General features: G+C 61.6%; 56 protein-coding genes, 2 tRNA genes and 1 pseudogene (2 of these 59 cut by a window edge). 26 read left to right on the forward strand and 33 right to left on the reverse strand.

The genetic code is table 11. The features are described 5' to 3' along the window. Positions 1-117 carry the 3' portion of a two-component system response regulator OmpR gene (gene ompR / locus IWW33_RS12495; protein WP_046788224.1) on the forward strand. Its footprint begins 624 nt before the window's first position, so 117 of the gene's 741 nt are visible here — the last part of the coding sequence; its start codon lies off the left edge, out of view; it ends in the stop codon at positions 115-117. A 13-nt stretch (positions 118-130) separates the two neighbouring features. Continuing rightward, positions 131-1,444, forward strand: a complete 1,314-nt coding sequence (locus IWW33_RS12500; RefSeq protein ID WP_046788225.1) for an ATP-binding protein — start codon at positions 131-133, stop codon at positions 1,442-1,444. 120 nt (positions 1,445-1,564) lie between these two features. Here the strand turns inward: IWW33_RS12500 and rimK are convergent, their stop codons facing one another. Both rimK and IWW33_RS12510 read right to left on the reverse strand, forming a co-directional pair. Further along, positions 1,565-2,470 carry a 30S ribosomal protein S6--L-glutamate ligase gene (gene rimK, locus IWW33_RS12505; protein WP_012316721.1) on the reverse strand — a complete coding sequence of 302 codons (906 nt, stop codon included), beginning with the start codon at positions 2,468-2,470 and terminating at the stop codon, positions 1,565-1,567. Beyond that, positions 2,467-2,949, reverse strand: coding sequence for an ATP-dependent zinc protease (locus tag IWW33_RS12510; RefSeq protein WP_039603122.1), 483 nt, complete (start codon positions 2,947-2,949; stop codon positions 2,467-2,469). The genes rimK and IWW33_RS12510 overlap by 4 nt, the downstream gene beginning before the upstream one ends. 109 nt (positions 2,950-3,058) lie before the next feature. Here IWW33_RS12510 and IWW33_RS12515 point away from each other — a divergent pair, with 109 nt between their 5' ends. After that, positions 3,059-3,460: a S4 domain-containing protein gene (locus IWW33_RS12515; protein WP_012316719.1), complete on the forward strand. Its 402-nt coding sequence runs from the start codon at positions 3,059-3,061 to the stop codon at positions 3,458-3,460. A 27-nt stretch (positions 3,461-3,487) separates the two neighbouring features. Here IWW33_RS12515 and IWW33_RS12520 read toward each other — a convergent pair whose 3' ends face one another. Continuing rightward, entirely contained in the window at positions 3,488-4,282 is a 795-nt protein-coding gene (locus IWW33_RS12520; RefSeq protein ID WP_174141978.1) for a phosphatase PAP2 family protein, read from the reverse strand. A 119-nt stretch (positions 4,283-4,401) separates the two neighbouring features. Here IWW33_RS12520 and hslO point away from each other — a divergent pair, with 119 nt between their 5' ends. Next, positions 4,402-5,301 carry an Hsp33 family molecular chaperone HslO gene (gene hslO / locus IWW33_RS12525; RefSeq protein WP_046788227.1) on the forward strand — a complete coding sequence of 300 codons (900 nt, stop codon included), beginning with the start codon at positions 4,402-4,404 and terminating at the stop codon, positions 5,299-5,301. A 179-nt stretch (positions 5,302-5,480) separates the two neighbouring features. Then, positions 5,481-7,022 (forward strand): phosphoenolpyruvate carboxykinase, encoded by a 1,542-nt coding sequence (locus tag IWW33_RS12530; protein ID WP_012316716.1) that lies wholly within the window; start codon positions 5,481-5,483, stop codon positions 7,020-7,022. Positions 7,023-7,073: 51 nt separating this feature from the next. Here IWW33_RS12530 and IWW33_RS12535 read toward each other — a convergent pair whose 3' ends face one another. Both IWW33_RS12535 and IWW33_RS12540 read right to left on the reverse strand, forming a co-directional pair. Then, a complete protein-coding gene (locus IWW33_RS12535; protein WP_012316715.1) occupies positions 7,074-7,346 on the reverse strand; it encodes a type II toxin-antitoxin system mRNA interferase toxin, RelE/StbE family in 273 nt (90 codons plus the stop codon). Beyond that, positions 7,346-7,810, reverse strand: a complete 465-nt coding sequence (locus IWW33_RS12540) for a hypothetical protein (RefSeq protein WP_223255173.1) — start codon at positions 7,808-7,810, stop codon at positions 7,346-7,348. Before IWW33_RS12540 ends, IWW33_RS12535 begins: the two co-directional genes overlap by 1 nt. Positions 7,811-7,911: 101 nt before the next feature. Here IWW33_RS12540 and IWW33_RS12545 point away from each other — a divergent pair, with 101 nt between their 5' ends. Next, entirely contained in the window at positions 7,912-8,352 is a 441-nt protein-coding gene (locus IWW33_RS12545) for a thioesterase family protein (protein WP_012316713.1), read from the forward strand. A 54-nt stretch (positions 8,353-8,406) separates the two neighbouring features. Here IWW33_RS12545 and IWW33_RS12550 read toward each other — a convergent pair whose 3' ends face one another. The 3 genes from IWW33_RS12550 to fdhD form a co-directional block, all read right to left on the reverse strand. Next, entirely contained in the window at positions 8,407-8,886 is a 480-nt protein-coding gene (locus tag IWW33_RS12550; protein ID WP_115273122.1) for a glycine zipper domain-containing protein, read from the reverse strand. A gap of 214 nt (positions 8,887-9,100) precedes the next feature. After that, positions 9,101-11,446: an FdhF/YdeP family oxidoreductase gene (locus tag IWW33_RS12555; RefSeq protein ID WP_174141977.1), complete on the reverse strand. Its 2,346-nt coding sequence runs from the start codon at positions 11,444-11,446 to the stop codon at positions 9,101-9,103. A 5-nt stretch (positions 11,447-11,451) separates the two neighbouring features. After that, on the reverse strand, positions 11,452-12,282 hold the full coding sequence (gene fdhD / locus IWW33_RS12560) for a formate dehydrogenase accessory sulfurtransferase FdhD (RefSeq protein ID WP_174141976.1): 831 nt from the start codon (positions 12,280-12,282) through the stop codon (positions 11,452-11,454). A 192-nt stretch (positions 12,283-12,474) separates the two neighbouring features. Between fdhD and lysM the strand changes: the two genes are divergently transcribed. Next, positions 12,475-12,915 carry a peptidoglycan-binding protein LysM gene (gene lysM, locus IWW33_RS12565; RefSeq protein WP_042111826.1) on the forward strand — a complete coding sequence of 147 codons (441 nt, stop codon included), beginning with the start codon at positions 12,475-12,477 and terminating at the stop codon, positions 12,913-12,915. A 114-nt stretch (positions 12,916-13,029) separates the two neighbouring features. Here the strand turns inward: lysM and yrfG are convergent, their stop codons facing one another. Further along, positions 13,030-13,692, reverse strand: a complete 663-nt coding sequence (gene yrfG, locus IWW33_RS12570; RefSeq protein WP_174141975.1) for a GMP/IMP nucleotidase — start codon at positions 13,690-13,692, stop codon at positions 13,030-13,032. A 64-nt stretch (positions 13,693-13,756) separates the two neighbouring features. Here yrfG and nudE point away from each other — a divergent pair, with 64 nt between their 5' ends. Together nudE and cysQ are read left to right on the forward strand one after the other, a co-directional pair. Beyond that, positions 13,757-14,323 carry an ADP compounds hydrolase NudE gene (gene nudE, locus IWW33_RS12575; RefSeq protein WP_046788238.1) on the forward strand — a complete coding sequence of 189 codons (567 nt, stop codon included), beginning with the start codon at positions 13,757-13,759 and terminating at the stop codon, positions 14,321-14,323. Beyond that, entirely contained in the window at positions 14,320-15,147 is an 828-nt protein-coding gene (gene cysQ, locus IWW33_RS12580) for a 3'(2'),5'-bisphosphate nucleotidase CysQ (protein ID WP_119687932.1), read from the forward strand. Before nudE ends, cysQ begins: the two co-directional genes overlap by 4 nt. Here the strand turns inward: cysQ and IWW33_RS12585 are convergent. Genes IWW33_RS12585 through rfbC form a run of 5 tightly spaced genes read right to left on the reverse strand, consistent with a single transcriptional unit; the run spans position 15,136 to position 20,246 of the window. Continuing rightward, the gene (locus tag IWW33_RS12585; RefSeq protein WP_039604210.1) at positions 15,136-15,591 is read right to left on the reverse strand and encodes a YiiD C-terminal domain-containing protein; all 456 of its coding nucleotides are present in this window, start codon (positions 15,589-15,591) and stop codon (positions 15,136-15,138) included. The genes cysQ and IWW33_RS12585 overlap by 12 nt on opposite strands. Then, the gene (locus IWW33_RS12590) at positions 15,588-16,997 is read right to left on the reverse strand and encodes a sigma-54 dependent transcriptional regulator (protein ID WP_046788240.1); all 1,410 of its coding nucleotides are present in this window, start codon (positions 16,995-16,997) and stop codon (positions 15,588-15,590) included. The genes IWW33_RS12585 and IWW33_RS12590 overlap by 4 nt, the downstream gene beginning before the upstream one ends. Then, positions 16,994-18,808, reverse strand: a complete 1,815-nt coding sequence (locus IWW33_RS12595; protein WP_115273118.1) for an ATP-binding protein — start codon at positions 18,806-18,808, stop codon at positions 16,994-16,996. Before IWW33_RS12595 ends, IWW33_RS12590 begins: the two co-directional genes overlap by 4 nt. Before the next feature lie 38 nt (positions 18,809-18,846). Next, complete coding sequence (gene rfbD / locus IWW33_RS12600) at positions 18,847-19,707, reverse strand: dTDP-4-dehydrorhamnose reductase (protein ID WP_161871530.1); 861 nt, start codon at positions 19,705-19,707, stop codon at positions 18,847-18,849. Beyond that, positions 19,704-20,246, reverse strand: coding sequence for a dTDP-4-dehydrorhamnose 3,5-epimerase (gene rfbC, locus IWW33_RS12605; protein ID WP_012316701.1), 543 nt, complete (start codon positions 20,244-20,246; stop codon positions 19,704-19,706). The genes rfbD and rfbC overlap by 4 nt, the downstream gene beginning before the upstream one ends. A gap of 191 nt (positions 20,247-20,437) precedes the next feature. On the opposite strand from rfbC, the gene IWW33_RS12610 reads away from it, so the two are divergent. The 5 genes from IWW33_RS12610 (at position 20,438) to IWW33_RS12630 (ending at position 27,367) form a co-directional block, all read left to right on the forward strand. Then, entirely contained in the window at positions 20,438-23,338 is a 2,901-nt protein-coding gene (locus IWW33_RS12610; protein ID WP_174141974.1) for an aminotransferase, read from the forward strand. A 153-nt stretch (positions 23,339-23,491) separates the two neighbouring features. Continuing rightward, positions 23,492-24,598 (forward strand): agmatine deiminase, encoded by a 1,107-nt coding sequence (aguA, locus tag IWW33_RS12615; RefSeq protein WP_115273114.1) that lies wholly within the window; start codon positions 23,492-23,494, stop codon positions 24,596-24,598. A 180-nt stretch (positions 24,599-24,778) separates the two neighbouring features. Beyond that, positions 24,779-24,976 carry a hypothetical protein gene (locus tag IWW33_RS12620; RefSeq protein ID WP_012316698.1) on the forward strand — a complete coding sequence of 66 codons (198 nt, stop codon included), beginning with the start codon at positions 24,779-24,781 and terminating at the stop codon, positions 24,974-24,976. Positions 24,977-25,405: 429 nt separating this feature from the next. Further along, the gene (locus IWW33_RS12625) at positions 25,406-26,725 is read left to right on the forward strand and encodes an OprD family porin (protein ID WP_174141973.1); all 1,320 of its coding nucleotides are present in this window, start codon (positions 25,406-25,408) and stop codon (positions 26,723-26,725) included. A gap of 390 nt (positions 26,726-27,115) precedes the next feature. Beyond that, on the forward strand, positions 27,116-27,367 hold the full coding sequence (locus IWW33_RS12630) for a helix-turn-helix domain-containing protein (RefSeq protein ID WP_174141972.1): 252 nt from the start codon (positions 27,116-27,118) through the stop codon (positions 27,365-27,367). A gap of 138 nt (positions 27,368-27,505) precedes the next feature. Here the strand turns inward: IWW33_RS12630 and IWW33_RS12635 are convergent, their stop codons facing one another. After that, on the reverse strand, positions 27,506-29,173 hold the full coding sequence (locus IWW33_RS12635; protein ID WP_174141971.1) for an FMN-binding glutamate synthase family protein: 1,668 nt from the start codon (positions 29,171-29,173) through the stop codon (positions 27,506-27,508). Between the two features lie 315 nt (positions 29,174-29,488). On the opposite strand from IWW33_RS12635, the gene IWW33_RS12640 reads away from it, so the two are divergent. The 3 genes from IWW33_RS12640 to IWW33_RS12650 all read left to right on the forward strand — a co-directional run bounded on the left by IWW33_RS12640 (position 29,489) and on the right by IWW33_RS12650 (position 30,693). Continuing rightward, positions 29,489-29,776, forward strand: coding sequence for a helix-turn-helix domain-containing protein (locus IWW33_RS12640; RefSeq protein WP_174141970.1), 288 nt, complete (start codon positions 29,489-29,491; stop codon positions 29,774-29,776). A gap of 216 nt (positions 29,777-29,992) precedes the next feature. Beyond that, on the forward strand, positions 29,993-30,253 hold the full coding sequence (locus tag IWW33_RS12645) for a DUF4160 domain-containing protein (RefSeq protein ID WP_174141969.1): 261 nt from the start codon (positions 29,993-29,995) through the stop codon (positions 30,251-30,253). After that, positions 30,241-30,693 carry a DUF2442 domain-containing protein gene (locus IWW33_RS12650; RefSeq protein WP_174141968.1) on the forward strand — a complete coding sequence of 151 codons (453 nt, stop codon included), beginning with the start codon at positions 30,241-30,243 and terminating at the stop codon, positions 30,691-30,693. Before IWW33_RS12645 ends, IWW33_RS12650 begins: the two co-directional genes overlap by 13 nt. Before the next feature lie 429 nt (positions 30,694-31,122). Here the strand turns inward: IWW33_RS12650 and IWW33_RS12655 are convergent, their stop codons facing one another. The 6 genes from IWW33_RS12655 to IWW33_RS12680 all read right to left on the reverse strand — a co-directional run bounded on the left by IWW33_RS12655 (position 31,123) and on the right by IWW33_RS12680 (position 36,089). After that, entirely contained in the window at positions 31,123-32,787 is a 1,665-nt protein-coding gene (locus tag IWW33_RS12655) for an anti-phage dCTP deaminase (protein WP_174141967.1), read from the reverse strand. A 9-nt stretch (positions 32,788-32,796) separates the two neighbouring features. Further along, entirely contained in the window at positions 32,797-32,964 is a 168-nt protein-coding gene (locus IWW33_RS12660; protein WP_174141966.1) for a hypothetical protein, read from the reverse strand. Positions 32,965-33,549: 585 nt separating this feature from the next. Beyond that, entirely contained in the window at positions 33,550-33,822 is a 273-nt protein-coding gene (locus IWW33_RS12665; protein ID WP_231386157.1) for a hypothetical protein, read from the reverse strand. Positions 33,823-34,167: 345 nt separating this feature from the next. Next, on the reverse strand, positions 34,168-35,496 hold the full coding sequence (locus tag IWW33_RS12670; protein ID WP_174141965.1) for an integrase arm-type DNA-binding domain-containing protein: 1,329 nt from the start codon (positions 35,494-35,496) through the stop codon (positions 34,168-34,170). A 164-nt stretch (positions 35,497-35,660) separates the two neighbouring features. Further along, a tRNA-Thr gene (locus IWW33_RS12675) sits at positions 35,661-35,736 on the reverse strand. 98 nt (positions 35,737-35,834) lie between these two features. Further along, positions 35,835-36,089 (reverse strand): hypothetical protein, encoded by a 255-nt coding sequence (locus tag IWW33_RS12680; RefSeq protein ID WP_039604502.1) that lies wholly within the window; start codon positions 36,087-36,089, stop codon positions 35,835-35,837. A 544-nt stretch (positions 36,090-36,633) separates the two neighbouring features. Between IWW33_RS12680 and IWW33_RS12685 the strand changes: the two genes are divergently transcribed. Both IWW33_RS12685 and IWW33_RS12690 read left to right on the forward strand, forming a co-directional pair. After that, the gene (locus IWW33_RS12685; protein ID WP_174141964.1) at positions 36,634-36,909 is read left to right on the forward strand and encodes a hypothetical protein; all 276 of its coding nucleotides are present in this window, start codon (positions 36,634-36,636) and stop codon (positions 36,907-36,909) included. After that, the gene (locus IWW33_RS12690; RefSeq protein ID WP_115273108.1) at positions 36,906-37,178 is read left to right on the forward strand and encodes a DUF3077 domain-containing protein; all 273 of its coding nucleotides are present in this window, start codon (positions 36,906-36,908) and stop codon (positions 37,176-37,178) included. Before IWW33_RS12685 ends, IWW33_RS12690 begins: the two co-directional genes overlap by 4 nt. 284 nt (positions 37,179-37,462) lie before the next feature. Here the strand turns inward: IWW33_RS12690 and IWW33_RS12695 are convergent, their stop codons facing one another. The 5 genes from IWW33_RS12695 to IWW33_RS12715 form a co-directional block, all read right to left on the reverse strand. After that, positions 37,463-38,668 carry a methyltransferase gene (locus tag IWW33_RS12695; protein WP_174141963.1) on the reverse strand — a complete coding sequence of 402 codons (1,206 nt, stop codon included), beginning with the start codon at positions 38,666-38,668 and terminating at the stop codon, positions 37,463-37,465. 85 nt (positions 38,669-38,753) lie between these two features. Continuing rightward, positions 38,754-39,443: an ABC transporter permease gene (locus IWW33_RS12700; protein WP_046788295.1), complete on the reverse strand. Its 690-nt coding sequence runs from the start codon at positions 39,441-39,443 to the stop codon at positions 38,754-38,756. Further along, the gene (locus tag IWW33_RS12705; RefSeq protein ID WP_012316686.1) at positions 39,440-40,135 is read right to left on the reverse strand and encodes an ABC transporter permease; all 696 of its coding nucleotides are present in this window, start codon (positions 40,133-40,135) and stop codon (positions 39,440-39,442) included. The genes IWW33_RS12700 and IWW33_RS12705 overlap by 4 nt, the downstream gene beginning before the upstream one ends. Positions 40,136-40,190: 55 nt before the next feature. Further along, a complete protein-coding gene (locus IWW33_RS12710; protein WP_115273105.1) occupies positions 40,191-40,943 on the reverse strand; it encodes an ABC transporter substrate-binding protein in 753 nt (250 codons plus the stop codon). An 11-nt stretch (positions 40,944-40,954) separates the two neighbouring features. Further along, positions 40,955-41,728, reverse strand: a complete 774-nt coding sequence (locus tag IWW33_RS12715; RefSeq protein ID WP_012316684.1) for an ABC transporter ATP-binding protein — start codon at positions 41,726-41,728, stop codon at positions 40,955-40,957. 365 nt (positions 41,729-42,093) lie between these two features. Between IWW33_RS12715 and IWW33_RS12720 the strand changes: the two are divergent. Further along, positions 42,094-42,315: pseudogene (locus tag IWW33_RS12720) on the forward strand (GABA permease); the annotation flags it as partial. Positions 42,316-42,484: 169 nt separating this feature from the next. Here the strand turns inward: IWW33_RS12720 and IWW33_RS12725 are convergent. The 6 genes from IWW33_RS12725 to IWW33_RS12750 all read right to left on the reverse strand — a co-directional run bounded on the left by IWW33_RS12725 (position 42,485) and on the right by IWW33_RS12750 (position 47,964). After that, complete coding sequence (locus tag IWW33_RS12725; protein WP_174141962.1) at positions 42,485-42,928, reverse strand: hypothetical protein; 444 nt, start codon at positions 42,926-42,928, stop codon at positions 42,485-42,487. A gap of 112 nt (positions 42,929-43,040) precedes the next feature. After that, positions 43,041-44,030 carry a polyphosphate kinase 2 gene (ppk2, locus tag IWW33_RS12730; protein WP_046788297.1) on the reverse strand — a complete coding sequence of 330 codons (990 nt, stop codon included), beginning with the start codon at positions 44,028-44,030 and terminating at the stop codon, positions 43,041-43,043. 191 nt (positions 44,031-44,221) lie between these two features. Beyond that, a tRNA-Phe gene (locus IWW33_RS12735) sits at positions 44,222-44,297 on the reverse strand. A 90-nt stretch (positions 44,298-44,387) separates the two neighbouring features. Continuing rightward, complete coding sequence (locus IWW33_RS12740; RefSeq protein ID WP_012316680.1) at positions 44,388-44,660, reverse strand: oxidative damage protection protein; 273 nt, start codon at positions 44,658-44,660, stop codon at positions 44,388-44,390. Next, positions 44,657-45,724: an A/G-specific adenine glycosylase gene (gene mutY, locus IWW33_RS12745; protein ID WP_046788299.1), complete on the reverse strand. Its 1,068-nt coding sequence runs from the start codon at positions 45,722-45,724 to the stop codon at positions 44,657-44,659. The genes IWW33_RS12740 and mutY overlap by 4 nt, the downstream gene beginning before the upstream one ends. Continuing rightward, entirely contained in the window at positions 45,721-47,964 is a 2,244-nt protein-coding gene (locus IWW33_RS12750) for an AsmA family protein (protein WP_196914285.1), read from the reverse strand. The genes mutY and IWW33_RS12750 overlap by 4 nt, the downstream gene beginning before the upstream one ends. Before the next feature lie 370 nt (positions 47,965-48,334). Between IWW33_RS12750 and IWW33_RS12755 the strand changes: the two genes are divergently transcribed. The 6 genes from IWW33_RS12755 (at position 48,335) to hisF (ending at position 53,350) form a co-directional block, all read left to right on the forward strand. Further along, positions 48,335-49,993: an OFA family MFS transporter gene (locus tag IWW33_RS12755; RefSeq protein ID WP_046788301.1), complete on the forward strand. Its 1,659-nt coding sequence runs from the start codon at positions 48,335-48,337 to the stop codon at positions 49,991-49,993. Positions 49,994-50,225: 232 nt separating this feature from the next. Beyond that, on the forward strand, positions 50,226-50,819 hold the full coding sequence (gene hisB, locus IWW33_RS12760; protein ID WP_012316676.1) for an imidazoleglycerol-phosphate dehydratase HisB: 594 nt from the start codon (positions 50,226-50,228) through the stop codon (positions 50,817-50,819). Next, positions 50,820-51,458: an imidazole glycerol phosphate synthase subunit HisH gene (gene hisH, locus IWW33_RS12765; protein ID WP_012316675.1), complete on the forward strand. Its 639-nt coding sequence runs from the start codon at positions 50,820-50,822 to the stop codon at positions 51,456-51,458. Continuing rightward, positions 51,459-51,719, forward strand: a complete 261-nt coding sequence (locus IWW33_RS12770) for a DUF2164 domain-containing protein (protein ID WP_119687914.1) — start codon at positions 51,459-51,461, stop codon at positions 51,717-51,719. A gap of 112 nt (positions 51,720-51,831) precedes the next feature. Then, complete coding sequence (gene hisA, locus IWW33_RS12775; protein WP_012316673.1) at positions 51,832-52,569, forward strand: 1-(5-phosphoribosyl)-5-[(5-phosphoribosylamino)methylideneamino]imidazole-4-carboxamide isomerase; 738 nt, start codon at positions 51,832-51,834, stop codon at positions 52,567-52,569. Between the two features lie 10 nt (positions 52,570-52,579). After that, complete coding sequence (gene hisF, locus IWW33_RS12780; RefSeq protein WP_012316672.1) at positions 52,580-53,350, forward strand: imidazole glycerol phosphate synthase subunit HisF; 771 nt, start codon at positions 52,580-52,582, stop codon at positions 53,348-53,350. 111 nt (positions 53,351-53,461) lie between these two features. Here hisF and choV read toward each other — a convergent pair whose 3' ends face one another. Further along, positions 53,462-53,759, reverse strand: the 3' end of a protein-coding gene (gene choV / locus IWW33_RS12785) for a choline ABC transporter ATP-binding protein (protein ID WP_046788302.1). It continues 881 nt past the right edge of the window; only the last 298 of its 1,179 coding nucleotides appear in the window; its start codon lies off the right edge, out of view — the gene reads right to left on this strand; the stop codon is at positions 53,462-53,464.

Consider the following 53,759-nt stretch of genomic DNA (forward strand, 5'->3'; position numbering starts at 1 on the left):
GTACAGATTTCGCGCCTGCGCCGCATGATCGAACCGGACCCGTCCAAACCACGGTATATCCAGACTGTGTGGGGCGTAGGTTACGTCTTCGTACCGGACGGAAACGCTGGCAAATGAAGCCTGGCCTTCGATGAAAACTCCGGTCTGGTTCCCGCAAAGCTTCTTCGCCCGCACCCTGTGGCTGGTGCTGATCGTTGTCCTGTTCTCCAAGGCGCTGACCCTGGTCTACCTGCTGATGAACGAGGATGTGCTGGTCGATCGGCAGTACAGCCATGGTGTGGCGCTGACGCTGCGCGCCTATTGGGCGGCCGATGAAGAAAACCGCGACAAGATTGCCGAAGCCGCAGGCCTGATCCGGGTGACCGGCTCCGGCGTGCCGGAGGGCGAGCAGCACTGGCCCTACAGCGAAATCTATCAACGGCAGATGCAGGCCGAGCTGGGCGAAGACACCGAAGTGCGCTTGCGCATCCACGCACCGCCTGCGTTGTGGGTCAACGCGCCGAGCCTCGGCCCGGGCTGGCTGAAAGTGCCGCTTTATCCGCACCCGTTGCGTGGCCAGAAGATCTGGAACGTACTTGGCTGGTTCCTGGCCATCGGCCTGCTGTCCACCGCTTCGGCGTGGATCTTCGTGCGCCAGCTCAACCAGCCGCTCAAGCGCCTGGTGTTCGCTGCCCGTCAGTTGGGCCAGGGCCGCAGTGTACGTCTGCCGATCAGTGATACGCCGAGCGAAATGACCGAGGTGTATCGCGCGTTCAACCAGATGGCCGAGGATGTCGAGCAGGCCGGGCGTGAGCGCGAGCTGATGCTGGCGGGTGTGTCCCACGATTTGCGCACGCCACTGACGCGCCTGCGTCTGTCGCTGTCCTTGCTGAACAGCGACAACGAACTGAGCGACGACATGGTCCGCGACATCGAGGACATGGACGCGATTCTTGACCAGTTCCTGGCCTTCATTCGCGATGGCCGCGACGAGCCGCTGGAGGAGGTCGACCTGGCCGACCTGGTGCGCGAAGTGGTGGCGCCCTACAACCAGCCGCAAGAGCGTGTGCGCTTGTGCCTGGAGCCTATTCCGCCATTCCCGCTGCGCAGGGTTTCCCTCAAGCGCATGCTGGGCAACCTGATCGGTAACGCGCTGCATCACGCGGGCAAGGGGGTCGAGGTGGCCGCCTATGTGTCGGGCGACGAGAGCGCGCCTTATGTGGTGCTGAGCGTGCTGGACCGGGGGGCAGGGATCGATGAGTCGGAGCTGGAGACCATCTTCAATCCGTTCATTCGTGGGGACCGTGCGCGGGGTGGCAAGGGCACCGGGTTGGGGCTGGCGATCGTCAAGCGGATCGCCGCCCAGCATGGCGGTAATGTCGAGTTGCGCAACCGTTCTGGGGGCGGGATCGAGGCGCGGGTAAGGTTGCCGTTGGGGCTTTTGCTACCGCGTAACGCGGTTTGAGCCTTCGCTGTCAGTGATGGCCCTATCGCCGGCAAGCCGGCTCCCACAGGTACATCACTGAGCCGCAGAGCAGTGGGAGCCGGCTTGCCGGCGATGGGGCTGCACGGCAGCCCCAAAACCTCAGCCTTTGCCCTTGGTCCGGGTCTGATTCGGCCCGCCATTTTTCTCCAGATGCTCGATGATCATCCCGGCCACGTTCTTGCCGGTTGTCACCTCGATACCTTCCAGGCCCGGTGAGGAGTTCACCTCCATCACCAGCGGCCCGTGGTTGGAGCGCAGAATATCCACCCCTGCCACGCTCAGGCCCATCACCTTGGCCGCACGAATGGCGGTTATCCGCTCTTCAGGCGTGATCTTGATCAGGCTGGCCACACCGCCGCGATGCAGGTTGGAGCGAAACTCGCCTGGCTTGGCCTGGCGCTTCATCGAAGCAATCACCTTGTCGCCCACCACGAAGCAGCGGATATCGGCACCGCCGGCCTCCTTGATGTATTCCTGAACCATGATGTTCTGTTTCAGGCCCATGAACGCTTCGATCACCGACTCGGCCGCTTGGGTTGTCTCGCACAACACCACGCCGATCCCTTGCGTGCCTTCCAGCACCTTGATGACCAGCGGGGCGCCATTGACCATCTGGATCAGGTCGGGGATGTCGTCCGGCGAGTGGGCGAACCCGGTAATGGGCAGGCCGATGCCGCGCCGGGACAACAACTGCAACGAACGCAGCTTGTCACGCGAGCGGGCGATGGCCACCGACTCGTTGAGCGGGTAAACGCCCATCATCTCGAACTGGCGCAGCACCGCGCAGCCGTAGAACGTCACTGACGCGCCGATGCGCGGGATCACTGCATCGAAACCCTCCAGCGGCTTGCCGCGGTAATGGATCTGCGGCTTGTGGCTGGCGATGTTCATGTAGGCCCGCAGGGTATCGATCACCACCATTTCATGGCCACGCTGAGTGCCGGCTTCGACCAGCCGGCGGGTGGAATACAGACGCGGATTGCGCGACAGCACAGCGATCTTCATGCAGCACCTGTGACAGGAGATAGGGTGGCCGGGTAGGCCGGTTTGTCTTGCACGTACTTGAGCCCGGGGTTGACCACCAACTGGCCGTGAATGAGTGCCTTGGAGCCGAGCAGCAGGCGATAGCGCATGTTCTTGCGGCAGGCCAGGGTGAACTCTACCTCCCAGACGCCATCGCCCAACGCCAACGAGGTGCGGATCACATAACGGGTCTGGGCATGGCCGTTGGAGCTCTTGATGGTTTTCATGGTGACCAGCGGGGCTTCGCAGCGGCGGTGGCGCAATTGCACGATCGAACCCAGGTGGGCCGTAAAGCGCACCCATGGCTGGCCGTCGCGCTCGAAGGGCTCCACCTCTGTGGCATGCAGGCTGGAGGTGCTGGCACCGGTATCGATCTTGGCGCGCAGGCCCGCCACACCGAGGTCGGGCAAGGCGACCCACTCGCGCAGGCCGATTACAGTCAGATGGTCAAATGTCTTCACGAAGCACACCCTGCGAATGAGGTGGTGAACTGTAAGCACGGCGGGGACTTTTTGCATCCGTCAGTTACGGTAGTACAGTTCGATGAAAGACAGAATTCGAGGCAACGGGATGGCACACAAAGCGGAAGAAGACGACAAGGTACGCCTGGACAAATGGTTGTGGGCGGCGCGGTTCTACAAGACCCGTGCGCTAGCCAAGGCCGCCATAGAAAGTGGCAAGGTGCATTGCCGTGGCGAGCGTTGCAAACCCGGTAAAGAGCCGCGGGTGGGTGATGAGTTCGTGCTGCGTACCGGTTTCGACGAGCGCACCGTGGTAGTCAAGGCGCTGTCGGTGGTACGCAGGGGCGCGCCTGAAGCGCAGGCCCTGTATGCAGAAACCGAGGAGAGTGTGCGCCGCCGCGAGCAGGCAGCCGAGCTGCGCAAGGCCGGGGCCATGGGCGTGACCACCGACGGCCGGCCGAACAAGAAGCAGCGGCGGCAGATTCACCAACTGCACGGCAATTTTGATTGAATGGGGCTGCGCAGCAGCCCCAGCCGTCTAGCGGACCACCGCCAGGCGCCCGACCAACGGTAGCCTGGCGGCGAGGGCGAACAAAGGCGCCGTCCACCGCACCAGCAATGCGCTACCTTTGGCCGCCAGCGGCGTATGGCAGCTCCAGCCCAACGCTAGGACTGCCATCAGCAAGCCACCGATGTAGTCATCCTGCCCCCAGTGCGCGCCTGCGACCAGGCGCGGCAGCATGAACAGCAACGCCAGGCCCCAGATCACGAGGTGCTGGACCAGGCGCCGGCTGAACAGGCTCATGAACAAGGCCCAGATCAGCAATACCGAGGCGTGGTCGCCCGGGAAGCTGTTGCTGGAACGGTCTTTCAGCTCCCATGCCTTCTCAAGGTTCGGGTAGTAGTCGCTCAGGTGCACAACGTTGGTGAATACCATTGATGGGCTGTCATGCTGCCAGCCCATTGCATCTACCCACTTGGAAAACAGCGCGCGAATCACCACTAAGAGGATCAGCGTAACCAAAAAGCCGAAGAAGGCTTCACGCACCTGGCTGGCCTTGAACACCCAGTCGCCCCGAATCAGCACGGCCAGAAGGACCAGGCCAACGACGATGTCGAAGGGGCGCAGGCTGCCGATGGTCCAGATATAGCGCCAGGTGGTGTTGTCGGCCAGCGGTGCATTGAGGCTGTGGAACAGCCATTCGTCGAAAGTCAGGCACAGGATCTGGCCAAAGGGCCATAACCAGAAACACAGTAGAGCGATGGGCAGCAAAGTGCAGGCTGCCAAGGGGCCCCAAGACCACCTTGCTTTTAACAGTGGTCGATTGTCCATAAAATACCTCTATTGCAATCAGGAATCGGAGCGCCTTGTGAGCGCTCTGTCACGGGAACTCGCGAGTGTTCGACATCCCGTGTAACCATTTTGTCATCATTTCTAGATAGCCAAAACCTATGAGCGATTTGCCGGATACCGATTTCACCCAACGTTTCATCTTCGACGACCGCGATATTCGCGGCGAGTGGGTGGCACTCGATGACAGCTACGCCGCGGTGTTGGCTCGTCATGCATACCCACAGCCCGTTGCCACATTGCTCGGTGAGCTGATGGCCGCTACCTCGCTGCTGGTGGGCGCGCTGAAGTTCGACGGCCTGCTGATCCTGCAGGCGCGTTCTGCTGGCCCCATCCCCCTGCTGATGGTGGAGTGCTCGGGCGAGCGCGACATCCGCGGCATGGCGCGTTACGAAGCGGACCAGATAGCAGCCGACGCGACCCTGGCTCAGCTGATGCCCGACGGCCATCTGACCCTGACCATCGACCCGGTCAAAGGCCAGCGCTACCAGGGTACTGTCGAGCTCGACGGCAAAAACCTGTCCGAGTGCTTCACCAATTACTTCGTGCAGTCTCAGCAGCTCAACACGCGCTTCTGGCTCAACGCCGAAGGCGGCAAGGCTCGCGGCCTGTTGCTGCAGCAGTTGCCGGTGGATCGCCAGCGTGACGAAGAAGAGCGCGAGGACAGCTGGCAGCATGTGATTGCCCTGGCCAACACCCTCAAGCCGCAGGAGTGGGCCGAGGCCAACGAAACCTTGCTGCACCGCCTCTATCATGAAGACGCGGTACGCCTGTTCGATATCCAGCCGCTGCGCTTCAAATGCAGCTGCTCGCGCGAACGTTCCGGCAATGCGCTGGTCAGTCTTGGCGAGCATGATGCCAAGCAGCTGGTCGAGGAGTGCGGGGGCAAGGTCGAGATCGATTGCCAGTTCTGCAACGAGCGTTATTTCTTCGATGCCAGCGATGTGGCACAACTGTTTGCCGGTGGTGGCACTGACACGGCGTCAGAAACTCGCCACTGAAACGTTTAATTTCAGGGAAATCTCCTGTCGAATTGCGCAAAAGGGCAGTTACGACAGGAGGGGCCTACTTTTTTTGGGCGTTTCTGGCATAATCCGGCCACTTTTTTCGCTGTAGTAGTTTTTTACAGACAACTACAAAACGTTTGGAGCACTCGGCCTCGGGCCGGATGGGGTATCTCATGACGCAAGCCAACAACACCGTGTACACCGACCTGAGCGTCGATGAGCTGGTAAAAGAAGCGCTGCAACGCGGTGAAGGCGTGCTAGCCGATACCGGCGCACTGGTCGTCGAGACCGGGCACCGTACTGGCCGTTCGCCGGCTGACCGTTTCATCGTCGAAGAACCTTCCACCCAGGACGCCATCGCCTGGGGCCCGATCAACCGCAAGTTCCCGGCCGACAAGTTCGATGCCCTGTGGGACCGCGTCGAGGCGTTCAACAACGCCCAGGATCACTTCGTTTCCTACGTTCACGTAGGGGCTGCCGCCGAGCACTACCTGCCGGTGAAGATGACCACCCAGACCGCCTGGCAGAACCTGTTCGGCCGTTGCCTGTTCATCAACCCTGAGCAGTTCAACCCGGCTGGCCGCGACCAGTGGCAGGTTCTCAACGTTGCCAACTTCGAGTGCGTGCCTGAGCGTGACGGCACCAACTCCGACGGTTGCGTCATCATCAACTTCGCCGCCAAGAAAGTACTGATCGCGGGCATGCGTTATGCCGGCGAAATGAAGAAAGCCATGTTCTCGGTGCAGAACTTCCTGCTGCCGGCTGCCGACGTGCTGCCAATGCACTGCGCTGCCAACATCGGTGAAGAAGGCGACGTCACCCTGTTCTTCGGCCTGTCCGGCACCGGCAAGACCACCCTGTCGGCTGACGAAAGCCGTTACCTGATCGGTGACGACGAGCACGGTTGGGGCGAAGGCGTTGTCTTCAACATGGAAGGCGGCTGCTACGCCAAGTGCATCGACCTGTCCGAGAAGAACGAGCCGGTCATCTGGAAAGCCATCAAGCATGGCGCCGTGCTGGAAAACGTCGTCCTGGACGGCAACAAGCACGCCGACTACGCCGATGTCAGCCTGACCCAGAACAGCCGCGCCGCCTACCCGCTGGAGCACGTCGCCAAGCGCGCCGAAGCCAACCTGGGTGGCGAGCCTAACGCAGTCATCTTCCTGACCTGCGACCTGACCGGTGTTCTGCCTCCGGTTTCGATCCTGAACAACGAGCAGGCGGCCTACCACTTCCTGTCCGGCTACACCGCGCTGGTCGGTTCCACCGAAATGGGTTCGGGCGGCGGCATCAAGTCGACCTTCTCCACCTGCTTCGGCGCACCGTTCTTCCCGCGCCCGGCTGGCGAATACGCCGAGCTGCTGATCAAGCGTATCAACGCCTTCGGCTCCAAGGTCTACCTGGTCAACACTGGCTGGACCGGTGGTGGCTATGGCGTCGGCAAGCGCTTCAGCATCCCGACCACCCGTGGCGTGATTGCTGCCATCCAGAGCGGCGCTCTGGTCGGTACCGAGACCGAGCACCTGGACATCATCAACCTGGACGTGCCGAAGGCCGTTCCGGGCGTCGAGACCGAGCTGCTCAACCCGCGCAACACCTGGGCTGACAAAGCTGCCTACGACGAAGCTGCAAAAGGCCTGGCCAAGCTGTTCACTGAAAACTTCAAGAAGTTCGAAGTGTCCGACGCCATCAAGGCTGCTGGCCCACAGCTGTAAGCTGTCGCCGGTTGCAACGAGAAAGCCGCCCCCAAGGGCGGCTTTTGTGTTTCAGGGCCATTGCTGCCTTGCATGCAGGATGCGGATGATTTCCACGGCTTCCCTTGTAATCCGATAGACCATCACGTAGTTGGGGTGGATGATGATTTCCCGGGTCCCCGGATAGCGCCCGGGTTTGTACATGGAAGGAGTCTGCGCAGCGAGCCTGGCTTTTTCGGCAAATTTTTCGTCTAGTGAAATGGCGGCAGCGGGATTGTCCTGGGCTATATGGTCCATAATGCGAAAGCGATCATTGCGGGCCATCTCACGCCAAGCCAGGCGCATCAGCGGACTCTGGCTTTGAGTTCGCTGCGGCGAGCCGCGAACAGCAGCTCTGCTTCTTCATCCTCCATCGCGGGCGACGAATCATTCAGGCTTGCTTCGACTTGTTCTGCGAACCACGCCTCGTAAGCGGCTGCTTCATGAGCCCGCTTCAACGCTTGAGCGCGATCAGGACGTTGGTAAGTGCTCATCAGGCCAGGGTCAAAGGCTGAGGTGTCCACCTCGAAATGGTCGATGCCCATCTCACGCAGGTAGATGACCAAGGTTTCAAACTTTTTGAAAAGCCTTACATTGCCGCTACGTTGGGCAATCAGCAGGTGCTCTTGCTGATTGATATCGACCTGGATGGCCCAGCCACCTGGCTGGCCGACGATGTGCGTAGCGTTGATTCGGCCTGATTCCACCAGTCGGCTCAAGTTGGCATGATCTAATTGATGAGTTGGCATCGGTGTCTTTCTCAGTTTCATCAGATACACCATGGTATGCAATCTATAGTTGATTGCGACTATAGTCCTTCCTGTCTTGGTGTGGGAAGCTTCCTCACGGTGTAACCAATTGTGGATATCTCATGACCGAATCCCCTCAGCGCAGCGCGTTCTCCCACTTCCACCCCATCCTCACCCGCCCCCAGGACAACGACCATAACGGCCACATTGCCGGTGCCACGGTGCATGGTTTCTTCGAAACCGCCATCCAGGCCTTTCTGGTCGAGCAAGCTGAATTCGACCTGCGTGAAGGTGAGCTGGCGGCGTTCGTGGTCAGTTCGGCGGCAGATTTTTTCGCGCTGCCGGGCTTTCCGGACGTGCTAGAGGTGGGTTTGGGCGTCACTCGCCTTGCAGGCAGCACGGTGGAGTACCGGCTGGCGCTGTATCGCCCGGGAGAGGCCGATGCTTGTGCGGCAGGGACCGTGGTGCAGGTGTTCATCGAGCGCGCCAGCGGCCGGCCGGTACCGCTGCCGGAGGCGCTGCAAGTCATTTTGTCGGGCCTGCAGCTCGGTCCGCAGGCATGAAAAAGCCCCGCGGGTGAGGGCGGGGCTTTTGCTGCCTGAGGATGGTCTCAGGTATCAGTCGCGCCAGTGGCGCTTGTGCTTGCGGTGGCCGTAGTGGCGGCCACGGTCGTAATGACGGCGGTCGTCGTAGCCGCGACGGTAGCGGCGGTCGTCGTGACGGTCGTCATCATCGGCCTCGTTGCCCAGGTAGTTACCGAGCGCGCCACCGGCGCCGCCGCCTGCGGCTGCACCGATGTAGCTGCCGGTGGTACCGCCCACCGAGCGACCGACCACGTTACCGCCTGCAGCGCCCAGTGCGCCGCCGATAGCGGCCTCACCACGCTGGCGCTTGTCGGCACCCAGGGCACCGCCGGCCGCACCGCCCAGGCCGGCACCAATGGCGCCGCCAGTGCTACCACCGATGGAGTTGCCCACTACGGAGCCGAGTACCCCACCCAATGCGCCGCCAATGCCGGCCTCGGTATTGCCACCGGCCATGGCAACGCCGCTGAGCAAGCTGAAAGACAACAACAGAATCGAGGAGTACTTCTTCATCAAGAGAGCCTCATAAGGATGACGAGGGCGAATTTGCAGTTCCTTGAGGCCGCTGGCAACGAAAATCCGACGAGTAGCACGAGTTGTACACAATTCTCTAAGTTACTGTTTTATCGATGAAACTTTATCGATTTTCGTGTGTCTGAGGTAATTGTGACAAAGCCCTGAACCCCTGTGGAACAGGGCTTTTTTCGTTTTTACCCGTACGGTTCGATTACACGATTCGCCCGTCGTCGCGCGCCCGCTCCAACTTGATGGCGACGAACTTGGAGGTCGGTGTATGGCTGCCCTCACCGATGCTTTCCAACGGGATCAGCGGATTCACTTCCGGGTAGTACGCCGCCGCCTGCCCAGCCGGGATATCGAACGCCAGCAGGGTGAAGCCCTGTACACGGCGCACATGCGAATCGCCCCACAACGAGACGATGTCGACCTTCTGCCCCGGCTGGAAGCCCAGGCGGATGATGTCGGCCTCGTTGACGAACAACACGTCACGCTGGCCGCGCACGCCACGGTAGCGGTCGTCGAGGCCATAGATGGTGGTGTTGTACTGATCGTGCGAGCGCATGGACTGCATGATCAGGTCCGGTACCTGGCCGCTGGCGCGTACCCGCTCGTCGAGCAGGGTGTCCGGCAGCAGGTTGGCCTTGAAGTTGGCGCGGCCGTTGGTGGTCTTCCACTGGCGGCTGGCTGCACTGTTGCCCAGGTAGAAGCCGCCTGGGTGGCTCAGGCGCTGGTTGAAGTCGGCAAAGCCTGCAATGGTGTCGCCGATCAAGTCCCGGATACGGTTGTAGTCGGCCACAAGCCAGTGCCAGTCGACCGGGTTTTTGCCAAGTGTGGCAGCGGCGATGCCGGCAACCACTGCCGGCTCCGAGCGCATGTGGGTCGATAGCGGCTTGAGCTGGCCGTTGGAGGCATGGACCATGCTGAAAGAGTCTTCAACGGTGACCGCCTGTGGTCCGTCGGCCTGCAGGTCGATATCGGTGCGGCCCAGGCACGGCAGGATCAGCGCCTGTTTGCCGTGGATCAGGTGGCTGCGGTTGAGCTTGGTGCTGATGTGCACGGTCAGCGCGCAGTTGCGCAGGGCCTGCGCGGTACGCTCGGTATCCGGGGTGGCCTGGGCGAAGTTGCCACCCAGCCCGATGAACACCTTGGCGCGGCCGTCAAGCATGGCGTGGATCGCTTCGACGGTATTGTGGCCATTGTGCCGCGGTACCGGGAAATTGAAGCGTTTTTCGATGGCATCGAGCAGCGCCACCGGCGGGCGTTCATTGATACCCATTGTGCGGTCGCCCTGCACGTTGCTGTGACCGCGTACCGGGCACAGCCCTGCGCCAGGCACACCGATGTTGCCGCGCAGCATCTGCAGGTTGACGATTTCCTGGATGGTGGGCACCGAGTGGCGGTGTTGGGTGATGCCCATCGCCCAGCACATGATCACCCGTTTGCCGCGGCAGTACATGCGTGCAGCCAGCTCGATGTCTGCGAGCTCAAGGCCCGACTGCTCCTGAATGTGCGCCCACGAGGTGGCGTCCACTGCCGCCAGGTACTGATCGACACCGTGACCATGCTCGGCGATGAATACGTGATCGAATACCGCCGGCTCGCCTTTGGCCTGCGCCTCACGCTCCCACTGCAGCAGGAACTTGGCCATGCCACGCAGCAGCGCCATGTCGCCGCCCAGGGCCGGGCGGAAGAACGCCGTGTTGGTCGGCCGGTCGCTGTTGGTCAGCATTTCCAGCGGGTTCTGCGGGTGCTGGAAGCGCTCCAGGCCACGCTCCTTGAGCGGGTTGATACACACCACCTGGGCGCCACGCTTCACGGCATCGCGCAGCGGGTCGAGCATGCGCGGGTGGTTGGTGCCGGGGTTCTGGCCCCAGACGAAGATCGCATCGGCGTGTTCGAAATCATCGAAGGTGACAGTGCCCTTGCCCACACCGATGCTTTGCCCCAAGGCTACGCCACTGGCCTCGTGGCACATGTTCGAGCAGTCGGGGAAGTTGTTGGTGCCGTATGCACGCACGAACAGCTGGTACAGGAACGCCGCTTCGTTGCTGGCCCGCCCGGAGGTATAGAACTCAGCCTGATCGGGGCTTGCCAGGTTGTTCAGCTCTCGGGCGATCAGGGCAAAGGCTGCATCCCAGGCGATCGGCTGATAGCGGTCGCTGGCCGGGTCGTAGACCATCGGTTCGGTCAGGCGGCCTTGGTATTCCAGCCAGTAGTCGCTCTGCTCAAGCAGCGCGCTGACGCTGTAGCGGGCGAAGAAGGCCGCATCGACTCGGCGCTTGGTGGCTTCCCAGTTGACCGCCTTGGCGCCGTTCTCGCAAAACTTGACCATGCCGCTTTCGGGCGAGTCGCCCCAGGCGCAACCGGGGCAGTCGAAGCCGCCATTCTGGTTGGTCTTGAGCAGGGCGCGAAGGTTCTTCAGCGCATTGTCGCTGCCGACCCAGGCCTTGGCCACGCTGCGCAAGGCGCCCCAGCCACCGGCGGGGCCGTGGTAGGGCTTGTAGCGTGGTGGGGAGGCTGGGGCGTTGTCTGGAAGAGGCTGGTACGAGGTCACGGCTATTACGACTCCGCCGCTGGGCTATAGACCCGCGGTGCACTGTGTTTGGGCAGATGAATGAGGTTGAGGTTGTGCTTGCGCGCCCATTGCAGGGCAAGCCCGGTAGGGGCCGAGAGGCTGACCAAGGTCTGGATGCCAGCACGCAGGACTTTCTGGATCAGCTCCAGGCTGCAGCGGCTGGTGACGATCGCCAGGCCGCCTTCGGTGGCGATGCCCTGGCGCAGCAGGGCGCCGATCAGCTTGTCCAGGGCGTTGTGGCGGCCGATGTCTTCGCGGCCGAGCAGCAGCTCGCCCTGGGCGTTCATGAACAATGCCGCATGCACGGCACCACAGTGCTGGCCCAGAGGCTGGAAGGCATCGATACGCTCACGCAGGCCCACCAGCCACTGCGCCGGTGGCAATGGCGCGCCAGGCAGCTCGGCCAGCTCCGGCAGCGCCTGCTCCAGGGCTTCGACGCCACACAGGCCGCAACCGCTGGTGCCGGCCAGTTGGCGACGCTGGTTTTTCAGGTTCCAGAATGCGCGGCTGGAAATCTCCAGGTCGGCGTACAACGCCGAGCCGCTGCCGGAGAGCTTCAGGTCGTAGATGTCCGCGGTGCCATCGACAATGCCGCTGCCAACGCTGAAGCCGACCGCAAAGTCTTCAAGATCGGTGGGGCTGACCAGCATCACGGCCTGATTGAGGCCGTTGTAGACGATGGCCAGGGCGACTTCCTCGGCCAGCGGCGTGCTGGCGCGCGCAGCGTCGTCGAGCTGGACGTAATCGTAGGTGTTGCTGGCGGCAGGCAGTGCCAGAGGCGCCGAGGCCGCGCAGACCGGAGGCTTGCTGTTCATCGGGGCTGGTTGTTCATCGGCGCTGACTACCGGCGGCTTTTTGATAGCACCAGCCTAGGCCTGTGGGCCGGTCACGTCTAATCGCTAGGGTCTATGCCTTGATAGACCGCGTCGATTGGTCGCAGTGGGGCGGGGGAGGAAATGATGGCCTAGACTCGTGTTTCCGAGGTTATCGTCAACATGGAGAACGCAATGAGCCTTTTCAGTTTCGTGAAGGAAGCCGGCGAGAAGTTGATCGACCTGCTGACCCCAGGCAATGCCAATGCCGAGGAGCAGCTGAAGAAACACGTGGAGAGTGTCGGCCTGGGCAACCCGAACATCACCGCTACGGTCGAGGGTGACAAAATCATCCTCAAGGGCGAGGTGGCCAGCCAGGAGGAGAAGGAGAAAATCATCCTCGCGGCCGGCAACATAAGTGGTGTAGCCAGCGTTGATGATCAGATCACTGTAACAGGGCCGGTCGTTCAGGCTGCGCGGTTCGTTACCGTGAAAAAGGGTGACACGCTGTCAGCCATTGCCGTGGTCGTATATGGCAACGCCGGCCAGTACAACAAGATCTTCGAAGCCAACAAGCCGATGCTCAAGCACCCGGACAAGATCTATCCAGGGCAGGTGCTGCGGATTCCGGACTGACAGATCTCTATCGTTTGCTCCGGCCAATCGCCGGCAAGCCGGCCCCCACAGGACAACCACAGCTCTGAATAGGTGTGGAGTACCTGTGGTAGCCGGCTTGCCGGCGATCTGGCCCTAAAGACCTACCAGCAACTGCCGGTAATCCTCGACTGCCGCAAACTCCTGGGTATCGCGCGGCGCCGCCTGGCTATCGGGCTGGCGCACGGCCAGTAAATGCCCCACGCCAAACCGCCGGGCACTGCGCAGAATGGCCAAGGTGTCGTCGATGAACAGGCTGCGCCCAGGCTCGAACCCGATATCGGCCTGCAACGCATCCCAGAACTGCGGGCTTTCTTTCGGGTAGCCGTAATCATGCGAACTGATCAGCCGCTCGAAATACGGCGCCAGTTCCACCCGCTCCAGCTTCAACGACAGCGAATCGCGGTGCGCATTGGTGATCATGACCACGCGCTTGCCGGCCTGGCGGATCGCTGCCAGGAAGGTATCGGCGTCTGGGCGCAGGGCGATCAGGTCGGCGATCTCGCGCTTGAGTTCGCGGATCGGCAAGTTCAGCTCGCGGCTCCAGAAGTCCAGGCAGTACCAGTTGAGCGTGCCGGCATTGCGTTCGAACAGCGGCTGCAGCTCCATTTCGGCCATCGCCCGGCTTACGCCGTGCACCTGGGCGTAGCGCTGGGGCAGGTGCTCCAGCCAGAAGCGGTTGTCGTAGTGCAAATCGAGCAGCGTGCCGTCCATGTCCAGCAGGACAGTATCGATGGCAGACCAGGGAAGAACAGGCATGGGAAACTCTCGTTCAGTCGGCAAGCCACGGTATAGTAACCCGTTCACGCCAAGGAGCCGCCCCATGCGCCAGAAACCCACCGTTCTCAGCCGCGAGATCGTCGCCAGCAGCCGCTTGTTCCGCGTCGAGGCCGTGCAGTTGCGTTTCAGCAACGGCAACGAGCGTACCTACGAGCGCCTGGTCGGGCGCGGCAATGGATACGGCGCCGTCATGATCGTGGCCATGCTCGATGCCGAACACGCGGTGTTGGTGGAGGAGTATTGCGGAGGCACAGATGAATACGAACTGTCCCTGCCCAAAGGCCTGATCGAACCGGGCGAGGATGTGTTGGCAGCGGCTGACCGGGAACTCAAGGAAGAAGCCGGCTTTGGCGCGCGTCAGCTGGAACACCTGACCGAGCTGTCGCTGTCCCCCGGCTACATGAGCCAGAAGATCCAGGTGGTGCTGGCCACCGACCTTTACGAAGAGCGGCTGGAGGGCGACGAGCCGGAGCCGATGCGGGTCGACAAGGTCAACCTTCGCGAACTCTCGGCGCTGGCCATGCACCCGCAGTTCAGCGAGGGGCGGGCGCTGGCGGCGTTGTACCTGGCGCGTGACCTGCTGATTCAACGGGGGCTGCTCGACGTATGAACGACCAGCAACTGATGCATGAAGTGGTGAAACTGGCCGCCCTGGCAGGGCAGGCGATCCTGCCGTTCTGGCGCGCCGACGTGGCGGTGACCAACAAGGCGGATGATTCGCCGGTGACCGCCGCCGACCTGGCCGCACACCGGGTTATCGCCGACGGCCTGCAGGCGCTGGCGCCGCAGATCCCTGTGCTGTCTGAGGAAGACTGCAATATTCCGTTGGCCGAGCGCCAGGGCTGGCAGCGCTGGTGGCTGGTCGACCCTTTGGACGGTACCAAGGAGTTCATCGCGGGTAGCGAAGAGTTCACCGTCAATATCGCGCTGATCGAAAACGGCGAAGTGGTGTTTGGCGTGGTTTCGATGCCCACCAGCGGGCGCTGTTATTTCGGTGGCCAAGGCCTGGGTGCCTGGCGGGCAGAGGCAGGCGGCGAGCCCCAGCCGGTCCAGGTCCGTAACGCGCCACCTGCCGATGGTCGTTTCACCGTGGTGGCCAGCCGTCGCCATTCCAGCCCACAGCAGGAAGCGTTGCTGTCTGGCCTTGGCGCTGCTGTCGGTGAGCTGGAGCTGGCCAATATCGGCAGCTCGCTCAAGTTCTGCCTGCTGGCCGAAGGCAGCGCCGACTGCTACCCGCGCCTGGCGCCGACCTCGCAGTGGGACACCGCTGCGGCGCAAGGTGTGCTGGAAGGGGCAGGCGGCGAAGTGATCGGCGTGGATGGCCAGCCGTTCCGCTACCCGCCACGCGAATCCCTGCTCAACCCCTTCTTCCTGGCCCTTCCCGCGGCTGCCAGCTGGCGTCAGGCGCTGATCCAGCTCGCCTCAGCGATGTAACACATACTGCCCGCTGAACCTCACGGCGGGCTCGTCGCTGCCAGCATTGCAAACCGTGGTGTCCAGCGTCAGCCGCGCACGGCCACGGCGCTGATACATCGCAACGAAGCGCTCCCAGGTTTTTTCGTCCGGTGCGGCGCAGCGCGCCACTGCCGTGCCGGTGACCGGCAGCGGGTAGCTGATCTGCCCTTCCTGAATGACGATATGCCCGTCGTCGATGCCCAGCTCGCGCAGGCGCAGGTGCAACCAGCCCCAGCCCACCAGCACGGCGGCGCAGTACAGGCTGCCGCCGAACATGGTGCTTTTGTGGTTGACGTTGGCGGCCAGCGGCAGCTGCAGGCGCAGGCTCTGCCCTTGCCAATCGATGACCTGCAGGCCCATTTCACGGGTCAGGGGAATGTCGCTGTGCAGGACGCCCTGCAGGTACTGGCTGTCGCTGTTCATGGGCGGTTGTCCTCGTGGTCGTCAGGCCCGCTGTGGCCACCGTCAAAACTGAGGCCGTGCTTGCGCAGCTTGTCATGCAAGGTTTTGCGCGGGATACCGAGTGCCTCGGCCAGGCTGCGCATGGAGCTGTGCGGCTGGCCCAGTTCGGCGGCAATCAACGAACGCTCGAACTGCTCGACCTGTTCGCTGAGGTTGCCCAGCTGAAGCGGGGCTGTGGGTGCTGCGGCAGCGGGCGCCTGGTTATCGAGCGCCAGCTCCAGGCCAAGGGCGAAACGCTCGGCGGCGTTTTGCAGTTCGCGCACATTGCCTGGCCAGGCATGGCGCAGCAGCATGGCCCGGTGCGCTGGCTGCAGGGTTTGCGGTGGCAGGCCGTGGCGTTGGCTGGCGGTATCGGCGAAATGCTGGAACAGCACCAGGATGTCATCCCCACGCTCGCGCAGCGGCGGTATGCGCAGCGGTGCCACGTTCAGGCGGTAGTAAAGGTCGGCACGGAAGCGGCCTTGGTCGGCGGACTGGCGCAGGTCCTCCTTGGTTGCGGCAATGATGCGGATGTCCAGTGGGATCAACTGGTTGCCGCCCAGGCGCTCGACCACACGTTCCTGCAGCAAGCGCAGCAACTTCACTTGCACGTCCAGGCTCATGCTTTCGATTTCGTCGAGGAACAGCGTGCCGCCATTGGCGAACTCGAACTTGCCGATGCGGCGCTTCTGCGCGCCGGTGAACGCGCCGGGCTCATGGCCGAACAGCTCGCTTTCGACCACCGACTCGGCCAGGGCGCCGGCATTGATGGCCACGAATGGCCCATCGCGGCGGCTGGACAGGTCGTGCAGGGCGCGGGCCACCACCTCCTTGCCAGCGCCGGTTTCGCCGAGGATGAGCACGTCGGCGCGGGTGCCGGCCAAGGCGCCGATCTGTTCGCGCAGGCGCTGCATGGCAGGTGAATGGCCGACCAGGCGGGTGGCCAGTTGCTGGCGGTCGCTCAAGGCCAGGCGCAGGCTGCGGTTGTCGAGCACCAGCCGGCGCAGGGCCAGGGCGCGGCGCACGCTGTCGAGCAGGGCTTCACTGGCAAAGGGCTTTTCAAGGAAGTCGTAGGCGCCAGCACGCATGGCTTGCACCGCCAAGGGCACATCGCCGTGGCCGGTGATCAGCAGCACTGGCAGTTCCTTGTCACGCCCGTGCAATTGTTCGAGCAGTTGCAGGCCATCGATGCCGGGCATGCGGATATCGCTGACCACCACGCCGGGCCAGTCGGGCTCCAGGCGCTCGGCCAGGCCTTGGGCGTCGGCCAGGGCAACCACCTTCAGCCCCGCCAGGTCGAGGGTTTGGCTCAAGGCCTGGCGCAGGTGTGGGTCGTCGTCGACCAGCAGCACCTGGGCCTGGCTGTCGATCTGTATCTCGGGGGTCATGCCGAGGGGTCCTCCGATGGTTGCAGGTTGGCGCCGGGCGCTGCCACGCGCATTTGCAGGGTGAGCAGGGCGCCGCCTTCCGGGTGGTTGGCCAGCAGCAGTTCACCGCCCAGGGCACGCATCAGGCTTTCGCAGATGGCCAGGCCCAAGCCCAGGCCCTGGGTGCGGGTCTTGGTGGTGAAGAACGGCTCCTTGGCGTGCTCGAGGGCCTGCCGGCTGAAGCCCGGGCCATTGTCGCGGATGAACAGGTAGACGTAGTCATCGCGCTTTTCGGCACTCAGCCACAGGCGGCGCGGGTTGGCTTTTTCAGTCAGGGCATCGAGGGCGTTGGCCAGCAGGTTGCCGAGCACCTGGCGCAGGCGTGTCTCCCCGGCCTGTACCCACAGGGTGGCATCGGGCAGGTCACGGATCAGCTCAACGGCCATCGCTCGGCGGCGTTTGGCCAGCAGCGCCAGGGCGTCGTCCAGCGCCGGCTGCAGGGCCACGCTTTCCGGCGCATGGCGGTCCCGCCGGGCGAAGGCCCGCAGGTGAGCGATGATCGAGGCCATGCGCCCGGTCAGTTCGCCGATCAGCTTGAGGTTGCCGCGGGCATCTTCAGTGCGCTGGTGATCGAGCAGAATCTCGGCGTTTTCCGCGTAACTGCGGATGGCTGCCAAGGGCTGGTTGAGTTCGTGGCTGATGCTCGCCGACATGGTGCCGAGCACCGACAGCTTGCCCGCCTGCACAAGCTCGTCCTGGGCGCGCACCAGCTCCTGCTGGGCATTCTCGCGCTCCAGTACCGCGCTTTTCAGGCGGTTGTTGAGGCCTTCGAGGTCGGCGGTGCGCTGGGCCACACGATTTTCCAGCTCCTGGCGGCCCCGGGCTTCGAAGTCGATGCGGTCGATATAGTGCCGGCGGCGTTGCATCACCAGGCCGGCCAGCAGCATCAGCACCAGCAGTGCGCCGCCACCGATGGCCATGACGGTTTGCACCGAACGGTCGACCAGCATGCGTGGTGCGAGGATGCTGACCTGCCAGCCGGTCTCCTTGATGTCACGCGTCTGGGCCAGCCAAGCGTTCTGGTTGAGTACCAGCGGCTGTGGCGCCTGGGTCGGGTAGGGCTGGATGGCGATGATCGCCTGGCGCTCGGCCTCGGTCAGCTCGCGCGTGGCGCGAAAGCGCCAGTCAGGCCGCGAGGTGAGGATCACCACACCGTTGTGGTCGGTCAGCAGCAATTGCTCGGGCGTATTGCCCCAGAGGGTCTCGGTGTGGTCCAGGTCGACCTTGACCACCAATACCCCGACGATGCGTTCACGGTCATGCACGGCAGCGGCAAAAAAGTAGCCGCGCTTGGCCGACGTGGTGCCTTGGCCGAAGAAGCGCCCAAGTTGCCCGGCCATGGCTTCGTTGAAGTACGGGCGGAAGGCGAAATTGCGGCCCACGAAGCTGTCGCGCTTGTCCCAGTTGGAGGCGGCCAGGGTATTGCCGCTGACGTCCATCAGGTACATCACCTCGGCACCGGTCTGGTGGGCGATGTCTTTGAGCAGGCGGTTGGCGTTGGTCACCGCTTCGAGCTTGAACGGGTCGGCCAGTACGCCGCGCAGCGCCGGCAATTCGCCAAGAATCTGCGGCAGGGTTTCGTAGCGGTGCAGGGTGCCGAGCAGGTTGGCGACATACAGGTCCAGGGTCTGGCGATTCTGCGACGCCAGTTCGTCCTGATAATAGCGTTCGGCAAGGTGATGCAGCGGCCACAGCAAAGGGGCCAGGCACAGGGCCAACAGGGCCAGGCTGCGCCAGCGGGGACGGCGTGGGTGCGTGGGTTTTGCAATCATCGCGTAAATGCGCCAGAAGGGTCTGGCGCAATTATGCGCTACTTGAGGCAGTCGATCAGCGCCTGCTGCCAGTGCGGTAGCGTTACGCCCCACTCGCGGGCCAGGCGTGAGCAGTCCAGGCGCGAGTTGGCCGGCCGGCGCGCGGGCGTGGGGTATTCGCTGGAGGGGATCGGCAGCAGCTCGGCGCAGGGCAGGCCACGGGCCTTGAGCTGCTCGCCGATGGCCTGGGCAAAGCCGAACCACGAGGTCTGGCCTTGGGCGGCCAGGTGATACGTGCCCCAGGCACCGGCCCGGCCAGCCTGCCAGCGCTCGATCAGCACGCGGGTGCTGAGGGCGATGGTCGTGGCCCAGGTTGGCGCGCCGATCTGGTCGTCGACCACCCGCAGTTGCGGTTTTTCCTGCAGCAGGCGTTGCATGGTCAGCAGGAAGTTGCGCCCGTGCAGCGAGTACACCCAGCTGGTACGCAGAATCAGGTGTGCGCCGCCCACGGCAGCGATGGCCTGCTCACCGGCAAGCTTGCTGCGCCCGTAGACACCGAGCGGGTTGGGTACGTCCTGCTCGTTGTATGGCGTGGCCTTTTCCCCGTCGAACACGTAGTCGGTGGAGTAGTGAATCAGCGGTGCGCCAAGGCGCAGCGCTTCTTCGGCAAGCACGCCAGGGGCTTGGGCATTGATCGCAAAGGCGGTGTCCGGCTCGGTTTCGGCCTGGTCCACTGCGGTGTAGGCGGCAGCATTGATGATCAGCCCGGGGGCAAGCTGGCGCAGCGGTTCACGCAAGGCCTCGGGCTGTGCCAGGTCCAGTTGGTCGCGGCCCAGCAGGTGTATCTCGCCCAGGCCGGCCAACTGTGTTTTCAGCGCTTGGGCGACCTGGCCATTGTGGCCACACACGAGCACCCTCATGGGAACAGGTCCGCGTCAGCCAGCAGCGCGCCGGCCTGGTCCTTGGCCGACAGCAGCGGCGCTTCCACGCCCCAGTCGATGGCCAGCTGTGGATCATCCCAGCGGATGCAGCGCTCGGCGGCGGGGTTGTAGTAGTCGGTGGTCTTGTACAGGAAGTCCGCCGATTCGCTCAGCACCAGGAAACCATGGGCGAACCCTGGCGGGATCCAGAACTGGCGGTGGTCTTCGGCGCACAGGCGGGTGGCTACCCAGCGGCCGAATGTCGGTGAGCTGCGGCGGATGTCCACGGCCACATCCAGCACTTCGCCCTGCACAACCCGCACCAGTTTCCCCTGGGGGTTATCGATCTGGTAGTGCAGGCCGCGGAGCACGCCGCGCTGTGAGCGGGAGTGGTTGTCCTGGACGAAATGGGCGTCAAAGCCTGTCAGCCGCGCAAACTCGCGGGCATTGAAGCTTTCGAAGAAAAAGCCGCGGCTGTCACCGAAGAGCTTGGGCTCGATGATCAGTACGTCGGGTATGTCTGTTGCGATTATGTTCATGGCAATTTTCTGACCAGTGTACTCAGGGGTGGACCGTACCGGCCTCGTTCAATGTAGCCGCCTTGGCGCTTTGCAGCCCGGATTGCCATCATGACCGAGCGTGGACGCACGATCATCATTTCATCATTGCCACTTGTGTATCGGCCTTGGCAGTGGCGAGATAAGCGAAAAGTAAAAGAGGTTCCATCTTCATGCCCCTCAGCACCCTGATCCAGCGTTCCAGCCTGCCAAGCCCTTCGCTCAGCGAAGCCCAGGCGCATGCCTTGCTTCAGGCGCATTACGACCTGGCCGGCAGCCTGACTACGCTTGGCAGCCAGCAAGACCTGAACTTGCGTCTGGATACGGGGCAGGAGCGGTTTGTGCTAAAGGTTTGCCACGGCAATTATGCCCAGATGGAACTGGAGGCGCAGCATGCGGCGCTGGCTTACCTGCGCGGGCAAGGGTTGCCGGTACCTGCCGTACGCCCGGCACGCGACGGCCAGTCGTTGTTGGCACTGGACATCGATGGCCAACCGCTGCGCGCCCGCCTGCTCGATTATATAGAAGGGCAGCCGCTGACCCGCCTCAAGCACATGCAGCCTCGCCTGATGGCCGAACTGGGCGCGCTGTGCGCCCGGGTCGACAAAGCCTTGGCCGATTTCGACCACCCAGGCCTGGTGCGCACCCTGCAATGGGACCCGCAACACGCCCAGGCGCTGATCGAGCATTTGTTGCCAGTGCTGCAGGATGCCGGGCAGCGCGCCCGCCTGGAGCAGGCCACTGGCCTGGCCACCGCACACCTGGCACCGCTGGTGGACGCCTTGCCGAGCCAGGCCGTGCACCTGGACATCACCGATGACAATGCCGTCTGGGCCCGCGATGAGCAGCGCCAGTGGCAACTGCAGGGCATCATCGATTTCGGTGACCTGGTGCGTACCTGGCGCATCGCCGACTTGTCGGTGACCTGCGCGGCCTTGCTGCACCATGCCGAAGGCGACCCGCTGCGCATCCTGCCGGCCGTGCGCGCTTACCAGGCCCTCAACCCGCTGAGCGAAACCGAGTTGCGCGCCCTGTGGCCGCTGGTGCTCAACCGCGCTGCCGTGCTGGTGCTCAGCAGTGAGCAACAACTGGCCGTGGACCCGGGCAACCAGTACATCCGTGACAACATCGCCCATGAGTGGGAGATCTTCGATACCGCTACCGCCGTGCCTTTTGCCCTGATGGAAGCGGCCATTCTGCAGGCCGCCGGCATCGAACCGAGCCGACCGGACCTCGCCGATTGCGCCCTGTTGCTGCCGGACCTTGCCCGTGAGGCGGTAACGCGCGTCGACCTGGGCGTGCTCAGCCCCCACTGCCAGGCCGGTAACTGGGAGCAGCCCGGCTTCGATCAGCGTCAGCTGACGGCGCAGCCCGCGCCTGCTTGCAGCCTGCATGGCCAGTATCGCCTGTCGCAAACCCACATCGACCGCCCTGAGGAGCCGGCCACCTGCGCCCTGGGCGTCGAACTGCACGTGCCCAACGGCAGTGCGGTACAGGCCCCGCAAGCCGGGACCTGGCAACGCCACGGCGATGGCCGTGGCTGCTTGCGCACGGCACAGTGGGCCTTGTGGCTCAGTGGCCTGGAAGACACCCCCGCAGACGGCCAGGCCGTGGCCAAGGGGCAGGCGCTGGGCAACAGCTGTGGTTTTCTCAGTGTGCAGCTGTGCCTGGACCCCAGCATCCAGCCGCCACTGTTCGCTGCACCTTCCCAGGCTGCCGCCTGGCTGGCGCTGTGCCCCTCGCCTGCAGCTTTGCTGGGCTTCGACTGCGATGCCGAGCCGCTGGCCGACCCCCAGGCATTGCTGGCCCGCCGCGACGCCAGCTTTGCCCGCTCGCAGAAGCACTACTATGCACAGCCACCACACATCGAGCGCGGCTGGCGCAACTACCTGATCGACATGCAAGGCCGCTCCTACCTCGACATGCTCAACAACGTCGCGGTACTCGGCCATGGTCACCCTCGCATGGTGGCCGAGTCGGCACGGCAGTGGTCGTTGCTCAATACCAACTCGCGCTTCCATTACGCGGCCATTGCCGAGTTTTCTGAACGCCTGCTCAAGTTGGCGCCGGCGGGCTTTGACCGAGTGTTCTTGGTCAACAGTGGTACCGAGGCCAACGACCTGGCCATTCGCCTGGCCTGGGCCTACAGCGGCGGGCGCGACCTGCTCAGCGTGCTGGAGGCCTACCATGGCTGGTCGGTGGCGACCGATGCCATTTCCACGTCCATTGCCGACAACCCGCAAGCCCTGGAAACCCGGCCCGACTGGGTGCACCCCGTCGAGGCGCCGAATACCTTCCGTGGCCGCTACCGTGGCGCAGACAGTGCCGGCGACTACCTGCGTGACGTCGATGCCAAGCTTGCCGACCTCGATGCCCGTGGCCGTCAGCTGGCCGGCATGATCTGCGAGCCGGTTTACGGCAACGCCGGTGGTATCTCGCTGCCTGCGGGTTACCTGAAAGAGGCGTATGCCAAGGTCCGTGCCCGCGGCGGTGTGTGCATCGCCGATGAAGTGCAGGTGGGCTATGGCCGCCTGGGTGAGTACTTCTGGGGCTTCGAGGAGCAGGGTGTGGTGCCCGACATCATCACCATGGCCAAGGGTATGGGCAACGGCCAGCCACTGGGGGCGGTGATTACCCGGCGCGAGATTGCCGAGGCGCTGGAGGCGCAGGGCTACTTCTTCTCCTCGGCTGGCGGCAGCCCGGTGAGTTGCCGTATCGGCATGGCGGTGCTGGACGTGATGGACGAGGAGGGGTTGTGGCAGAACACCCGCGAAACCGGGCGGTATTTCAAAGCGCGCCTGCAAGCGTTGGTCGATAAACATCCGCTTGCCGGTGCCACGCATGGTTCGGGTTTCTATCTGGGGCTGGAACTGGTGCGTGACCGCCAGACGCTGGAGCCGGCCACTGAGGAAACCATGGTGCTGTGCGACCGCCTGCGTGACTTGGGGATCTTCATGCAGCCGACCGGCGACTACCTGAACATCCTCAAGATCAAGCCGCCGATGTGCACCACGCGCGCCAGCGTGGACTACTTTGTGAACAGTGTGGACCGCATCCTGTCCGAAGGGTTGTAAGCATCAGCGATGCCGCTCATGTCGATTGTTATCGGCCTGAGCGGCATTTTTATCAGCCGCTCAGCGTTTTCATCCTTTTAATGCCGATATATATCGGTTATAAAATCGGCATCCAAATTGACCATCGGCCTAGGGCCTTTGCAGAGGTTACACATGAAAACCCTCAACTCCACCCCCCGCGCCGACGGTTTCCACATGCCCGCCGAATGGGCGCCGCAAAGCCAGGTGTGGATGGTCTGGCCCGAGCGTTCGGACAACTGGCGCCTGGGAGGCAAGCCTGCCCAGGCTGCCCACGTCACCCTGGCCAAAGCCATCGCCCGCTTCGAGCCGGTTACCGTTGCTGTTTCTGCCGGCCAGTACGAAAACGCCCGTCGTCAGCTCGACCTGCCCAACATCCGTGTGGTGGAAATCAGCAACGACGACGCCTGGGTGCGTGATACCGGCCCGACCTTCGTCATCAACGATTCGGGCGAAGTGCGCGGTGTGGATTGGGGCTTCAACGCCTGGGGCGGCTTCGACGGCGGCCTGTACGCGCCGTGGAACCGCGACGAGGAGCTGGCAGCCAAGGTGCTGGAGATGGAGCGTTGCCAGCGCTACCAGACCGAAGGCTTCGTGCTTGAGGGCGGCTCGATCCATGTGGACGGTGAGGGCACCCTGATCACTACCGAAGAGTGCCTGCTCAACCGCAACCGCAACCCGCACCTGAACCGTGAGCAGATCGAAGAGATCCTGCGTGAGCACCTTGCGGTGGAGACCATCGTCTGGCTGCCCGATGGCCTGTACAACGACGAAACCGACGGCCACGTCGACAACTTCTGCTGTTACGTCAGCCCAGGCGAAGTGTTACTGGCCTGGACCGATGATTCCAACGACCCCAACTATGCGCGCTGCCATGCCGCCTATGACGTGCTGAAAAACAGCCGTGATGCCAAAGGCCGCGAGTTTGTGGTGCACAAGATGCCCATTCCTGGCCCGCTGTTCGCCACTGAAGAAGAGTGCGCCGGCGTCGATCAGGTGGTCGGTAGCCAGGAGCGAGACCCGTCTGTACGCCTGGCCGGGTCCTACGTGAACTTCCTGATCGTCAACGGCGGCATCATCGCGCCAAGCTTCAATGACCCGGCAGATGCCCAGGCCAGAGCCATTCTGGCCAAGGTCTTCCCGGACCACGAAGTGGTGATGATCCCCGGGCGTGAGCTGCTGCTGGGCGGTGGCAACATCCACTGCCTGACTCAGCAGCAACCGGCGCCGGTCAAGCGCTGAAGCAACGCTGCAGAAAAAGCCCGTCGCCTGACGGGTTTTTTTGGGCCGCGACGTCCGGCATGTCGAAATGGCATATGTTTTGTATTGTTTTCAGGGAGTTAACTCAGCAGTACGGTCACTCCGTTCTGTAACAATCAAGACGTAGATTAGCCGCTCACGGGGTAAGGAGTACGTGTAGACATGAACACAGCAAGTGAGACGGCTTTGCGCCCATCGGCAGTAAATCACCAAGCGCTGAAAACCTTGGCACATTGGTTGAAACACCATGGAAGCAATCGGGTCAGGACGACCGACCCACGACGTTTGCTGGATGGCCGCTACCCGCAGGGCCTGATCAGCGATGCGGAGCTGGAAGCGCTGCTGGGCGTGTGGCACTGAACAGGGCAGGAGCCCGCACCACCCTTGAGAAACGCCACCGCATTTGCGGTGGCGTTTTCATTTGTGGGGGCCAAGGCCGGGCCTGTAACACTTAATCCCAGAATTGCCCTACGCGACAAAGCGACTTACCTGACCCAAGATAAATTGCCCGCTGATAGCGCGAACATGCAAGGAAATGCACTGTTCGATCGCATTATTTTGGTTATATCGACCTGCATTTCACGAGTTTTTGACATTTGTAATCGCACGCGGCTAGGATTCGGCCAACGCCTGCTGGCCATGACCTGGCCATGCTGCTGCACAAGGCCCGCCACACGACCACCGGCGGGCCTTTCAGTTCGGATCCGCATAGCGTCGAACCTACGAAGGGGCGTTGGTTCCTGGCGTCATATTGCAGAGCGTTTTTGATTACGAAATAAGGAAAACAAGATGTTGAAAACCAGGATCAGCCTGGTCGCTTTGGCGATGATCGCCGCGACCCAGGCCCAGGCCAACGAGCAGGCCGAGAGCAAGGGCTTTATCGAAGACAGCCACGCAAACGTTCTTCTGCGTAACGCTTACATCAACCGTGACAAGAAACACGGTACCGATGACCAGATCGAATGGGGCCAGGCGGCAATCGCCAACTTCTCCTCCGGCTTCACCCAGGGCACCGTGGGCGTGGGCGTTGACGCGTTCGGCCTGTATGCCGTACGCCTGGACGGCGGCAAGGGCCACAATGGTGGCGCTGGCGTTGACTTCTTCAAGCCAGGAAACACCAAGAACGCCGACGGCAACGCCAGCGGCCCGCATGACCTGGCCCGTGCCGGCGCGGCTGTGAAGTTCCGCATCTCCAACACCGTGCTCAAGTACGGTGACCAGATGCCGTCCCTGCCAGTGCTGCAGTACGATGATGGCCGACTGCTGCCAGAAAGCTTCACCGGTACCCTGATCACCTCCAAGGAAATCCAGGGCCTTGAGCTGAACGCCGGCCGCTTCACCCAGGAAGCGCGCAAGAGCGCCGAGCGTCGTGACGGTGGCGGCCTGAAGTCGATCAACGTCTTCGGCGGCAGCTACAAGTTCACTGACAACTTCACCGCTTCGCTGTACACCGCAGACAACGAAGACGTGATGAAGAAGCACTACCTGGGCCTGAACTACGTCTTCCCGATCGCCGACGACCAGTCCCTGACCCTGGACTTCAACGGCTACAAGTCGGACATCGACAAGCAGTACGTCCAGGCTGCCGGCCTGAACGGCGACTCCAACACCATCTGGAGCCTGGCCGCTACCTACGCCTACGGTGCACACTCGTTCACCCTCGCGCACCAGCGCAGCACCGGCAGCACCGGTTACAACTACGGCTGGTACCAGAACGAAGGTGGCGTGGGTGACGGTGGTTCGACCATCTACCTGGCCAACTCCTACTGGTCCGACTTCAACGCCGAAGACGAGCGTTCCTGGCAGCTGGGCTACGGCCTGGACTTCGGTGCCTACGGCATCCCGGGCCTGACCTACAAGTTGGCCTACGTGGTGGGTGACAACATCAACACCCGCAACAACGCTAACCCGCAAGGTTTCGGCGAAGGCAAAGAGCGCGAGATCTTCAACCAGATCCGCTACGTCGTCCAGGACGGCCCGGCCAAGGACCTGTCGATCAAGCTGCGCAGCTCGTTCCTTCGCACTAACAACGCTGTACAGCAAAACGGCTACAACGACGACGGCAACGAAGTCCGCGTATTCGTCGAGTACCCGATCAGCATCTTCTGATACTGACCCCGCCGGGGCTGCCCTGCAGCCCTGTCGTGACAATGGCCGCGCTACGCTCTGCGTGTAGGAGCGGCCTCGTGTCGCGAAAGGGGCGCAGCGCGCCCCCCGATCCTTCAAGCCCACTCCGCCCCTATGGCTTACCAAGGCTTATGCTATGTACGCCGTCGCCTACAGTGCCTGCTCGCTTTACCCGAACATACTTATCCGGTTGCACCTGCCTGGCCCGAGGAACCTGTCGGTGACGCTGAGTACGACGTTCTGAGGCTTGCATCTTCAGCGCTGCCTTGGAGGTGCATTAACACCGCTTATCCCTTCAGGCATCAGGGTCTTTGGTTTCCTCTCTGGTCTCGTATACGTTACATAAAGCACTTTTTGTTACGGATACAGGACATGGACCACGTTTTGATCACCGAGCGCCTGGCGACCCAAATGCGTGCTCGCCGGATGAACCTGGGGCTTACCCAAATGCAGCTCGCGCATCGTGCAGGCCTTCCCCGGCAAAAAATCATAGCCATGGAAAAGGGCAGTCTTTCGGTAGCCATAGCAGCCTACGCCAAGGCGCTCGGTGCATTGGATTGTGAGCTTCAGGTGGTACCCGCCGTGATGCCCACGCTGGACCAGATTCAGGGGATGTTTGAATGAGTGCTTTCTTGAAGGTTGCCACTCCCCAGGGTGATAGCGGCACGATTCTGTTCAGTAATGGCGACTACCTTTTCCGCTATTTAAAGCCCGCCCTACGGAATAATTGGACTCAAATGTTTGACCGTAACTGCAGACGGCCTATGCCGCGGTTGTTTCTTTTCGGCGTACCGGTGTTGCTGGCGCCACCGCTGTTTCCCCCGTCTCCGGTGCAAAGCTGTCGCTGCGCGCCATCCGCCACATCCGCGCATAGAACTCGCTTTCGATCGAGCCGCTGAGTAATTCGCCGGGCTTGAGGAACTGATGCAAATCCGAAAACAGGCTGATCTCGCTGGTGCTGATGCGCCGTGCCAGGTGCTTGGGCTTGAGCTCCGAGGGGTGCTCCAGGCCGGCGGCCGCCAGCATCTCGGCCAGGGCATGGAGGGTGTTGCGGTGGAAGCTGGCGACCCGCTGGGCCTTGTCCGGCACCACCAGCGCACGCTGGCGCAACGGGTCCTGGGTGGCCACACCGGTCGGGCACTTGTTGGTATGGCAGCTCTGCGACTGGATGCAACCGATGGCGAACATGAAACCGCGCGCCGAGTTGACCCAGTCGGCGCCGATGGCAAGCACGCTGGCGATATCGAAGGCGCTGACGATCTTGCCCGCCGCACCGATACGGATGCTCGAGCGCAGGTTCAGGCCTACCAAGGTGTTGTGCACGAACATCAGCCCTTCGCGCATGGGCACGCCCATGTTGTCACTGAACTCGCGCGGCGCCGCGCCGGTGCCGCCTTCCTTGCCGTCGACGACGATGAAGTCCGGGGTGATGCCGGTGGCCAGCATGGCCTTGGCGATGCCCATGAATTCCCACGGGTGGCCCAGGCAGAACTTGAAGCCCACGGGTTTGCCACCGGACAGCTCACGCAGTTCAGCGACAAAGTGCAGCAGCTCCAGCGGCGTGCGAAAGGCACTGTGCGCCGCCGGTGAGATGCAGTCCTCGCCCACACGCACGCCGCGAGTGGCGGCGATTTCAGCGCTGACCTTGTGCCCTGGCAGAATGCCGCCGTGGCCGGGTTTGGCGCCCTGGCTGAGCTTGATCTCGATCATCTTCACCTGCGGGTCGCGGGCCTGGGCGGCGAAGCGCTGCGGGTCGAAGCGGCCTTGCTCGGTACGGCAGCCGAAGTAACCACTGCCGATTTCCCAAATCAGATCGCCGCCATGCTCACGGTGGTAGGGGCTGATGCTGCCTTCACCGGTGTCATGGGCAAAGCGGCCCATGCGCGCGCCGCGGTTCAGCGCGGCGATGGCGTTGGCGCTGAGTGCGCCGAAGCTCATGGCCGAAATGTTGAAGATCGACGCCGAGTAGGGCACCCGGCACTGCGGCCCGCCAATGGCGATACGGAACGAGGCAGGGTCCGGGGTTGCCACCGGCACCATCGAGTGGCTGATGAATTCGAAGCCGGGTTTATAGGCATCGTTGAGAGTGCCGAAGGCTTTCTCGGCGCTTTCGTTCTTGGCCCGGGCGTAGACCAGCGATCGTTGCGAACGGGAGAAGGGCAGCTTGTCGTCGTCGCCTTCTATCAGGTACTGGCGGATCTCTGGGCGGATGGTTTCGATCAGGTAGCGGATGTTGCCCAGGATCGGGTAGTTGCGCCGTACTGCGTGATGGCTCTGGCGCAGGTCGTTCAGGCCAACAAGGCTGAGCAGGGCGGTGATCACCGTCAGCGGCCAGAGCCAGGTGAGCGTGGCAAGCAGGGGAAGGCTGGCGCAGGTGAAAATCAGGCAGATGGCCAGGCAGGCGTAACGGCTGGGTAGAGAGTGTTTCATGGGTCCATCGCAGGCAGGATGACCGGGGCAAGGATAGGGAAACTGGGCGCGCGGAAAACCATGGCAATTGGTAAAACACTGTTACTCGATGACGGGCTGGGGTGTGGCTTTGTGCACGATTTCTGGAATTAAATGGACTCTGGGTTGAGAGTGACGGGGTGAGTGCTGGGCAACGAACGTGGACGGGGCCGGCTATGCGATCTGGGATGCCAATGGTCGCGTACGAATGATTCTTATCTGTCGCAAGGGCATCATGGATACCTTGACTGATGAACAGAAAGCGCAGCTTCGCGCAATCAAGAAAGGGTGGAAGTAATGGAAAAGAATCTCTTCGATCGTCTAGTGGAAAGCATGACACAGATGGATGAGATCGATCGCGGTGAGCGCCAGCCTTCGCGCGAGTTCCACGTTGATGCGGTTCAGGTCAAAAAAATCCGCCAAGCAACTGGTCTGTCCCAGGCTGCCTTCGCCAAACGCATCAATGTTGCTGTAGGCACCCTACGGAACTGGGAACAAGGACGCCGCGCGCCGGAAGGGCCCGCTCGTGCTCTACTTCGTGCAATACACAAAGACCCTGAGCATGTACTTGCAGCATTGAGCTGACGTCTTCGGGGGCAGGTTCAAGCCTTCCCCGCCAATTCCAGTTAGTACCGCGCTCCAACAATACATAACTAGGTAGAAAGCCACGTCACGCTTGGCCTCTAGCTTCGCAGGGCATCTGGCCATCGCGACTGGGACGACAGGGCAGACGGCTGGCTTAGCTTGGGAAGTGACCCACCGCAGGGAGCGGCGTGACCCCTGCAGAATAGACATCACTTTATGCATCGCCAATTTGGCGATATCTTCAGTTCACCTCTACCAAACCGATTTCGCGACAAGTACCGCATCGAGCTAAGAGAGCGGGACCACTTACCGCCGCATGTGCACCTGACTGGTGGCGGTGTAGACGTGGTGATCAGCCTTGAATCTGTTGTCGTTACACAGGGCAAGGCACCAGCCAAAGTGGTGCAAGAGGCCCTAGCGTGGGTCGCGGCCAATCAGGCGGATGTGTTGAAGGAGTGGATGAAATGGCATCGATGAAGCGTCCGCGCCTGCGGGCTGTTCAGGCACGGCCCGGCGCACGGCTGGTGCTGACTTTTACCAACGGCCAGCGATTCGATTTGGATATGAGTGACGCACTTGCCGCGTATCCAGGCTTGGCGCCTCTTGCCAAGCGTGAAGCGTTCCAAGGTGCTGTATTGGGTGACGGGGGCTGGTCAGTGGAATGGCTTGCGCTGGATATTCAAATCGGTGCAGACACCTTGTTGCTGGACGCCCTTGCCCAGACAGCGCCGGATGACAACACGCGGATTTTCATCCGCTGGCGCCTGCGGCATCGAATGACGCTCGACCAGGCTGCCGAAGCACTGGGCGTCAGCGCACGTAGCATCAGCCGATATAGCAGTGGTCGAGAAGCTGTGCCGCGTACATTGGCGTTGGCCTGTTTGGGCTGGGAAACGTTGGGGCAGAAGGCTGCCTGAGCTTGGCGGGGCAGAGCCGTTCTGGACAGCGAAAACAAAAAAGGCCCACCTTACGGTGAGCCTCTTTTGATACTGCGTATGGTGCGGCACCAGACGAACGGTTTTCAGGCGAATAACCCCTGTTTTCGCAGGACTGGAATTTGGTGGAATTTTCGATATACCTCATAGCGTATCTATAAACAGATCAGCTATTTATGGCTTTCTGTGGAATCGAATCGGGGAAATTAGAAAACCTTTACACGTTCGAGTTTTCCAGTGGCGATGAAGCGCATGGATCGTTCCTCATCAAGCATCTGAATTTTTAATTCTGATCAGCCCGAGTGCTTCTGCTCAGAAGCTGAACAGAAGCAACGGCGCTGTTGAAGTGGTCGTCAATATCCGCTGAAAGACTTTTGCTGAGTCATAGTTTCACGGAGTTGCATTATTTCATCAATTGGGAGCTTCACCGCTATCTTCTAGGCCCTTAAGAGCCACCTTGCTCTCTACATCAAGGTAAGAATCAAGATATTCGTGAGAAATAAGCGAGGCATCCTTACCTACAATTCGAACAGCTTGGCCATTATTGTCTTTTCGGCGATGGCTGAATGCGAATAGAGTTGTATAACGAGTAGGGGAAACACCTTGGAAGTTTTCGAACAAGACTTTTCCGCTGGATGATTCATCTATGGAAATCGCATCTGAGTGCAATTTCATGGCTAGACTTTTTTCGTATGGTTCAATATAAACAACGCGGGATATCCCGGACGCAATGATATGCCGAGCGCAATTGTGGCAGGGATAGGTCGTTGTATACATGACGGAGCCGAGGGTGGAGCTTTTTCCGCTTCGAGCGATATTCAGGATCGCTTCCATCTCTGCGTGGATAGCGCGAGAATATTCGATGATTGACCCGAGTGCGGTGATTTCCAGGATTTGTTTGGCCAACCGTGATGCATCTACTGAGGAAAGGAGAGCCTTCTTTTCTTCAGTGTCAGTGGTGACTGGGATGAGAGCATGCAGAGCTTCATCTTTTTCTGGCCTGCTACGGACGGGGCTATTTTCGCTAATTTTTGCCTTAGAGAGTATAGCAACAATATCCTTAGCGAGACGTTGCTTTGTGTCATCGTTGTAGCATTTTTTACCGTGCACTACACAACGCTGGTCGTTTTCAGAGTCCTCGTTATAGAGGCCGCCTCCACCAGCGGGAACATCGTTCCAGCCTACAGATATGACATCGCCTGCAGCATTGGCAATTGCTGCACCGACTTGCCGGCTTAAACAAGCTGACTTTAAGGAGGCAGCGTAAGCCGCATACATACCTGCTTCGTCACGAGTAGGCGTAATTCCATTTTCGCCATGGACTAGTCCAACAAACCGTTTGCACGGTTTGGTTATGTTGCCAGAGCTTTTCAAGCTATGTTTAACAAAGAAATCTGATCTGTGAATGGTTTTTTCAAGCTGTTGCCCGTGAGTTACATTATCTTTCCGGTCGCGCTCGACTAGGTTTTGCGCCTCGACAGGGATCAATCCTTCCGATTGCAAATATTCCAAGCGAGCGTTCTGAGGGCTCATCACACCTACGAGGAAGAAAGCATTGCGGTAGGTTAGGCGGAATAGCTCAACTTCGGCCGGGTGTTTAAGTTGGTCGACAATATACACAGCACGAGGTGGGACCGCATCGCCACTCGCGTTCATTTTCACTTGGCGATTGGCTGAGATGAACTTAATGGCTTGTGTTGCTAAAGTGTCATCTGTGAACTTGTCACGAATAGCATTGCCAAGGTCTTGGAGTGCTGTGTAGCGGGAAAAGAAATCCAGAGATTCGATTGAATCTATATCCGGACCAATCCTTGAGAGATCATCGTGTTTTGCAGCGAGCTCTTTGATAAGACTGCTTACTTTGACAACAGTCACTTCGTAGGAAAAGGCGCCAAATTGGTCCTTAAGCTCAGAAACAACATCTTGCAGATTACACCCGACGGCGCCGCATACGCCAATAACTAGCTCATTGGTACGGCGAGACTTAATTTTTTCTTTTAAGTCTTTGTCTGCGTCGACGTTGTTGGTTATTGCTGTGCCAGATTTAACAATACTTTGAACGGTCCCTGTTGCCATTTGTTTACGCTACCACTCAAGTTTCTTTGCGCGCTCGGCAATCTGAGCTATCGCATGTTGGTATTCTTTTTGCTTTTTTCGCTCAGCAAATGCATCCGAAAAGATTACAGAGCTACGCGGCTCATCACTGCGAACGCCCTTAGCGACCGGCGTTACAACGCGTTCTTCAGTTCTCATCGGCGATAATCCTTAGTAAAAATGCTCACCCGCTTACAACGCTAGCGTAAGGGTAGACCATGCAGGCAAAATTGGTTGGTATCCCTCTGTACTCTAGCTTGGCGTATCCCGGTAGGCTAGCGCACCGAGGCGCTAGCCTACCGGGATACGCCAAGCTGTCAAGTCAAGAAGCATGTGAGCGATTTAGGGCGTGCAAGGTACCATAGATGAATGTCAGACCACGTCCGCCTGACGGATGGTTGCCTCCAGATAGGCCTGCACCATCGAATACACCCATCACGACTGTTTGTAACTGTCACGAATCAGCTTCCTTTGAGGCTAAGACATCAAAACCCTCCCCACGTCATCCCGCCAAGAATGCTGAGTGTTATCAGGGATCAAGGCCCCTGCGACCTGTGGGGATGTCCTCTAACGCGGGACTGGCGGCTCCTTACGTCCTGGAGCAAGGGCATCTCATGATCTAGCCCCCTGATCACCGTTACCGGTGGGCGGGTGGAGGCTGCATTGGCTGACGAGACCAACGCCTGAAGATCCTGAGCCGGGTAAACGCAGCGGTGCGGTGACCGGGGCATGCCTGACTGTCAGTCAGGTGCAGTCCATTCCTTGGTCTGCGGCACCATCATCTACATCGCTGTTGCTGGTGACATCGGCGTTTGTCACGCCGATTGTCGTGAGAGAAGTTGCCGCAAAGCCAAGTGCGATGAGGGCTGCAGCAGTGTTAGAAGCGCCCGTCTCTTTCCAGAAGAAAAGAGACGGGCGCAGGTTGGCGCATGAATCGACCACGCGGATAGGTTGCTGCAGGGCAGCGAAGTAGGGAGCGTTGTCTGGCGCACGAGGGCCATGATCTGAAGTAGGCATCCATCACCGGGTAGGTGACCGGGCGAGCTGCCGGATGCGAATCGCCATTTGGGGGGAGAACCACCGCGAGAGCGGCGTGACCTTCAAGGTTCTGGTCACTTCGGTGCTGTCCAAGACAGCGTTTGCACCCTCAGTTCTACGCCTGTGGATAAATTTGGTCAACGCCAGAATCCACGGTGCTTTTGGGCTTGTGCATGAAATTATCCACCGGTGGAAATCAGTGGTATCCAAAAGATTCGTGTCGGCTTTTAGCTCTGCAAAGCGAGGTCCATCCAAACAGGGCGGCTTTGCAGCCCTGTTTGGATGGACCCGAATTAAAGAGCGGCCAGTGGCGATCTGGAAGGTTTACCGACGATTGAATGCGCCACGCCCACTTGGCAAGGGGGTGACGTTATCCCCAGCTGGATGGGCGAACTCATGTGGAGTGACATGCCCCGATCTGTTGGCATCGATGTAATTGCTCCACCACGCCATGATCAGCCGACGCTGCTCCAGAAATTCGGCCTTGTGGATATAGGCGGCGCGCACGCGATTGCGTTCCTTGTGGCTCATCTGCCGCTCAATGGCCGCGTCTGTCCACAGCCCTGACTCAAGCAAGGCGCTGCAAGCCATGGTCCTGAATCCATGTCCGCATACTTCCTTGGACGTGTCGTAGCCAACGTTGCGTAGCACTTGGTTCACAGTGTTCTCCGACATCGGCTTCCAGTACTTGTGGTCACCGGGTAACACCAGTTCGGAGAAGCGACTCAAACCGCGCAGCCGTTCAAGGATCGCAGTGACTTGGGGAGAGAGCGGCACCATCTGTATGTCTCCGCTCATCTTGGTGCCACGGGTGGAATTGCGTACACCGTCGATGGGCTTGCGGGTGTCGGGGATTTCCCACATCGCCCTTTGCAGGTCGAACTCATCCCAGCGCGCAAAGCGCAGCTCGCTGGAGCGCACGAACACGTGCAGCGTCAGCAGTACAGCCAGCTTGGTTAGCTCACGGCCATTGTATTTGTCGATCCGGTCTAGTAGTTCGGGGAGGCGGTTGAGTGAGAGGGCAGGGCGATGCACGGTACGCGGGGCATGAATCGACCCTGCCAGATCGAGCGCCGGATTCTGGCTGATATGCCGCGCCCGCTTCGCGCCCCGCATGATCGTGGAGAGATAGTTCTGCACGCGCAGGGCAACGTCCATGGTGCCGCGCTCTTTGATACGCAGAGTGACCTCAAGCAGGTCATGAGTATCGAGTTCAGCAATGGGGCGTTGGCCGATCAGGGGGAAGACGTGGGTGCGCAACCGACTCATGACGGTCTTGGCGTGTCCCTCCGTCCAGCGCCGGGACATCTCGGCGTGCCACTCCAGGGCGACGGTTTGGAAAAGCAGGGAGGCTCGTTGGGCAGCTAGCTTCGCTTTCTTCCTCTCTTCCATCGGGTCGAGGTTGTCGATCAACAGGGCCTTGGCTTCATCGCGCTTGGTCCTCGCGACGGCCAGCGAGATGATGGGGTAGTTGCCGATGATCAGCGTGCCTTCCTTGCCGCTGGGCTTGAAGTAGCGCAATCGCCACGTTTTCACGCCATTGGGTTTCACGAAGAGGTACATGCCGCCACCGTCGAACAGCTTGTAGGCGCGGTCGCGAGGTTTCGCCGTACGGCATTTGAGGTCGCTGAGAGGAACGGCTAGGCGTGGCATAAGGGTACGTTCTCCATGCAGGCAAGACGCTGTACCCTAAAAATACCCCCGGGGATGGGGTATTTTGTTGGATCCCGACGGAGGGTCCTGGAACGAAAAAACCCGCCAAAGGGCGGGTTTTAGGGGCTTCCAAGGCATTCGGTGGAACGCGATGGAGCTGGATATGGTGCCGGCACCAGGAATCGAACCCGGGACCTACTGATTACAAGTCAGTTGCTCTACCATCTGAGCTATACCGGCAATGGGGCGTCATTATAACGATCGGTTGGCGCCTGTAAACCACTTCCTTGAGATTGTTTGAAAATGACCTAAGTCACCGGCTTAAAAGGAGAAATTTCCTACCAGCCGCGGTGGATGGTGTTGACGTTTGGTTCGGTCTTGGCGGGGTTGAAGAACAACTTGTCGTTATCGCAACCACGCTTGCGGCAGGGGCTTTCTACGCGAAGGGGCAGGCCGTTGTCGCCGCCCAGCTGCATGCCGGGGGTGTTCCAGTCCAGGTTGCTGGTGTGCTGTGGCGTGGTGCCGCTGCCGTTGGAGCAGGCAGTCAGGGCCAGGGAGAGGGTCAGCAGGGCAAGGGATTTGGCGTGGGGCACGATGTCTAGGTCCGTTAGTCCATGTCGGTTCTGGCGCAACGCCAGACGGTCGCGTGGCTGGCGGGGCAGCGCGCGACGTAGCTTTTTAATGATTTGGGGGGCGGATCATACACCGTGGGCCGGGCTCGCGGTGGATCTGCTTCGCATTGTGATGACTGCGCAGGCCTCTTCGCGGTAAACCCGCTCCCAAAGTTGCGGTGGTGCTCTTTCGCTCGGAGCGCAGCTGTAAGGTATTTCTGAATCTGAAACCAAATGCTTCAGTACTGGAGCACTTGGGAATTATCCTACGAGCGCTACCGAAGCTTCACTGTTGGCGGGGAAGTGCCCCAGGGATACCGTTCCTGGGTCGCCAATTCCTGGTGACCGGGTGTGAGAACCCGTTTGAATGTTTCGGCTGCTTTTTATGGTGACCGTGCACGGGCAGACCTCGGTCTGGCCGAGCTTCCTACATTCACTCGGTTTCTCACCCCGTGTTCGGTCGCCACCTCTTTTCTGTGAGAAGAATTGCGGTGGGGTTTCCTAAATGAATGTAGGGATCTCAAAAATGAAGAAAATCGTTCCCGATCCACCTCGCCCTCTCATCTCCACCCCGTACTTCACCATCCACAGCGACATCTCCCCACCCGACGCCATCGCTCACGCCGGCCAGCTCTTGCGTGTCGTGGTCGAAACCCTGGACGACCACCGCCGTGACCACGCAGGCGAGCCCGGCCTGAACCTGCTGGCAAACGCCAACCATGCGGCTTATTCGGCCTATGTGCTGATCCAGCATGCGAAGCGGCGTTTGGACGATGCGCAGGATGGGGAGTCGTTCACATGAGCCTTGAAACAAAGCCTGTCACCACAGCCGGTATCGAGACGTTCCTCGAAGTCGGCAACCCGCCCGTGGATCTCTTGCGCGTACAACCCGGCATTCCTGTGGACGACGCCTATGAACAGGTTTCCATATTGCTGGGCTACATCAAGCACCTGGTGCGCGAAGGCGACATGGAGGATGACCACAAGCTACTGGGGGCCGCCGATTACCTCAGTGCGCTGGCCAAGGCACTGATGAACGATATCGAGATGGCGAAGAACAAGCTGCACTGAGTTGGAACGCACCTGTGGGGGCCGGGCAGCCGGCGCCCACAATCAGGCAGCGGCTGCACCAATCCAGCGCTGTTTGCCTAATCGAATTTTTGTTTATGCACAAGAGGCATCAGCGCCGTGCGCGAAAGGCGTGCCGATACGAAGCACCGCTGGTCTTTGCGCAAAGGCCTGTTTTTACTGGGGTTGCAGCGGCAGAGGGAATAAGCCGAACGTTTGAAATAACGCTTGGATCCAAACATTCATCACAAGCTTGTTCACAGACTTATCCACAGGTTGTGCTGTGGCTAACGGTCGCGCTCGGCAAGCAGCAGCAGGTTGCGTGGGGTGAGTGGATAATCGCAAAAGGTGCCCAGGCGTACGGCGTAGCCTTGCTCTTCGAGAAACAGTGCGCGGTCGAGCACCAGCCACATTTCCAGTGGCCTTCTGAACAGGTTGCGTACCCGTTCCAGGTTGCGCACCTGGGCAAGGCGCTGCCAGCCCTCTGCTTCCAAGGCATCCCAATCGGGGTTGATGGTCAGTTCCAGCTCGCGCAGTTCGGCCAGGTCGCGGCAGTACTGCTCGAAAGGTTTGGCCAGCCAGGCAACTGGCAGCGACGGGGTGGGCAGGTATTCATCACGCTGGCGTTGGCGGCGCTGCAGCAGGTCGAAGCCCAGGCGCCTGGCCATGGAGCAGTCGCGCTGGTGGCGAACCCGGGCGCCGGCGGTCACGGTTTCGCTCAGCGGCAGGCCTAGGTCGAGGAGCGACAGCTGCAGCGCCGAGCGCTGCGCAGCTGTGGATAACGGCTGGTACTGTTCGCCCTGGATGCGGTTGTAGCAGCAGGGCGCCACGGCGAGATGGCGGCAGCCTTGCTCGCTGGCCACCCGCAGCAAGTGCACATGCAGGTCGCCGCAGGCATGCAGGGCCACCACGCTCTTGTCGCTGCCCAGGTGGCGGCGGCTGTCCGCGGCCATGACATCCTGGTGCACGTGGGTTGCCGGCAGCTGGTGGTGGTCACTCAGGGCCTGGCCGGCGCTGACCAGTTGGGCGTCGTACTCCAGGCAGGTCAGCTGCTGGCCGGGCTGCAGCAGGCGGCGGCCGAGGTAGCCTTTGCCTGAGCACCAGTCCAGCCAGTGGTGGGTCTGCGTGCGGAAGTTCAGGCGGCGGCTGAAGGCCTCGATCTGCTGCCACTTACGGCCCGGGACGTTGACGTCCAGGCGGTGTGCGGCGGGGGGCAGGCCGGTGTCGGGCAGCTCGCCCAGGGCGCTGAGCTGTTGGGCTTGCCGGGCGAGGTGCGGAAAAGGTGCGGGCACGCCCTGCGGGTCAAGGTCGGCTTCGGCATCGCTCAGGCTGCATTGGCGCAGGTGGGCGGACAGTGCGGGGTGTTCGGTTTCCCAGTCCAGGCGCAGGGTGGTGAAGGGCCTGGGTTTCCACAGCTGCTGGTGCTCGGTCAGGAACTGGTCGAGGGCCAGGAAGCGTTCGCGTAGTTGGTGGCTGTGGAGGAAAGGGGGCATGGGGCTTGGCACTGGTTGAGGTGAAGGGCCCCACCGCCATCAAGCCGGCTTGACGGCGGTGGGTTGCAGAGCTGCCCGTGGGGGTTTAACGCCCTTGGCAGGCATCCACCCGCAACCAGCGCTCCAGCAGCTTGAAGCCTTGCACCAGTACGAACGAGATCACCAGGTAGAACACCCCGGCAGCGAAGAAGATCTCCACCGGCAGGTAGGTACGGGCAATGATGGTCCGTGCCATGCCGGTCAGCTCCAGCAGGGTCACCGTACTGGCCAGGGCGCTGGCCTTGAGCATCAGGATCACTTCGTTGCTGTAGGCCGGCAGGCCGATGCGCGCAGCGCGGGGCAGCATGATGTAGAACAGCGTCTTGCCACGGGACATGCCCAGCGCTCGCGCCGCTTCAATTTCACCCTTGGGGATCGACTGCAGCGCGCCGCGCAGGATCTCGGCGATGTAGGCTGCGGTGTGCAGGGTCATGGTCAGCACCGTGCACCAGAACGGATCGCGCAGGTAGGGCCAGAGGCTGCTCGAACGCACTGCATCGAACTGCGCCAGGCCGTAGTAGACCAGGAACAGCTGCACCAGCAGGGGTGTGCCGCGGAAGAAGAAGATGTAGCTGAAGGGCAGGGCGCGCACGTACCAGTGCCGCGACGAGCGGGCGATACCCAGCGGGATCGCCAGGATCAGCCCGGCAACGACCGCGATGGCTACCAGTTCCAGGGTCAGGGTGGCACCCTGGGCCAGGCGCGGCAGCCACTTGATGATCACTTCCCAGTTCATTGTTCGGCCCTCGCAAAGCCGCGAGCGGCGCGTTTTTCCATGAAGTGCATGCCGGTCATGGCGACCACGGTCAGGCCCAGGTAGATGCAGGCCGCGACCATGTAGAAGGTGAACGGCTCTTTGGTCACGGTCACGCCGATCTGCGCGTGGCGCATGATTTCTTCCAGGCCGATCACCGACACCAGGGCGGTGTCCTTCATCAGGATCATGAACAGGTTGCCAAGGCCCGGCAGGGCGATGCGCCACATTTGCGGGAGGATGATCCGCGACAGGATGCGCGCTTTGGACAGGCCCAGCGCCAGGCCGGCTTCACGGTGGCCCTTGGGGATCGCCAGGATGGCGCCACGGAATACTTCAGTGGCGTAGGCGCCGAAGCACAGGCCCAGGGCGATCACGCCGGCGGCGAAGGCGCTGAGTTCCAGGCCAGGCATGTTGAGGGCTTCGCCGAGGCTGTTCATCAGGCCGACGGTGCCGAAATAGATAAGCAGAACCCAGAGCAGTTCGGGCACGCCGCGAACCAGGGTCGAGTAGAAGCCGCCAAGCCATTGCAGTGGCTTGAGCGGGGAGGTTTTGGCCAGGGCGCCGAGCAGGCCCAGGACCAGCCCCAGCAGCAAGGCGCAAAGCGCCAGTTTTACGGTCATCAGGGTGCCAGCCGCCAGGGCCGGACCGAATCCGTGCAGGTCGATATTCATGGGCAGGGTCGTTCTAGGGACCGGCGCGCCGCAAGGGCGCGCTGGTCGGGGCGAATCATTCGATGCTGAATGGGAAGTACTTGTCGTTGATCTTCTTGTACGTTCCGTCAGCCTTGATTTCTGCCAGGGCTTTGTTCAGCTTCTCGCGCAGCGGGTCACCCTTGCGTACGGCGATGCCGATCTTGTCGCTGTCGACCACAGGTTCGCCTTTGAACTCGAAGTTCATGCCGTCCTTGCTCTTGAGCCACTCGTACTGCACGTACTTGTCGGCCAGGATGCCGTCCACTCGGCCAGAGATCAGGTCGAGGTAGGCGTTTTCCTGGGTGTCGTACAGCTTGATGTCGATGTCGCTGCCGTAGGTGTCTTCCAGCCAGGTACCGGCCAGGGTGGCGCGCTGGGTGCCGATGATCTTGCCTTTGAGGTAGCTCGCGTCGGTCTTGAAGTCGACGTTCTTCGGCGCGATGAACTGCAGCTTGTTGGAGTAGTACGGGTCGGTGAAGTCGACGGCCTGCTTGCGCTCGTCGGTGATCGACAGCGACGACACCAGGAAGTCGAACTTCTTGGCATTGAGGGCCGGGATGATGCCGTCCCAGTCGGAGGTGACGACCGAGCACTCGACTTTCATCTTGGCGCACAGGGCGTCACCGATGTCTTTGTCAAAGCCGACCACGTTACCGCTGGCGTCCTTGTTGTTGAACGGCGGGTAGGCCGCCTCGATACCCATGCGCAGTTTTTCTGCAGCCATGGCGTTGGCCGAAAACACCAGCGTGGCGGCAGCTGCCAGGAGGAATTTCTTGTAAGTCTGCATGTGTTGCTCCGTTAGCGGTGGCTGGACATGAATTGCTTGCAACGCGCCGAGGTCGGGTTTTCGAAGACCTGCTGCGGCGATCCTTGCTCTTCAACCAGGCCCTGGTGCAGGAAAACCACTTCACTGGACACCTGGCGGGCAAAGTTCATCTCGTGCGTCACCAGCAGCATGGTACGGCCTTCTTCGGCCAGTGCGCGGATAACGTTAAGCACTTCCTGGACCATTTCCGGATCGAGCGCCGAGGTTGGCTCATCGAACAGGATGACTTTAGGCCGCATGGCCAGTGTGCGGGCGATGGCAGCACGCTGCTGCTGGCCACCGGAAAGCTGGGCGGGGTAGCTGTGGCGCTTGTCGTAGATGCCGACCTTGTTCAGCAGCGCTTCGGCGGCTTCGGTGGCTTCGGCCTTGCTCTGGCCGAGCACGCGGCGTGGCGCCTCGATGATGTTGTCGAGGATCGACATGTGCGGCCACAGGTTGAAATTCTGGAAGACGAAGCCGATCTCGCTGCGCAGGCGATTGATCTGGCGGTTGTCGGCAGCGATCAGGTCGCCGTTCTTGGCGGCCTTGAGCTTGAGAGCCTCACCGGCAACCAGGATTTCGCCCTGGTGCGGGTTTTCCAGCAGGTTGATGCAGCGCAGCAGGGTGGACTTGCCGGAGCCGGATGATCCCAGAATGGAGATCACGTCACCGTCACGCGCGGTCAGCGAAATGCCCTTGAGAATTTCCTGGTCGCCGTAGCGTTTGTGCAGGTTGCGGATTTCCAGCGCGGGCGTGGCCTGGGCCATGTGCGGTCCTCATGTGTTCGGGTGCGTTCCCAGCTGTTGGCGGCCTTCCTGGCGTGCGCCAAGCTAGCATAGCGGCATCAGGGCGGCCAACAGGGTCGCAAGGGGCTTTGGTCAATGCTGGGGCAGTTTGTCGCATCGCTGCAGCGCAACGTCGCGCAGATGTCCGCAAGGGTCTCGCCCAGCTCCATAGCCTTGATGAAAAAAGGCGCGATGGTGCCAGCTTTGGGCAGCACTGGGAAGCGCTTTTGGGCTATTTGCGGCTAAAGGCGCTGTCGCTGGCGAGTATTCGGGGTTACCCGACAACAGGCCTATCCAAGTGGAGGGTTGTACCACAGGGTTGCACTTTTATCCCTTGCAACAGTGCAAAGGCGCGCGGTGAAACGATCGACTTCAAGATGTGGCTGTTCCCGGGCCTGACCTGGGCGAGCATTGCTTTCATCGTTGCCGTGCTGGTGGTGATGGCGCTGCGTGAGGATCACCGTGCGGAGATAATCGCGACTGCGCTGCTGAGCATTGGTGTGGTGGCGGCTGGCTTGCTGGTGCACCGCAAGCGCCAGGCTGCCGGGCGGGTGGCGCTGGATAACTGATCCGCGCTGGCTGTAATGAAAAGGCCGCGTCCTGTGTAGGGTGCGGCCTTTTTTTGTTTGCCTGGTCTGGCCCTATCGCCGGCAAGCCGGCCCACAGGTACCCCGTTGCTCTCAAGCTCAGCGCAAACCCAGTGGGAGCCGGCTTGCCGGCGATAGGGCCGGTGAGCATTCAGCCGAACTGTTTCTGCTGCTGTTGCTGCTTGGCCACCAGTTCGGAAGCGGCGATATAGGCTTCCTGGAACTCGTCGCTCTCCAGCCAGGCCATGGTGGTGTCTTCGTCGGCGCCATCGAGCCAGGTGCGGTAGGCGTTGAACACCAGCACGATGTAGTCGGTGGCGTGCTCTTCCTTGTGGCCCTTGAGCACCAGTGCCAGCAGCGGGTCGACCAGGAACACCGAGATCATCGAGACCAGGCTGGTCTCCTGGGCGGCCTTCATCTTCACGAACAGCTCTTTATAGCTGTCGGTCTCCATTGCCTTGTTGAACACCTGCTCGATGCTGGTGCTGTCACCGGCGCTGGCTTTCACTGCCTGGCCACTGCGTACCATGCGGTTTTGCTTGGCTTTGCTGGCGGCGCGTTTGGCGCGTTTCTGTTGCTTGGTATTGGTGGCCATGGGGCTGGAAATCCTTGGGGGCGAAAATGTGCGTATTGAATCGCACTTGCCGAGCAAACCCAAGCGTTGCTCGCGCCCGGAAGACCGCAGCACCCCTTGCAGGCCCCGGCCTTCAACTGTCGAGCGCAGGCCCTTCATCCTCCTCGAACCCGCGCGAAGCCCGGCCAACCAGCAAGTCATCCGGCGCGTACGCCACGCTGGGGTCCTTGCCCGGGTAATCCAGCGAATGCAGGAAATGCCGGATGCAGTTGATCCGTGCGCGCTTCTTGTCATCGGACTTGATCACCGTCCACGGTGCATCGCCAGTGTCGGTATGGAAGAACATCGCCTCCTTGGCGGCGGTGTAGTCCTCCCATTTATCCAGCGACTTGATGTCGATGGGCGACAGCTTCCAGTGCTTGAGCGGGTCGTCCCGGCGCGAGATGAAGCGGCGCAACTGCTCTTCACGGTTCACCGAGAACCAGTACTTGAACAGCAGGATGCCGCTGTTGCACAGCATGCGCTCCAGGTCTGGCGCCTGGCGCATGAACTCCAGGTACTGCAGCGGTGTGCAGAACTCCATCACCTTCTCGACCCCGGCGCGGTTGTACCAGGAGCGGTCGAAGAACACCATTTCACCGGCCGTGGGCAGGTGCTGGATATAGCGCTGGAAATACCACTGGCCCTTTTCCTGCTCGGAAGGCTTCTCCAGCGCGACGATGCGCGCACCCCGCGGGTTCAGGTGCTCCATGAAGCGCTTGATGGTGCCGCCCTTGCCTGCCGCATCCCGCCCTTCGAACAGCACTACCACGCGCTGGCCGGTGTCCTTGACCCAGCTTTGTACCTTCAGCAGCTCGATCTGCAGCGCGTGCTTGGCCTTCTCGTATTCCTGGCGGCGCATGCGGGTCGGGTAGGGGTAGCTCGCCGGCAGGCGGGCAGAGGTGCTGTCCTCGTTGCTGCCTTTCGGCGCGCTGGCCACTTCCAGTGCTGCGGGTTCCTGGCTGACCTGGGTGATGGATGGCTCAGGTTTGCGCTGACGGGCGCGGCGGGCCCGAGGCTTTGGTGTGGTGCTGGGCGTCGGTTCGGCGGGGGCGGGGAGCAGTAGGGGGGATTCTTCGCTCATGGAGGTCCTTGCGAGGTCGATTCGAATGTTCGCCTGCAATTGTGGGTTTGAGCGAGAGGGGGTTAGTTGATGCGGGTCAACTATACGGGGTAGGCATAACAGGATGAGAAATCCCAGGCAACAAAAAACCCGCACTAGGCGGGTTTCTTGTTGTCGCTTCGGGTAACTTTGCAACCACCAGAAGCTGAAGGTGGTGCCCAGAGACGGAGTCGAACCGCCGACACGAGGATTTTCAATCCTCTGCTCTACCGACTGAGCTATCTGGGCGACGAGGTGAATTAAATAGATTTCCAGACCGCTCGTCAACGACTTTTTGAAAAAATTTTAAATTAATTCCGTCGCTTACGATTTTTGGGGTCATTCGGCCGGTGGAACGTAACCTTCCGCCTGCGCGTAATCTTCGCCGGCGAAAAACTTGTCCATCTCGCCCTGAAGGTACTTGCGGTCCTCGGCGTTCATCATGTTCAGGCGCTTCTCGTTGATCAGCATGGTCTGGTGCTTCTGCCAGTCGGCCCAGGCTTGCTGCGAGATGTGCTCGAAGATGTCCTGGCCCTTGGCGCCGGGGTAAGGCGGGCGCTCCAGGCCTGGCAGTTGTTCTTTGTATTTGCGGCACATCACGGTGCGGGTCATCGGGCATCTCCTGCAATCAGTTCGTCGGCCGCGCGTTTGAGCAGCTTTTTGACCGGGGCGGCGAGGCCCAGGCGCGGCGGGGTGGCGAGGTTATACCAGAGCCAGTCGGCCTCGGCCACGTGCTGGCCGACCGGGTCGACACGCACCAGCCAAGGCTCGATCGCCAGCTGGAAATGGCTGAAGGTATGGGTCAGGCCGTCCAGCGCGCGGCTTTCGGCCAGGCGCAGGCCATGCTGGTAGGCCAGGTCATCGAGCTGCTCGATGGCGTCCAGCTCGGGCAGGCTCCACAGGCCACCCCAAAGGCCACTGGACGGGCGGCGGTAAAGCAGGATCGCGCCTTCATGGTTGGCCAACAGCGGCATCAGGGTGCGCCGCTGGGGCAGGGCCTTGCGCGGTTTGGGCTCGGGGTAGCGCGTTTCCTCGCCGTGCAGGTGCGCTTCGCAGCCGCTGCGCACGGGGCACAGCAGGCAACTTGGCTTGCTGCGGGTGCACAGCGTGGCGCCCAGGTCCATCATCGCCTGGGTGTAGTGGTTGGCGCGCTGTTGCGGGGTAAAGCGCTCGGCAGTGGCCCACAGGGCATTGGCCACCTTCGGTTCGCCCGGGTAGCCGGCCTGGGCGGTAAAGCGGGCCAGCACGCGTTTGACATTGCCGTCCAGGATCGGCGCACGGATACCCATGCTGATGCTGGCAATGGCACCGGCGGTGGAGCGGCCGATACCTGGCAGCTCGGTAAGCTGTTCGACACTGCGCGGGAACTCGCCGCCGTGTTGCTCGACGACGATCCTGGCGGCCTTCTGCAGGTTGCGTGCGCGGGTGTAGTAACCCAGGCCGGTCCACAGGTGCAGCACTTCGTCTTCCGGGGCGTCGGCCAGCGCCTGCACGGTGGGCAGGGCCTGCATGAAGCGGTCGAAGTAGTTCAGCACGGTGCTGACCTGGGTCTGTTGCAGCATGATTTCCGACACCCACACCCGGTAAGGGTTGATGCCCTGTTGCCAGGGCAGGTCGTGTCGGCCGTGCTGGTCGTACCAGTCCAGCACGGCGCTGGAGAACTGCGCAGGGCTCATCGCTTGAACAGCCCCTTGAGCGCGTCTTTCAATTCTGGGCTCACTTTGTCTCCGAGTTTTTCATCGAGCTTTTCATCGATCTTGTCTTTGAGGCGGTTGCCGGCCAGTTTGGCGGCAACCTTGCCCAGGCCGTCCTGGTCCAGGCGGCAGGCCTTGGCGCCAAGCTCCAGCGGGCCACGGCAACGCAGCGGCAGTTCGACGCCGACGTAACGCTCGTTGACCTGGCACGCCGGGTCGGGCATGGCACGCTGGTCACCTTCGACGATCACGCCGACGTTGTAGTCCATGCCCAGCACGCGCAGGTCGAGGTCGCCGTGGCCGTTGACGGTAAGGCCTGGGATGCGCGCCTTGAGGTCCGGGTTGCTGGCCACGCCGTTGCGCACCACCAGGCTGCCGCGCAGTTCTTCGAACGGCGTGTCCTTGCCGCGTGGCTCGCCGCTGAGCGTCTTGCGGTTGAGCGTGGCGATGGCCTGGCAGAGCTGCTGTTCCAGGTTGGCGTTGACCAGCACGCCGTCGTTGATGGTGAAGTTTGCGTTGCCGTTGAGGGTGTCCACCAGTGCCTTCTGGCTGTTACCGGTGGCTGTCAGGTCGCTGGTCAGGGTCAGCAGGCCTTTGACCGGCGGGGCCTGGTCTTTGTCTTCAGCCTTGATGAAGTGCTCCACCGGCACGCGGTTGATCTTGGTATTGACGCCGATCTGCGGCACGGCTGGGCGTACATCGACGGTGCCCTTGGCTTCGAAACTGCCGTCGTAAAGGCCACCGCGCAAGGTTTGCAAGGTGATCAGGCCGCCCTGGCCGTTCGCTTGCAGCTGCGCGTCGCTGATCGGCAGCTTGTCCAGGGTCAACGAGCCGAAGGCCAGGTCGGCCTGCAGGTCGAGGGTGCGAAGTCGGTCCACCGGCAGCAGCTTGTCGTTGCTCCAGGCAACCTGGGTGGGCGCGTTTGGCAGCGGCGAACTGCCGGCACCGGCGATCGCGCTGGCTTCCTGTTGCTTGACCTCGTTCTGGCGCGCTGCGGTGGCACCCTTGGCTGCTTCGCTCTTGGCCGGCATGTAGCGGTCGGCGTCGAACTTGTCGGCCTTGAGCTGCACGCGCAGGGCTTGCTTGGCAACGTCCTCGACGGCAACGCGGCCGCTGAAGGTGCTGTCGTCGAGTTTTACGGCGAGGTCTTCCAGGGCCAGGCTGCTTGGCGTGCCCTGCAGGCGGGTGACCAGCTCCAGCTTGCTGAAGGCGGCGGGGTCGTTGGTGGACGGCAGCGGATGGCCGACGCCATCGAGGAAGGTGCGCAGGTCGAACCGGGCGATGGACAGCCCACCGCTGAGCTGCGGCGTCTTGTCCAGGTCGCGCAGGTTCAGCTCGCCAAGGGCGCGCAGCTGGTTGGCCGAGATTTTCAGGCCATTCCAGGAGGCGACGTTGGCTGCCATGTCGACCAACAGCTGGCCTTGGGCCGCGAAGGTCATGGTCTTGCCGGCCAGAGGCTCGCCCGAGGTTTCGCCAGACAGGCGCATGTCCTCGAAGTTGTAGCGCTTGAGCTTGCGGTCAAAGCGCAGCTCGCCGGCAAGTTCGGTGCGTGCCTTCATGTTCGGCTGGCTGGCGCTGAGGAAGGCGCTGGCCTTGAGCGGGATGTTCGCGCCCTCGTGAATCGGGCCGGTGCTCAGCTGGATGCTTTCGGCGCTGTAGCTCTGGCCGGTCTTGGCATCGCTGAAGTGCACACGGGCGTTGTTCACGGTCAGGCTGTCGATGTCGAGCTTGACCGCACGTTCGCTGCTGCCCTCTGCAGGTGCGCCGGGCTGCTCGGCAGGCGCAGGTGCACTGGCGGTTGGGTCGGTTTGCGCAGGCAGCGGCTTGCCGATGTCTTCCCAGTTGCCATGGCCCTGTTCATCACGGTTCAGGGTCAGGTTCAGGCCTTCGACGCGCACATCGCTCATCTGCACTTCACGGCGCAGCAGGGGCAGCACGCGTACCGACAGGCCAAGCATCTGCAGGTCGGCGAACGGTTCCTTGGGCTTGTTCAGGGTGGCGATGCTGGCTTCGTGAAGCTCCAGGCCCAGCCACGGGAACAGGCTCCAGCCGATGTCGCCATTGAGGGTCAGCTCGACGTGGGCCTTGTCGCGCGCCAACTGGCGGATCTCGTCTTTATAGTCGTTGGGATCGAAGAGGTGGGTCAGGGCGAAGCCCAGCGCCACGATGATCAGCAGCAACCCGAGAAGCCCCAGTCCCAGGAGTTTGCCGAACGCTTTCATGGGCGAGTCCTTGTAGTCCGTATTTGATTTTCAAGCGCCAGAGTATAGCGCCGCAGTGGTATGCCCAGAGTATTCGACAAGAGATACAGAGCATTTCCTACCAATTGATCAGGTGTTGTGGCTTTCGACAGTTGTGGTTTGGGCAGTTCCTTTTTGCTGACTTGGCAGCAATACCGATTCAGCCGGGCAAAAAATAACGATATCAGATTGCTTTCATGTCATAGGCGAACTGGTACTCTTTCGCCGCCTGCGAAGCGGCCGCGACGTATTGTCGCGGGACGTTGCCCTGAAACGGCCGAGCCTTACGTGCAACCAGAAGAGCCGGGCATTCAATGCGCATGCATCGTCTACCTACATAAGGATCACATCCATGAACAGCAGTATCACGGCAGGAGCGGTGGCCAGCGCGCCAAGCTTCCTGTCGAAGGAGCGCATCATCGCCCGCCCGGGCTTCAACCGCTGGTTGGTACCCCCGGCCGCGTTGGCCATCCACCTGTGCATCGGCATGGCCTACGGTTTTTCCGTCTTCTGGCTGCCGCTGTCCCAGGCCATCGGCATCACGGCCCCGGTAGCGTGCTCGGCGGACATGGGCTTCATTGCCCGCATGTTCAGCGCCGAGTGCGACTGGCCCATTTCCATGCTGAGCTGGATCTACACCCTGTTCTTCGTGTTCCTCGGTTGCTCGGCAGCGGTGCTGGGCGGTTGGCTGGAACACGCCGGGCCGCGCAAGGCTGGCCTGGTGTCGGCCCTGTGCTGGTGCGGCGGCATGCTGATTTCGGCAATTGGCGTGAAGACCCACCAGCTATGGCTGATGTGGCTGGGCTCCGGCGTGATCGGCGGTATTGGCCTGGGCCTGGGCTACATCTCGCCGGTTTCGACCCTGATCAAGTGGTTCCCGGACAAGCGCGGCATGGCCACTGGCATGGCGATCATGGGCTTTGGCGGCGGCGCCATGGTCGGTGCACCGTTGGCCACTGCGCTGATGGGGCACTTCGGCAATGAGCATGAAGTGGGTGTGTGGCAGAGCTTCGTGGTGATGGCGGCGATCTACTTTGTGTTCATGACCGCAGGCGCCCTGGCGTACCGCGTGCCGCCGACCGGCTGGAAGCCTGAAGGCTGGACCGCGCCGGTGAAGAAAGCCAATGCGATGGTCACCGACCGTCACGTGCACGTCAGCGTTGCCTGGAAAACCCCGCAGTTCGCGCTGATCTGGCTGGTGCTGTGCCTGAACGTTTCTGCGGGCATCGGCATCCTGGGCATGGCGTCGCCACTGCTGCAGGAAGTGTTTGCCGGCAAACTGCTGGGCAACGAGCTGCGCTTCAGCGAGCTGAACGCTGCACAATTGGCGCAGATTGCCGCCATTGCCGCTGGCTTCACCGGCCTGCTCAGCCTGTTCAACATCGGCGGGCGGTTCTTCTGGGCATCGTTCTCGGACTACATCGGCCGCAAGAACACCTACTTCGCCTTCTTCGCCTTGGGTGTGGGCCTCTACAGCCTGGTGCCGAACATGGGCCACCTGGGCAACGTGGCACTGTTCGTGGCGGCGTTCTGCATCATCCTGTCCATGTACGGCGGTGGTTTCGCCACGGTGCCGGCCTACCTGGCCGACCTGTTCGGTACGCAGATGGTCGGTGCCATCCACGGTCGCCTGTTGACGGCCTGGGCCGCTGCCGGCGTGCTGGGCCCGGTGCTGATCACTTACCTGCGTGAGTACCAGTTGGCGGCGGGTGTGGAGCGTGCGGCGGCTTATGACATGACCCTGTACATCCTCGCTGGCCTGCTGGTGCTGGGCTTCGTCTGCAACCTGCTGGTGCGCCCGGTGGCCGACAAGCACTTCATGAGCGATGCCGAGCTTGCGGCCGAGCGTGCCCTGAGCCACGACAAAGGCGCCGACGGCGCGCGTTCGCTGGAGTGGCATGCTGCGCCTGGCAGCCTGCCGCTGGTGCTGATCGCTTGGGCGGTGGTGGTGATTCCGCTGGCCTGGGGGGTGTGGATTACCCTGCAGAAGACGGCGGTGTTGTTCCACTGAGGTGCATGACAGCCAGCTGACTGGCTGGCTGTGATGGCCTTATCGCCGGCAAGCTGGCTCCTGCAGGTTGCTCCACCAAGCATGAGTTGTGGGGGGCATCTGGGGGCCGGCTTGCCGGCGATCGGGCTGCAGAGCAGCCCCTTGCAATGCCATATGTCATCCGCGTTCCAAGCTTGAGCGTTCTGGGCCTATAATGGAGCCCTTTTCGCCCAATGATTTTGCGGAGCTGGTGATGGTCGAACGTAAGGCTTCCGTCGAGCGCAATACCCTGGAAACCCAGGTCAAGTGCTCGATCAACCTCGATGGCAGTGGCAAGGCCCGATTCGATATCGGCGTGCCTTTCCTTGAACACATGCTCGACCAGATTGCCCGACACGGGCTGATCGATCTGGATATCGAGTGCAAGGGTGACCTGCATATCGACGATCACCATACCGTCGAAGACGTCGGTATCACGCTGGGCCAGGCATTCGCCCAGGCCATCGGTGACAAGAAAGGCATCTTCCGTTACGGCCATGCCTATGTGCCGCTGGACGAAGCGCTGTCGCGTGTGGTCATCGACTTCTCCGGCCGCCCAGGCCTGCAGATGCACGTGCCGTACACCCGCGCCACCGTTGGCGGCTTCGATGTCGACCTGTTCCAGGAGTTCTTCCAGGGCTTCGTCAACCATGCCTTGGTTACCCTGCACATCGACAACCTGCGTGGCCACAACACCCACCACCAGATCGAAACCGTGTTCAAGGCCTTTGGTCGTGCCCTGCGCATGGCCGTGACCCAGGACGAGCGCATGGCCGGGCAGATGCCATCGACCAAGGGATGCCTGTAAATGCAGACGGTAGCCGTAATCGACTATGGCATGGGCAACCTGCACTCGGTGGCCAAGGCGCTCGAGCACGTCGGCGCCGGCAAGGTGCTGGTCACCAGCGATGCTGCGGTGATTCGCGAGGCTGACCGTGTGGTGTTCCCGGGCGTGGGCGCGATTCGCGACTGCATGGCCGAAATCCGCCGCCTGGGTTTCGACAGCCTGGTGCGTGAAGTCAGCCAGGACCGGCCGTTCCTGGGCATCTGTGTCGGCATGCAGGCGCTGCTGGACCACAGCGAAGAAAACGACGGTGTCGACTGCATCGGCCTGTTCCCTGGCCAGGTGCGCTTCTTCGGTAAAGACCTGCAGGAAGGTGGTGAGCACCTGAAAGTGCCGCACATGGGCTGGAACGAAGTCACCCAGGCGGTCGACCACCCGCTGTGGCACGACATCTCTGATCGTGCGCGCTTCTATTTTGTGCACAGCTACTACATCAATGCCGGCAAGCCGGGCCAGGTGGTCGGTCGCGGCCATTATGGCGTCGACTTCGCTGCCGCGCTGGCCGAGGGTTCGCGCTTTGCCGTGCAGTTCCACCCGGAGAAGAGCCATACCCATGGCCTGCAGCTGCTGCAGAACTTCGTCGCCTGGGACGGGCGCTGGTAAATGAGCAGGTCGAAGATCAAGGCCCCCGTCATCACCCTGGCCCCCGAGCAGGAGCGCGAAGCGCTCGACACCCTCAAGCGCTTCCTCGAAGACCGCTTCGAGCTGCAGCTGGGGTCGTTCGAGGTGGCCGAGGTCCTCGACGTGTTCAGCAAAGAGATTGCACCCCATTACTACAACAGGGCGATTGCCGATGTTCAGCTGCACCTCAAGGAGCGGTTCGAGAGCATCGAGAGCGACCTGTGGGCGTTGGAAAAAAGCTGAAAGCTTCAAGCCTCAAGCTGCAAGCCAAAGCTGGACCGCCATCGAAAACACGACGCGCATGCTTGCAGCTTGTCGCTTGCAGCTTGCCGCTTGAATTGACGAAGGAAAGAGCATGCTGATTATCCCCGCTATCGATCTGAAGGACGGTGCCTGCGTGCGCCTGCGCCAGGGCCGCATGGAAGACTCCACGGTATTTTCCGACGACCCGGTGAGCATGGCCGCCAAGTGGGTCGAGGGTGGTTGCCGCCGCCTGCACCTGGTCGACCTCAACGGCGCCTTCGAAGGCCAGCCGGTCAACGGTGAGGTGGTCACCGCCATCGCCAAGCGTTACCCGAACCTGCCGATCCAGATCGGCGGCGGCATCCGTTCGCTGGAAACCATCGAGCACTACGTCAAGGCCGGCGTCAGCTATGTGATCATCGGCACCAAGGCAGTCAAGCAGCCAGAGTTCGTCGCCGAAGCGTGCAAGGCCTTCCCCGGCAAGGTCATCGTCGGCCTGGACGCCAAGGACGGTTTCGTCGCCACCGACGGCTGGGCTGAAGTGAGCTCGGTGCAGGTCATCGACCTGGCCAAGCGTTTCGAGGCCGATGGCGTCTCGGCGATCGTCTACACCGACATCGCCAAGGACGGCATGATGCAGGGTTGCAACGTGCCATTCACCGCGGCGCTGGCAGCGGCCACCTCGATCCCGGTGATCGCCTCGGGCGGCATCCACAACCTGGGTGACATCAAGACCCTGCTGGACGCCAAGGCCCCAGGCATCGTCGGTGCCATCACTGGCCGTGCCATCTACGAAGGCACCCTCGATGTCGCCGAGGCCCAGGCCTTCTGCGACAACTATAAAGGCTGAGGACTGAACCATGGCACTGGCCAAGCGCATCATCCCTTGCCTGGACGTGGACAACGGCCGGGTGGTCAAGGGCGTCAAGTTCGAGAACATTCGTGATGCCGGCGACCCGGTGGAAATTGCCCGTCGCTACAACGAGCAGGGTGCCGACGAAATCACCTTCCTCGACATCACCGCCAGCGTCGATGGCCGCGACACCACCCTGCATACCGTCGAGCGCATGGCCAGCCAGGTGTTCATCCCGCTGACCGTGGGCGGTGGCGTGCGTACCGTGCAGGACATCCGCAACCTGCTCAATGCCGGTGCCGACAAGGTTTCGATCAACACCGCTGCGGTGTTCAACCCAGAGTTCGTGGGTGAGGCTGCCGACCGTTTCGGTTCGCAGTGCATCGTGGTGGCCATCGATGCCAAGAAGGTGTCAGCGCCCGGTGAAGCGCCGCGCTGGGAAATCTTCACCCATGGTGGGCGCAAGCCGACCGGGCTGGACGCCGTCGAGTGGGCGAAGAAGATGGAAGGCCTGGGGGCCGGTGAGATCCTGCTGACCAGCATGGACCAGGACGGCATGAAGAACGGTTTTGACCTGGGTGTGACCCGCGCCATCAGCGATGCGCTGGGCATTCCGGTGATCGCTTCGGGTGGTGTGGGTAACCTGCAGCACCTGGCCGACGGGATTCTGGAAGGGCATGCCAGCGCGGTGCTGGCGGCGAGCATCTTCCACTTCGGTGAGTACACGGTGCCGGAGGCCAAGGCCTACATGGCTGCACGCGGTATCGTCGTTCGCTGATGGATTGTTGGGAGGGCTTTGCCCTCCTTTCGCGACACAAGGCCGCGCCTACAGATCCCCGGTAGGAGCGGCCTTGTGTCGCGAAAGGGCCGCACAGCGGCCCCAGTTGCATCACCCGTGGTTCTTGCCAAGCAGCGCGTGATAGAGCTCGGTATCCCCAAGTATCCCCACCACCTTGTCGTTATCCTGCAGCACCAGCTTGTTGCCGGTCTGGTAACGGATCTGCAGCGCTTCGCGCATGCCGATATCGGCATTGACCAGCGTAGGCCGGCGTTCCAGCAACTCGACATCCTCCCCTGGCGCCCAGTTCTGCAGGTCCAGCCCGTTCTGCCCCTGGCGTGCACGCTTGAGCGAGCCGCCTTCGCCCAGGTCCAGCCACGAGTCGATGCCTGGGTCCAGGCACACCGAA

The sequence above is a fragment of the Pseudomonas sp. M2 genome (assembly GCF_015751845.1).
Lineage (GTDB): Bacteria > Pseudomonadota > Gammaproteobacteria > Pseudomonadales > Pseudomonadaceae > Aquipseudomonas > Aquipseudomonas putida_E.

What these genes read in the sequence shown, in the direction of transcription:
- IWW33_RS12500 (WP_046788225.1), top strand. Translation starts at nt 131, where the DNA reads ATGAAAACTCCGGTCTGGTTCCCGCAAAGCTTCTTCGCCCGCACCCTG.
- rimK (WP_012316721.1), bottom strand. Translation starts at nt 2,470, where the DNA reads ATGAAGATCGCTGTGCTGTCGCGCAATCCGCGTCTGTATTCCACCCGC.
- IWW33_RS12515 (WP_012316719.1), top strand. Translation starts at nt 3,059, where the DNA reads ATGGCACACAAAGCGGAAGAAGACGACAAGGTACGCCTGGACAAATGG.
- IWW33_RS12520 (WP_174141978.1), bottom strand. Translation starts at nt 4,282, where the DNA reads ATGGACAATCGACCACTGTTAAAAGCAAGGTGGTCTTGGGGCCCCTTG.
- hslO (WP_046788227.1), top strand. Translation starts at nt 4,402, where the DNA reads ATGAGCGATTTGCCGGATACCGATTTCACCCAACGTTTCATCTTCGAC.
- IWW33_RS12530 (WP_012316716.1), top strand. Translation starts at nt 5,481, where the DNA reads ATGACGCAAGCCAACAACACCGTGTACACCGACCTGAGCGTCGATGAG.
- IWW33_RS12535 (WP_012316715.1), bottom strand. Translation starts at nt 7,346, where the DNA reads ATGCGCCTGGCTTGGCGTGAGATGGCCCGCAATGATCGCTTTCGCATT.
- IWW33_RS12540 (WP_223255173.1), bottom strand. Translation starts at nt 7,810, where the DNA reads ATGAAACTGAGAAAGACACCGATGCCAACTCATCAATTAGATCATGCC.
- IWW33_RS12545 (WP_012316713.1), top strand. Translation starts at nt 7,912, where the DNA reads ATGACCGAATCCCCTCAGCGCAGCGCGTTCTCCCACTTCCACCCCATC.
- IWW33_RS12550 (WP_115273122.1), bottom strand. Translation starts at nt 8,886, where the DNA reads ATGAAGAAGTACTCCTCGATTCTGTTGTTGTCTTTCAGCTTGCTCAGC.
- fdhD (WP_174141976.1), bottom strand. Translation starts at nt 12,282, where the DNA reads ATGAACAGCAAGCCTCCGGTCTGCGCGGCCTCGGCGCCTCTGGCACTG.
- lysM (WP_042111826.1), top strand. Translation starts at nt 12,475, where the DNA reads ATGAGCCTTTTCAGTTTCGTGAAGGAAGCCGGCGAGAAGTTGATCGAC.
- yrfG (WP_174141975.1), bottom strand. Translation starts at nt 13,692, where the DNA reads ATGCCTGTTCTTCCCTGGTCTGCCATCGATACTGTCCTGCTGGACATG.
- nudE (WP_046788238.1), top strand. Translation starts at nt 13,757, where the DNA reads ATGCGCCAGAAACCCACCGTTCTCAGCCGCGAGATCGTCGCCAGCAGC.
- cysQ (WP_119687932.1), top strand. Translation starts at nt 14,320, where the DNA reads ATGAACGACCAGCAACTGATGCATGAAGTGGTGAAACTGGCCGCCCTG.
- IWW33_RS12585 (WP_039604210.1), bottom strand. Translation starts at nt 15,591, where the DNA reads ATGAACAGCGACAGCCAGTACCTGCAGGGCGTCCTGCACAGCGACATT.
- IWW33_RS12590 (WP_046788240.1), bottom strand. Translation starts at nt 16,997, where the DNA reads ATGACCCCCGAGATACAGATCGACAGCCAGGCCCAGGTGCTGCTGGTC.
- IWW33_RS12595 (WP_115273118.1), bottom strand. Translation starts at nt 18,808, where the DNA reads ATGATTGCAAAACCCACGCACCCACGCCGTCCCCGCTGGCGCAGCCTG.
- rfbD (WP_161871530.1), bottom strand. Translation starts at nt 19,707, where the DNA reads ATGAGGGTGCTCGTGTGTGGCCACAATGGCCAGGTCGCCCAAGCGCTG.
- rfbC (WP_012316701.1), bottom strand. Translation starts at nt 20,246, where the DNA reads ATGAACATAATCGCAACAGACATACCCGACGTACTGATCATCGAGCCC.
- IWW33_RS12610 (WP_174141974.1), top strand. Translation starts at nt 20,438, where the DNA reads ATGCCCCTCAGCACCCTGATCCAGCGTTCCAGCCTGCCAAGCCCTTCG.
- aguA (WP_115273114.1), top strand. Translation starts at nt 23,492, where the DNA reads ATGAAAACCCTCAACTCCACCCCCCGCGCCGACGGTTTCCACATGCCC.
- IWW33_RS12620 (WP_012316698.1), top strand. Translation starts at nt 24,779, where the DNA reads ATGAACACAGCAAGTGAGACGGCTTTGCGCCCATCGGCAGTAAATCAC.
- IWW33_RS12625 (WP_174141973.1), top strand. Translation starts at nt 25,406, where the DNA reads ATGTTGAAAACCAGGATCAGCCTGGTCGCTTTGGCGATGATCGCCGCG.
- IWW33_RS12630 (WP_174141972.1), top strand. Translation starts at nt 27,116, where the DNA reads ATGGACCACGTTTTGATCACCGAGCGCCTGGCGACCCAAATGCGTGCT.
- IWW33_RS12635 (WP_174141971.1), bottom strand. Translation starts at nt 29,173, where the DNA reads ATGAAACACTCTCTACCCAGCCGTTACGCCTGCCTGGCCATCTGCCTG.
- IWW33_RS12640 (WP_174141970.1), top strand. Translation starts at nt 29,489, where the DNA reads ATGGAAAAGAATCTCTTCGATCGTCTAGTGGAAAGCATGACACAGATG.
- IWW33_RS12645 (WP_174141969.1), top strand. Translation starts at nt 29,993, where the DNA reads ATGCATCGCCAATTTGGCGATATCTTCAGTTCACCTCTACCAAACCGA.
- IWW33_RS12650 (WP_174141968.1), top strand. Translation starts at nt 30,241, where the DNA reads ATGGCATCGATGAAGCGTCCGCGCCTGCGGGCTGTTCAGGCACGGCCC.
- IWW33_RS12655 (WP_174141967.1), bottom strand. Translation starts at nt 32,787, where the DNA reads ATGGCAACAGGGACCGTTCAAAGTATTGTTAAATCTGGCACAGCAATA.
- IWW33_RS12660 (WP_174141966.1), bottom strand. Translation starts at nt 32,964, where the DNA reads ATGAGAACTGAAGAACGCGTTGTAACGCCGGTCGCTAAGGGCGTTCGC.
- IWW33_RS12665 (WP_231386157.1), bottom strand. Translation starts at nt 33,822, where the DNA reads ATGCCTACTTCAGATCATGGCCCTCGTGCGCCAGACAACGCTCCCTAC.
- IWW33_RS12670 (WP_174141965.1), bottom strand. Translation starts at nt 35,496, where the DNA reads ATGCCACGCCTAGCCGTTCCTCTCAGCGACCTCAAATGCCGTACGGCG.
- IWW33_RS12685 (WP_174141964.1), top strand. Translation starts at nt 36,634, where the DNA reads ATGAAGAAAATCGTTCCCGATCCACCTCGCCCTCTCATCTCCACCCCG.
- IWW33_RS12690 (WP_115273108.1), top strand. Translation starts at nt 36,906, where the DNA reads ATGAGCCTTGAAACAAAGCCTGTCACCACAGCCGGTATCGAGACGTTC.
- IWW33_RS12695 (WP_174141963.1), bottom strand. Translation starts at nt 38,668, where the DNA reads ATGCCCCCTTTCCTCCACAGCCACCAACTACGCGAACGCTTCCTGGCC.
- IWW33_RS12700 (WP_046788295.1), bottom strand. Translation starts at nt 39,443, where the DNA reads ATGAACTGGGAAGTGATCATCAAGTGGCTGCCGCGCCTGGCCCAGGGT.
- IWW33_RS12705 (WP_012316686.1), bottom strand. Translation starts at nt 40,135, where the DNA reads ATGAATATCGACCTGCACGGATTCGGTCCGGCCCTGGCGGCTGGCACC.
- IWW33_RS12710 (WP_115273105.1), bottom strand. Translation starts at nt 40,943, where the DNA reads ATGCAGACTTACAAGAAATTCCTCCTGGCAGCTGCCGCCACGCTGGTG.
- IWW33_RS12715 (WP_012316684.1), bottom strand. Translation starts at nt 41,728, where the DNA reads ATGGCCCAGGCCACGCCCGCGCTGGAAATCCGCAACCTGCACAAACGC.
- IWW33_RS12725 (WP_174141962.1), bottom strand. Translation starts at nt 42,928, where the DNA reads ATGGCCACCAATACCAAGCAACAGAAACGCGCCAAACGCGCCGCCAGC.
- ppk2 (WP_046788297.1), bottom strand. Translation starts at nt 44,030, where the DNA reads ATGAGCGAAGAATCCCCCCTACTGCTCCCCGCCCCCGCCGAACCGACG.
- IWW33_RS12740 (WP_012316680.1), bottom strand. Translation starts at nt 44,660, where the DNA reads ATGACCCGCACCGTGATGTGCCGCAAATACAAAGAACAACTGCCAGGC.
- mutY (WP_046788299.1), bottom strand. Translation starts at nt 45,724, where the DNA reads ATGAGCCCTGCGCAGTTCTCCAGCGCCGTGCTGGACTGGTACGACCAG.
- IWW33_RS12750 (WP_196914285.1), bottom strand. Translation starts at nt 47,964, where the DNA reads ATGAAAGCGTTCGGCAAACTCCTGGGACTGGGGCTTCTCGGGTTGCTG.
- IWW33_RS12755 (WP_046788301.1), top strand. Translation starts at nt 48,335, where the DNA reads ATGAACAGCAGTATCACGGCAGGAGCGGTGGCCAGCGCGCCAAGCTTC.
- hisB (WP_012316676.1), top strand. Translation starts at nt 50,226, where the DNA reads ATGGTCGAACGTAAGGCTTCCGTCGAGCGCAATACCCTGGAAACCCAG.
- hisH (WP_012316675.1), top strand. Translation starts at nt 50,820, where the DNA reads ATGCAGACGGTAGCCGTAATCGACTATGGCATGGGCAACCTGCACTCG.
- IWW33_RS12770 (WP_119687914.1), top strand. Translation starts at nt 51,459, where the DNA reads ATGAGCAGGTCGAAGATCAAGGCCCCCGTCATCACCCTGGCCCCCGAG.
- hisA (WP_012316673.1), top strand. Translation starts at nt 51,832, where the DNA reads ATGCTGATTATCCCCGCTATCGATCTGAAGGACGGTGCCTGCGTGCGC.
- hisF (WP_012316672.1), top strand. Translation starts at nt 52,580, where the DNA reads ATGGCACTGGCCAAGCGCATCATCCCTTGCCTGGACGTGGACAACGGC.